Source organism: uncultured Pluralibacter sp. (assembly GCF_913775985.1).
Lineage (GTDB): Bacteria > Pseudomonadota > Gammaproteobacteria > Enterobacterales > Enterobacteriaceae > Pluralibacter.
On the sequence record NZ_CAJYMB010000079.1, the window covers coordinates 1 to 46,676 of the forward strand.

The window sequence follows — 46,676 nt, forward strand, 5'->3', positions numbered from 1 at the left end:
TAGCCGCGCTCCGTTATCTGACGGACGGCTTCTTCCTTAAATTCAGGGGTAAATCGTGGTGTGCCCATACGCTCCTCCTATGCTCAAACTATAGAGCAGGATCGTCTACCGGGGTGGGGTCAGTCCACATTGCTACGTTTTGCTTTTCTTGATTTTCTTTTGGGCACAGCCTTGGGTACAAACTCAAAAGGAATGCTTAAAAATTGCGCGTGCAGTTTGGATTGCTCTCCCGACAAAATCATTGCGGTTGAGCTTATGGGCCTTAAGAGACAGAGGATAGTATACCAACAGGTTTTTAAGAGCTCTCATGCACGTTCGCCTTACACGTCACTGCCTTGAGAAAATGAGTGTGACAGGCGGCAAGGCGTGGCCACTTTCCACCCCGTCAGGATAGCCTCCAATTATCTTATTATACCGCTTTATTTCAGAGCAAAAGTACAACGTCGGTGCTATCGGGGCGATAAAATAAATACCATCATCGATGTGATTTTTCGCGTAAGGGAAACTTTTTGATACTTTTTTGTGGACACGCGAAAAAATATTGGCGTAAAATCACGACTATCATTGACAGTGATAGGAAATGGTCGTGAAAAAATCTAAAATTGCAGATCTAATCGTTCAGCATGTTCCAAAACAACTCATCATGGCCCTTTCCGACGCGATTTACGCGGCGTCAAAGCGTTCTTTTGATTCTGCAAAAAAGAAAAGCCAAGGGCACAGAGCAACTGCGCTTGGCCTTGAACGCTATCTTAATTTGAATGAAACCATTCATGAAGTGTTCGAGGCGAATGGCTGTCACCCGGGGAAATTGTGTGGCAACCGTATTGTAGAAGGCCATAGCGGTATCTTCACCCTTGCTCGCGAAAGCTACAACGACAATCAGTGGAAGAAGCTTTTTCGTAGTAAACGTAAGCAAACGCTCATTGCTGAGAACGTATTTGTGGAAAAAGTGGTGCAACCGGATTTATTCTCCGATGGTTCTGATGTGCCAAAAGCTACACTGTTCGTAGTATGCCGTTTTTCCGGTTCGTTGCAGACCCAGCCTGAATCTCCTATGTCAATTGAGCTTGTTGTTCCAAGTTCTGATGGTAAGAGCTGGGTATTCCATGAGCCACTTGAACTTTTTTTAACCAGATATGATGTAGTTCCGTCCCAAGAAGATAATGCATTCCCTGGGCTCAAAAAGGGCATTATCAAAAAAGATGGAACCGAGGAAGATGATGTATGAGCCGAGGCATCGCTGAATTTCAACCGGATAGGCTAGTGCAAGTACTAGCCGCCCGGCGGCTTTCACAAACTCAATTAGCTACGATGGTGGGCGTATCACCAGCAACCATTAGCAAATGGCGTTCCGGTCAGCAGGCTCCAGAATCTGAGGCTTTAGAACGTCTGGCTACCGTCGTAAATGTTACTCCTGAATGGTTTACGCGTCCTCTGTTGCCGCGGATGTCAAAGCCCCTGTTCAGAAGTAATGCATCAGCTCATGTAGCAGCACGAGCAATGTTAGAAACGCGAATCCATTGGGCTAATGAATTGGTTACTAAGCTGACTGATTTTGTAGATCTGCCGGAGCTAAAATTACCGCACCGTAGTTTTAAAAATATCGATGAAATTAGTGATGCAGATATCGAAGATGCCGCTAATGAGTGCCGTGCCCTTTGGAATCTTGGTACAAAGGAAATACCGGACCTTGCTTTAGCCGCAGAGAGTAACGGTATTATCGTTGTCAGAGAGGAAACAGGTGTCGCGCAGATTGAAGGGCTTTCCGCTTGGAGTAATACTCTAAGTGTTCCTTTTGTTCTCCTCTCTTCCGATAAAGGTAATGCTTTTCGCAGCAGATTTGACCTTGCTCACGAAATTGGACATCTGATCCTTCACCGCTACGTTGGCAACGAGCTCGAAGCTGAACGTTATAAGCTGAAGGAGAGCCAGGCTCATAAATTTGCGGGGGCGCTGCTGCTTCCTGCCGAGACATTTGCCGAAGAAATTAGAACGCCGGTCACATTAGATAGCTTGCTTTTAATTAAACAACGCTACGGTATTTCTGTCGCGGCAAGCATCATGCGTTTGCATGTGCTGAATATTATTACGGAAGAAGAGAAGCAAAATCTTTATAAACGCCGTTCAGCACGTTGGGGAGTGAAATCAGAGCCGGGAGATGATTATCGTGAGCCTGAAAAACCACGTTTGTTAAAACGTACTATTGAATTGCTGGCGTCTTCTGGAATTATTTCAGTTGAACGGCTTGCTGCATTTGCGGGATTGTCTGCTATCGATGTCGAAATGATGGTTGGTTTACCCGAGGGCTATCTGACCGGCAAGAAGGCTGCTGTTGTGCATCTGGCAAAATTAAAATCGATGCTGGCTGAGCGGCGTGACGAGCAGGCTAACGAGCATAAAGGAGCTTTGGTACAATTTACGAGACCATCTAAGCGCTCTAATTCTTAATGTCCACGTAGCCATGCATGTTAAATGCATGGCTTTTTTTATAATAGAAACAATTATGGACGGATTAGTTACAAAGCTCGCCAAAGATCTGCGAAGTGTTTTTGAAGAAAACTTCGATTATTTTGATGAGTCGGGAGTGCCATTCTTCAGCATGTTTCCTGAGAATTGTTGCCAAGGTGCATCTGTATTTCTGGGGATGCTTCTTAGCCACTTTTTTACGCGCGATATCATAAAAGTGGTACATGGCTCTACTCGCAATAGGTTATATCATCATTTTTGGGTTGAGGTTGATTCAAAGATCTATGATCTTACCTTGGACCAATTCCATAAAAATATGGGGGATAAGTATACTGAGATAGAATTTCCAGCATATGGCGCAGATAAACATCCGCTAAGACAATACTTCTTCTATAAAGAAAAAATGAGTGCGGTTTTGGCTTTTTCAATCTTCGTACAAAAACATGCGAATCTGGAAGAGATACTACCTACATACCAATTTATTTGTAGAGAACTCGAGGTTATGGGATGGAAAATCTCATCCCCGGAATAAACTAAATACTTCCTGCGACATTTATCGATAAACGCTTTCAGATTGTGCTGTTCATAGTATATTACCTTCGCAGAAAACCGGAGCGGAGCCAGCAGTTGGCGATAACGGTGCGTATTGTTCCATTTACAAAGTGTCTTTTGGTTATCCGTAGCATCCCGCATACCTCGTATAGAGTTAGTAAATCATCATCTGTTTCACCGGTTTTATTCATGATGCTCATTGCTTTATGCTCGGAGGGAAATTTTATATTTCACCATCAATGGGCCTAAAAGGTTCGGATTTAATGAGTTCTCTTCGGACTTCGCGGGACAAATTGAAGGTACAAAAAAGCCCGCATGACTTACGCCATGCGGGCTTTCAGGACTTCATCGGATGACTCTGGTAATCACCGATGGAGAATTTTGGTGGAGCTGGCGGGAGTTGAACCCGCGTCCGAAATTCCTACATCCTCGGTACTACATGCTTAGTCAGTCTTTACATTCGCTGGCCAGCTGCGGACAGACACGCCACTGACAAACTAGCCTGATTAGTTTTAACGCTTCAACCCCAGGCAGGGCCTCCACGCGATCTCTTTTGGGTTTGACTTCTCTTTGATCCCCGTCTTAAGAGCGGAAGCTAGGGAGAGAAGGCTCAGAGCAGGTTATTAAGCTGCTAAAGCGTAGTTTTCGTCGTTTGCGACTATTTTTTGCGGCTTTTTACGAGGCCAACCGCCCCTCGGCATGCACCTTGGGTTTCGCAAATCCCGTCGAATCCAGAATCAGCCCCAATGTGTTTCAACAGTATAGCAGACCTTGAGAAGAAACTTCTACCGCTATCAAAGGGATATGCGGTCAGTAAATGCGCACTCGGCCTGCCGGCAGGGCATTAACGCCCCGCGTTCTTCATGATGCGTTCTTTATCGCGCGCCCACTCCTGCTGTTTCAGGTCGGAGCGCTTGTCGTGCTGCTTCTTACCTTTCGCCACGCCAATTTTGACTTTGCACCAGGCGTTCTTCCAGTAGAGGGAGAGCGCAACCACGGTGTAGCCGTCGCGGTTGATGCGGCCATAAAGGTTATCCAGCTCGCGCTGGTTGAGCAGCAGCTTGCGGGTGCGGGTAGGATCGCAGACATAGTGCGTGGAGGCGACCGCCAGCGGCGTGAAGTTAGCGCCGAACAGGTAGGCTTCTCCGTCTTTCAGAATGACGTAGCTGTCGCCGATGTTGGCTTTGCCAGCGCGCAGGGATTTGACTTCCCAGCCCTGCAGCGAGAGGCCAGCTTCGAACTCTTCTTCAATGAAGTATTCATGGCGGGCGCGTTTGTTCAGCGCGATGGTAGCAGATCCAGGTTTGTGGGGTTTTTTCTTGCTCATAATATCCTGAAGTCGTCTTTACAGTATCTTGCCTCAAGCTGTCCCGCGAGGCGCAATGGGCTATCTTAGCACGAGTTGCGGTGCGGCGTTTTTTTTCGCAGGGTATAAATGATATTATTTACGCCGTGTATATGACCGGAAATAGCCATGCCCCAGATTAGTCGTACAGCGCTGGTGCCCTTTAGCGCGGAACAAATGTACCAACTCGTCAACGACGTGAAATCCTATCCTGCTTTCCTGCCGGGCTGCACCGGCAGCCGGGTGCTGGATGCGGATGCGACGCAGATGACCGCCGCTGTGGATGTCTCGAAAGCCGGGATCAGCAAAACCTTTACCACGCGCAATACGCTGACCCGAAATCAGAGCATCCTCATGAATCTGGTGGACGGGCCGTTTAAAAAGCTGATTGGCGGCTGGACCTTTATTCCGCTGAGCAGCGACGCCTGCAAAATTGAATTCCAGCTGGATTTTGAGTTTACCAATAAGCTTATCGAGCTGGCCTTTGGCCGCATTTTTAAAGAGCTGGCATTGAACATGGTGCAGGCATTCACCAACCGCGCGAAAGAGGTTTACAGTGCCGGCTAATATCCGTCTGGAAGTGGTTTATGCGCTTCCCGAGAAGCAGTATCTGCTGCAGGTCAGCGTGCCGGAAGGCGCCACCGTCGAGCAGGCGATAATTGCCAGCGGGCTGGTTGAGCTGCGCACCGATATCGATCTGGCAAAGAATAAAGTGGGTATCTGGAGCCGCCCGGCGAAACTGGGCGATGAGGTCCACGAAGGCGACAGGGTGGAGATCTACCGCCCGCTGATTGCCGATCCCAAAGAGCTTCGCCGCCAGCGGGCGGAGAAGGCCGCAAAATAAAAAAGCGCTCATTGAGCGCTTTTTTTTGTCCGTCAGCCAATCAGTTATCTTTCGTTAACGCCGGCTTGTTGTCGATATTGGTCAGTACGCCGCCGCTGTTGAAGGTCAGCGTCAGGGTTTGCTGGGTCACTTTTTCATGGCCCGGCTGCTGTCGGAAGACGTAGAACCAGGTATTGGTGCCAAACGGATCGGACATCATCGGCGTGCCCAGCGCGTAGGCAACCTGCTGTTGCGTCATTCCGACGCGGATTTTCGCAACGTCGGTTGGGGTCAGGTAGTTGCCCTGATTAATGTCAGGTCGGTAAACCACGCGTTCCAGAGTGGAGCAACCTGCGGTCAACATCAGTAGAACCGCTGCGGCAGCAGTCAGCATTTTACAGCGCATAGTGATTTCATTCCTTTTCGGGCCTGAGCAGTTCACGGCTCATTTATAATATGCCGATGATAATAGACCTTTCTTCACAATTAAACCTTGTCGTCGGTCTGTTAGCGTTTTTTTGCTGACAACTCAGACTCCCCGATCCCGAAAAAGTTTATGCCGCCAGCAACTCTTTGGCATTCGCCAGGGTGTTGCGGGTCACTTCATTGCCGCCCAGCAGGCGGGCCAGCTCCTGGAGGCGAGCGCGTTTATCCAGCGGCTGCATCCGGGTTTCCGTCATGGCGCCGTCGGTCTCTTTGCTGACAAAGAAGTGGTGGTGGCCGCAGCCGGCAACCTGCGGCAGGTGGGTAACGCACATGACCTGGGTGGAATCGCCGAGCTGGCGCAGCAGCTGGCCGACCACCGCGGCGGTCGGGCCGCTGATGCCAACGTCCACCTCATCAAAGATAAGCGCCGGGGTTTCCATTTTGCGGGCGGTGATCACCTGAATCGACAGCGCAATGCGCGACAGCTCGCCGCCGGAGGCCACTTTCGCAATCGGCTGCAGTGGCTGGCCCGGGTTGGTGGTAACGCGAAATTCAATGCGGTCCGCGCCGTCAGCGGTCAGGTGCGACTCTTCAAAATTCACTGCGATAGAGAACAGGCCGTGCGGCATCGACAGTGAGTGCATACTTTCGCTGATCAGCGCGCTCAGCTCGTCGGCACCGGCCTGGCGCAGCACGTGCAGCTGCCGCGCGGTTTCCAGAGCCTGGGCGTGGTGAGTGTGCACCGCCAGGCTGAGGGTTTCCAGCGAGTCGGCCTGATCGTCAAGCTGCTGCTGCTCGTCGAGCATCGACTGGTGAAACGCCGGCAGCTCCTCGGGGCGAACATGGTGCTTGCGCGCCAGCGAGATCTGGCGGGCAATGCGCTGCTCCAGCTCGAACAGGCGGTTCGGATCGAGGTCGAGGCGGTCGCAGTAGTGGCGCAGCTCGTCGCTGGCTTCGCTAATCTGGATTGCGGCTTCTTCGAGCATGTCCAGCACGCCGGAGAGTTTGCTGTCCATGCCCGCGAGCTCGCCGAGCAGCTGGCGCGCGGTATAAAGCTGGCTCTGCAGGTTACTGTCTTCGCCGTCCGCCAGCAGGCTGAGCGCGTTCTGGCTGGTGCTGAGCAGCTGGCCGCTGTTGGCCAGCCGCTTGTACTCTTCGTCAATTTGTTCGAATTCGCCGGGCTGCGGCTGAAACTCGTTGAGCTCTTTGAGCTGGTACTCCAGCAGCTCGGCGCGGGCAGCGCGCTCCTGACTCAGCTGCTGATGATGGGCGAGGGCACGGCAGCTCTGGTGCCATTCGGCGTACTGCTCGCTCATGCGCTGAGTTAGCACTTGCTCACCGATATAGCCATCCAGCAGGGTTTTCTGGTGTTCGGGTTTCACCAGCAGCTGGTGCGCGTGCTGGCCGTGGATCTGAATCAGCAGCTGGCCAAGTTCGCGCAGCTGGGATACCGGCACCGCGGTGCCATTGATAAAGCCGCGGGAGCGCCCGTCGCTGCTGATGACGCGGCGAAGTAAACACTCACGACCGTCTTCGAGCTGGTTTTGCTCAAGCCAGCGCAGGGCGGCGGGGGTGTCTTTGAGATTAAAGCGGGCACACAGGTCGGCACGGCTGGCACCGGCGCGGATGATATCGCCTTCCGCGCGGTTGCCCAGGCACAGCCCGAGTGCATCAATCGCGATAGATTTGCCTGCACCGGTTTCACCGGTGATCGCCGTCATGCCGCTGTGAAAATCGATTTCAAGCTCGCGTACGATTGCAAAATTGCTGATGGTCAGTTGTGCCAGCATAGCCGTCTTCCTGTATGAAAAACCATAACTGTGTTTGTATACAGTATAAACTGGTTTTTTATACAGTAAAGAGGCTGGATGCTTTTCAGAACAATTTTTTTGACCAGCCCAACTTAGAGCTCAACGTATTGAAATAGTTGTAATCTTTGGGATGAATCAGATTCAGATGGTAGTCACAGCGGCGAATCAGTACGTCTTCGCCCTCCTGGATGGGCAGCGCAATCTGGCTGTCGCAGCTGATCTCCAGGTCGTTGCGCGGATGGGCAAAACGCAGGCGGATCGTGCTGCTGCTGTTGATCACCAGCGGCCTTGCGGTAAGCGTGTGCGGGAACATGGGCACCAGGGTGATGGCGTCGAGGGACGGCGTAAGAATGGGGCCGCCCGCCGAAAGAGAGTAGGCGGTTGAACCGGTAGGCGTGGAGATAATCAGCCCGTCCGAGCGCTGCGAGAAGGCGAAAATCTCATCAATATAGACTTCAAACTCGATCATGTGCGCGACCTTGCCGGGGTGCAACACCACTTCGTTAATGGCGGTGCTGATGCGCTTCTGACAGTCCTGCTGGCACACCTGCGCTTCCAGCAGAAAGCGCTGCTCGGTGATATAATGACCCTCAAGCACGTCAGCTAATTGCTGCTGGGCATTGTCCGGATCGAGGTCGGTCAGAAAGCCGAGATTGCCGCGGTTGATACCGATAACTTTAATGTCGTAGCGGGCCAGCGTGCGCGCCGCGCCGAGCATGTTGCCGTCGCCGCCGACCACGACGGCCAGATCCGCCTGCTGGCCAATTTCGGCCAGCGTGCCGGTGGCGACGCTGTTAAGCTGCAGCTCGCGGGCAATCTGCTGTTCGACGATGACGTTAAACCCTTTGGCGGTGAGCCAGCGGTAGAGCATTTCATGTGTGGTCAGCGCCGTCGGGTGGCGGGGATGGCCAACTATCCCGATACACTTGAAATGATTATTCATTGTCTGGTGATCCTTGTGCCAAATGAAGAGTGACAATATGCCAGCTTCCCTTGAAACGCGCGAAGCAATCCCCATAATAAGCGAAGTTAGCGAGATAAATACGAAAAAACGCGGAGAAATTCATGAGTAGTCAAGATCAGAAAACGCCTGAGGGACAAGCCCCGGAAGAGTTCATCAAGGAGCAGCAGGAAGAAGTCGAGGCCGTTGAGGCTGAAGCGACTGCTGGGCAGGTGGATCCGCGCGATGAGACCATTGCCAACCTTGAAACGCAGCTAACCGAAGCTCAGAACCGCGAGCGCGACAGTCTGATGCGCGCCAAGGCCGAGATGGAAAACCTGCGCCGCCGCACCGAGCAGGACGTTGAGAAGGCGCACAAGTTTGCGCTGGAGAAGTTCGTCAATGACCTGCTGCCGGTGATCGATAGCCTCGATCGCGCGCTGGAAGTGGCGGACAAAAATAATCCTGACCTGGCACCGATGGTGGAAGGCATTGAGCTTACCCAGAAATCGATGCTCGACGTGGTGCGCAAGTACGGCGTGGAAGTGGTTGGCGATACTAACGTGCCGATGGACCCGAACGTGCACCAGGCCATTGCGATGGTGGAATCTGAAGAGGTTGCGCCGGGCAACGTGCTGATGGTGATGCAGAAAGGTTACACCCTGAACGGCCGCACCATCCGCGCAGCAATGGTGTCTGTCGCCAAAGCGAAGGGCTAAGCGCCCCCGCTTCGATCCTCTCCCGCCCGGGAGAGGATTACTCTTTTACACTCTCCCGAATCGGCTTCACCGGCATCACCTTCACCTGCTTAATCATATTGTCCTGCACGTCGAGGATAGTGATGTCGTATTGGTCAATACGCACGCGGGTACCCGCCAGCGGAATCTCTTCCAGCGCTTCCAGAATCATGCCGTTGATGGTGCGGGCTTCATCTTCCGGAAGATGCCAGTTAAAGGCTTTGTTCAGCTCGCGCACGTTGGCACTGCCGTCAATAATCACCGAACCGTCATTCTGCGGCGTCACTTCTTCCGCCAGCGTAGGGGACATAGAAGTGGTAAAGTCACCGACAATCTCTTCCAGAATGTCTTCCACTGTCACCAGCCCCTGAATATCGCCGTACTCGTCGACCACCAGGCCGACTTTCTTCTTGTTGCGCTGAAACTTCACCAGCTGAGTGCTGAGCGGGGTGCCTTCCGGCACAAAGTAGATTTCATCTGCCGCCCGCAGCATCACCTCTTTGGTGAACTCTTTTTTCTCGGTCATCAGGCGATAGGCTTCGCGCACGCGCAGCATGCTGATGGCGTCATCCAGCGAGTCGCGGTACAGCACGATACGCCCGTGGGGAGAGTGGGTCAGCTGGCGAACGATGGATTTCCAGTCGTCGTTAATATCAATGCCGACGATTTCGTTGCGTGGCACCATGATGTCGTTAACGCTCACCTTCTCCAGATCCAGCACCGACAGCAGCATGTCCTGGTTGCGGCGGGAGATTTGCGAGCGGGATTCGTTCACCAGCGTGCGCAGCTCGTCTTTGCTCAGCGCGGAGCTCATGGCGATATCGGTTTTTATGCCCATCGCGCGCATTAGCAGGCGGGCAATGGCGTTGAGCAGCCAGACAATCGGCATCATCAGCACCTGCAGCGGTGCCAGCAGGAAGCTGCTCGGATAAGCGACCTTTTCCGGATAGAGGGCGGCAATGGTTTTGGGCAGCACTTCGGCGAACAGCAGCACCACGAAGGTTAAAATCCCGGTGGCGATAGCGACGCCCGCATCGCCGTACAGGCGCATGCCGACAATGGTGCCGATGGCCGAGGCGAGAATGTTGACGAGGTTGTTGCCGATAAGCACCAGACTTATCAGGCGATCCGGTTTGCGCAGCAGCTTTTCAACGCGCTTTGCTGCTTTGTTTCCTTGCATGGATTTATGACGCAGCCGGTAGCGGTTTAACGTCATCATGCCGGTTTCAGAGCCGGCGAACCAGGCCGAGACGACCACCATCACGATGAGCGTAATGATTAGTGTGGTGGTTGAGATATGTTCCAACGAAAATTCCTTAAAGACTTAACTAATAAACTGCTGAAGGACGCGGCTACCGAAGTACGCCAGCGTCAGAAGACCTGCGCCAGCCATGTTGAACCAGACGACGCGGCGGCCGCGCCACCCTTTATGATAGTGCCCCCACAGCAGCACGATGTAGACAAACCATGCGAAAATCGACAAAACCGCTTTATCGAGATTTTCAACGCTGAAGAGGTTATGCAGGTAAAACAGGCCGGTGCAGAGTGTGAGGGTAAGCAGAACCACGCCAACCTGGGTGATGTGGAACATCTTGCGTTCGATGCTCATCAGCGGCGGCAGTTCGCTGCTGAAGGTCAACTTTTTATTTTTGAGCTGATAATCAATCCACGCCAGCTGCAGCGCGTAGAGTGCGGCAATGATCAGCGTCGCATAGGCAAACAGCGACAGGCCAATATGTACCAGCATGCCCGGCGTGGTTTCCAGATGGGTAATAAACGCGTTGGGCATAAAGGTAGCAAAGGCGAGATTAATCAGCGCAAAGGCATACACAATTGGCAGCAGGAGCCAGCCGCGGTTGCGCGAGGCGACAATCGTCATTACCGCGCAGATGATCAGGCTCACCAGCGAACTGATATTCAGCAGGCTCAGGTTTTGCCCCATTCCGCTGTCGGGGAAAATGCGCGCGTGGAGCGCGAGCCCGTGGCAGACGAGGGCCACCACTGCCGAAATAATCGCCATGCGCCGCCAGCCGCTGTTTTTTTGCAGCAGGCCGGGAACGATCAGCGCCAGGCTGATGGAGTAGGCAACAAGGGCGAGCAGAGCAAAAACAGGCATAGGGATGTCGATGTTGGCGTGTAATTAAAGAGAAGTAGTATACCGTTACGCGACTCCGGCTCCAACCGTTGCATCACAACTGGTCTTCTGTCGTGTTATACTCGGGCAAATTTCTGTCTACGTGTCGCGCTTAGCGGCCACCGTTTCCACCTCAGGCGAGAGACAATGTTTGATAATTTAACCGATCGTTTGTCGCGTACGCTGCGCAACATCAGCGGCCGCGGACGCCTTACCGAAGACAACATTAAAGATACCCTGCGCGAAGTGCGCATGGCGCTGCTGGAGGCCGACGTCGCGCTGCCGGTGGTGCGTGATTTCATCAGCCGCGTTAAAGAGAGCGCGGTGGGGCATGAAGTTAACAAGAGCCTGACCCCGGGCCAGGAATTCGTCAAAATCGTGCGCCAGGAGCTGGTGTCGGCGATGGGCGAAGAGAACCAGAGTCTGAACCTGGCGGCGCAGCCGCCGGCTGTGGTGCTGATGGCGGGCCTGCAGGGTGCGGGTAAAACCACCAGCGTCGGCAAGCTCGGCAAGTTCCTGCGCGAGAAGCACAAGAAGAAAGTGCTGGTCGTTTCTGCGGACGTCTATCGCCCGGCGGCGATCAAGCAGCTGGAAACGCTGGCCGAGCAGGTCGGTGTCGATTTCTTCCCGTCTGACGTTGCCCAAAAGCCGGTAGACATCGTTAACGCCGCGCTGAAAGAGGCGAAGCTGAAGTTTTACGACGTGCTGCTGGTGGATACCGCCGGTCGCCTGCACGTTGATGAAGCGATGATGGACGAAATTAAGCAGGTCCACGCCTCCATCAAGCCGGTCGAAACCTTGTTTGTCGTTGACGCCATGACCGGTCAGGATGCGGCGAATACTGCGAAAGCGTTTAACGAAGCGCTGCCGCTGACCGGCGTGGTGCTGACCAAAGTGGACGGCGACGCCCGCGGCGGTGCGGCGCTCTCCATTCGCCACATTACCGGCAAGCCGATCAAGTTCCTCGGCGTGGGTGAAAAGACCGACGCGCTGGAGCCGTTCCATCCGGATCGCATCGCTTCGCGCATTCTGGGGATGGGCGACGTGCTGTCGCTTATCGAAGATATTGAAAGCAAAGTTGACCGCGCTCAGGCCGAGAAGCTGGCGAGCAAGCTCAAGAAAGGCGACGGCTTCGACCTGACTGACTTCCTCGAGCAGCTGCGCCAGATGAAAAACATGGGCGGCATGGCCAGCCTGATGGGCAAACTGCCGGGCATGGGCCAGATCCCGGACAACGTGAAATCGCAGATGGACGATAAAGTGCTGGTGCGTATGGAAGCGATCATCAATTCGATGACGCTGAAAGAGCGCGCCAAACCTGAAATCATCAAAGGTTCCCGCAAGCGCCGCATCGCCGCCGGCTGCGGGATGCAGGTGCAGGACGTTAACCGCCTTCTGAAGCAGTTCGACGACATGCAGCGGATGATGAAGAAGATGAAGAAGGGCGGCATGGCGAAAATGATGCGCGGTATGAAAGGGATGATGCCGCCGGGTTTCCCGGGTCGCTAAACTTCCGGCCGCTGCGCAATTTACCCTCGCAGCGCCCGCATTCATTGCAGGCGCCTCAGCGACAGCGCGGCGTGTGGCGATTAAACCGTCCGCACGCCGCGCTCTTTTCACCCTCTGCAGCAACTGCTGATTGCATTTTCTGCAGAAATCAGTAAAATTTTCGGGCTTTTAATATGACACCGGGCTCCGTTCCTCGATGGGGCCCGGTGTTTTATTCACACAAGAGGATGTTATGGTAACTATTCGTTTAGCACGTCACGGCGCCAAAAAGCGCCCGTTCTACCAGGTTGTCGTTACTGATAGCCGTAACGCACGCAACGGTCGCTTCATCGAGCGCGTTGGTTTCTTCAACCCGATCGCTTCTGCGAACGAAGAAGAAACTCGCCTGGATCTGGATCGTATCGCTCACTGGGTTGGCCTGGGCGCTACTGTTTCCGATCGCGTTGCGACGCTGATCAAAGCCGCTAATAAAGCAGCTTAATCTGTCACGGTGATCATGATGAGCAAGCAACTCGCCGCAAAAGCACCCGTTGAGCCGATTGTTCTCGGCAAAATGGGCTCTTCCTATGGCATTCGTGGTTGGCTCAGAGTGTTTTCCTCCACCGAAGACGCCGAAAGCATTTTTGACTATCAGCCCTGGTTTATCCAGAAGGCGGGTCAGTGGCAGGAGGTCGAGCTGGAAAGCTGGCGCCACCACAATCAGGATCTGGTCATCAAGCTGAAAGGCATTGACGATCGGGATGCCGCGAATCTGCTGACGAATTGCGAAATTGTCGTCGATTCCTCGCAGCTGCCTGCGCTCGAAGAGGGTGACTATTACTGGAAAGACCTTATGGGCTGCCAGGTAGTGACCGCTGAAGGCTACAGCCTCGGTAAAGTCATCGATATGATGGAAACCGGGTCAAACGACGTTCTCGTCGTGAAGGCAAACCTGAAAGATGCATTTGGTATCAAGGAGCGGCTGATTCCGTTCCTCGATGGGCAGGTTATCAAGAAAGTCGATCTCACTACTCAAACCATTGAAGTAGATTGGGATCCTGGTTTTTAAATCTCCGGATTAACGGTAAAAGACGGCGCTATGTGGATTGGCATAATCAGCCTGTTTCCTGAAATGTTCCGCGCGATTACCGACTACGGGGTAACTGGCCGGGCAGTAAAAAATGGCCTGCTGAGCATCAAGAGCTGGAGTCCGCGTGATTTCGCTCATGACCGGCACCGTACCGTGGACGAACGTCCTTACGGCGGCGGACCGGGGATGCTAATGATGGTACAACCCTTGCGGGATGCCATTCATGCAGCAAAAGCCGCGGCAGGTGAAGGCGCGAAGGTGATCTATCTTTCACCTCAGGGACGCAAGCTTGATCAAGCGGGCGTCAGCGAGCTGGCCACCAATCAGAAGCTAATTCTGGTGTGTGGACGCTACGAAGGGATAGACGAGCGCGTAATTCAGACCGAGATTGACGAAGAATGGTCTATCGGCGATTACGTTCTTAGCGGTGGTGAGTTACCGGCGATGACGCTGATTGACTCGGTGTCCCGGTTCATTCCGGGCGTACTGGGCCATGAGTCATCGGCAACAGAAGATTCCTTTGCTGAAGGATTTCTGGACTGTCCACACTATACCCGTCCTGAAGTGTTAGAAGGGATGGAAGTTCCGGCAGTATTACTGTCCGGTAACCATGCCGAGATACGCCGCTGGCGCCTGAAGCAGTCGCTGGGCCGGACCTGGCTGAGAAGACCTGAACTTCTGGAAAACCTGGCTCTGACTGAAGAGCAAGCAAGGTTGCTGGCGGAGTTCAAAGCGGAACACGCACAACAGCAGCATAAACATGATGGGATGGCGTAAGCCCCCGAGATATCAGTTTACCCAGGATAAGAGATTAAATTATGAGCAACATTATTAAGCAAATCGAACAAGAGCAGATGAAGCAGGACGTACCTTCCTTCCGCCCGGGCGATACCGTGGAAGTGAAAGTATGGGTTGTTGAAGGTTCCAAAAAACGTCTGCAGGCATTCGAGGGCGTGGTTATCGCTATTCGTAACCGCGGTCTGCATTCTGCATTCACTGTTCGCAAAATTTCCAACGGCGAAGGCGTAGAGCGTGTATTCCAGACTCACTCTCCGGTTGTAGACAGCATTGCTGTTAAACGTCGTGGTGCCGTTCGTCAAGCTAAACTGTACTACCTGCGTGAGCGTACTGGTAAGTCTGCTCGTATCAAAGAGCGTCTTAACTAAGATTCGCTTAGGCGACATCCAGCGAAAAGGGCTGACCGCGAGGTCAGCCCTTTTTTATTGCAAATGCGATGTAATGTACGCATTTGTATTAACTGCGACCTCATCCTCCAGCCTGAACCGCGGTAGCCGGTGCAGGTTTAACGATATAGCGTGCCAGGCTCTCGTGAGTCACAAAAGTGCATCCACACTGGATATTCTGGCACTGATGATAGCGCTCTTTTGTCTCTGCGCTAAGGTAACGGCTTGAACGGGCGTGAGCCGGCTTCTGGCAGATTGGGCAATGCATCATCGTAATTCCCTCCTTTGCGTTGTGTACAGGAAGAATATTACGCCATTAACTTGCAAATGCAAGTTATGATTTTCTTTTGCTAACTGCTTTGAAGTTCATACTGTCCTTCATCAATTTTTACTTCCAGCTCGAGTTTTGTGATGTATCCGTCGCGGGACATCACGTGGGTGACCTTATTGATGACCCAGGGCATGTTATCAATGACCGCTTTGAAGCCCACAACCTGCACCGGGGTTTCCGGAGTCAGGTCCGCCCGTCCTTTAGCGAGCGTGAAGGTAAAACTGGCTGTATTACGCTGGAGTGCGCTCCACAGCGCATCTGCGGCGATCTTTGCCTCAGCCTGGGTGGCGAAAATTGTTGCCATCGCATAGGTATTTCCTTTGCTACCGGCCGTATAAGCGGGTTTCTCTTTCGTCGCAGCAGTCAGCCCTACCTTAGGCGTTTGCTTCTTTGGCGTACGCGTATCCAGCCAGCGCGCGGTGACCCCGCTGTAATTCAGGCGGTCGGCGGTACTGAACTTGTGCATATCGCCATCGCTGCGGTAAAGCGTGACCGGCTCGAAAAGCGTGCCGCGCGCGTTGCGGTTTCGTCCGGGCTGGATAAGCATCAGCGTGTTCCACTTCACGGCTATTTCGGCGCCATTGCGTATTGCCAGCCGGCGCAGAAAACTGGCGTCGGACTCCTGCGACTGATCGAGATGGGCAATTTTGATCGGCGCCAGGGCTTCGGCAACCGCTGACTCCATCTTGTTACGTGTGGCAATGGCTTCAACAACGGCACCCAGAGTGGTGTCATGCCATGACTCGTCCCGCTCTGTGTTAAACGTCCCGGCGAAGTCGGCGCTGCGCCCCGTAACAGTGACGCGGTCCGGCGTGCCTTCGTGAACAACCTGATCGATAATGAAATCACCCACGCCGATTAAAGTCCCTTCCTTGTAGCCCAAGGCCACCCTGAGCCGCTTGTGGCGCTCCGGCAGTTGGATCTCGCCGTCGCTATCGTCCAGTACCAGAGTAAAGGTATCGGCTTCGAAACCGCGGTTATCGACGATATTCAGGCTTATCAGCCTCGGATAGACATTATCGGTGATCTCGGCCATGAAACTGCCATCTTCGTGGAAGAGGCTAAGCATGAAGGCAGGCGTGGAGACTCTCGCCAGGGAGTTAGTCAACGTATCGAGCATTAGCTTACTCCCAACGCATTGCTCAGGCTGCCCCATGCCTGCTCACCCAGATCCCGCAAATCGCTAAGCATGGCTTCTGCTGATTCATCTACGCGGGTTAACTGCAGCGTGAAGGTGATTTTGCGCGGCGAACCGTCGCTGTGAAATAGCGTACTCTCCTCGCGCAGTGAGGTTATGACGAACATACCGTAAATAATGCCGGAACCATTGATTAGCGGCCACGCTTTACCCAGCGCCGCCATCTGACGCACCAGGGAAAGTGTTGGTAAGCCACCGGTAAGCTCCGGGTAGAGTTCACCAGTGATGGTCATTGTTTCAGTATCGGGGCCAGTATATTGAAATGCTGCCCGTTTCCCTACCCGATCGTTTGATTTCCAGCTGAATCCGGCAGTGCGTGTCGTGCTCTGAAAAGGCAGCGTCTTTTGCATAAAGACAAAATATCCCAGCGCCAGCATCATCGTGCTAACCCTCCCATTCGTCCGAATTGCGAAAGTGATTTATTGCGTTTGTTATCTTCGTGCTGTTCAAGTATCGCCATCAGTTGCCGCTGGCTGTCGCTGCCCGGCGCGGTGTCTCCCTGAAGCGTAATATTGAACGCCGTCTGACTCTGATCGGTAAAACTATTGCTTGCTGCAGGCGTGACGGCCTGGTAATGGTTAAAGTTAGATGCCTGAGCGCCGCTCTTGAGAAGCTTAGGATCGCTTGCGATACCCAGAGCACCTACTGCGGCATCAGGTGGGGGCGCGGAGGCGTCTGCGCTGCCGAGACCGAGCTTCTCTTTAACTTTGTCGTAAGCACTGACAATCGCTTCCCAGGTTTTATTCAGGATGCCTATCTTAGCCAGTACGAAGGCGATAACTCCGGCTACCATAAGGCCAACGATCGCTATCGGGGAACCTATAGCTGCTATCACTACGCCGATAGCGCCAAATACCGTCGCAAAAACGCTGCCGACCGTAGTGGCGACGGTAATGAGGATCCCGATGCCGCTGATTACCGGCGCAACAACACTCGCAACAAAACCGATTGCTCCCGCAACGCCAATGACGACTGCGGCGATAACGCCAAACGTTCGCGCCAGCCCCTGATTATTTTGCACCCACTGCTGCAGCTGCCCGAGATACAGCGTGGCTGTCTGCACCAGCGATCGCAAAGAAGACTCCTGCTGGCTAAAAATATCTACGCTGAGGGACTGCCACACTTCCTGAAGCCCCTGTAGATCGGTTCCCAGATTGCTGCCCTGAGTACCACCGGGCGCAGATCCGGGGGCAGATTTTGACGGCAGGGTGGCTGGAGTGTTCAGCGTCTGATACGAAGTGCCGATAGCGTGCAAATCTGACGCTGAACCATGAGGTTGCTGAATTTCCTGTGAGGCAGCTGTCATTTCTGCACCCTGGCCGACCGGCGCGGGGGGACCGTTCATCACCTGATAACACGATTGAACCACCTGCAGACCGCTGCTTGCCGCGCGGACCGGTGAATTTGCTAGTCCGGTGAGGAGACCGACTGGACTTTTCGGATCCAGAGAGGGTAAAGCTTGCGCGCCGTTCAGCGTCTGGAAAGAAGACTGAATAATTTGTAGGCCGGCGGCTGCGCGGCTATCTGGCGCGGTTTGCGGCCCGGGGGATCCGCTGCCGCTATTTTCCTCTATCTGGATATTGAATACGTCGGCTGCGCCCTGCGTCTGGTAAGAAGACTGAATAGTCTGTAAATCCGCACCTGCGCCCGTGCCGGAGATCGCGGCATTTGCGCGTACAGATGCTGTTGGATCGCTGTTTACGGTCCCGACCGGATTGTTCTGCTGCTGATATGACATTTGCAGGCGTGAGGTTTCCGGCGCTCGCAGACTGTCACTGTCACCTGGCGCCAAATGACCAGTAATATCAGAAGCCAGAGGAGAATCATTTTTTTTTAGCGACTGTTCGTAGCCGTTCATCAGCAGCTTTTTACCGAGGTTAAAACCGCCGGTGGCAAACTTCAGGCTGCTGCTGCCCAGCGCGGAGATCTGCTCAATCCTGGCTTTTTGCTTCGCCTGCAGACTGCTTTTTTTCTCCTGCAGCGCGATCTTGCTCTTTTGCGCATCGGCAGGGCTGATGCCGGTTTCTTTGAGCATGTCCCGGCGTGCTTTCAACGTTTCTTTTGCTACGTCGCGCTTTTGCTGAAGCCGGTTGACGCGTTTGTACTCGCGATTGAGCTGGCCTGCCTGCGCGCGGGTGGGCGGCCCACTTTGCTGCAGCATTCCGGCGTTAAGTTTGGCAGTTTTAAGTTCCTGATTAATCGCGGCGAGTGATTTTTTTGCCCGGGTAAAGCTGTCAATCATCCCAATCTGGGCGCTGAGTCCGGGCTGACTATCTTTAGCGACCTTCAGGCCACCAAACAGTGAAACGCTCTCCGTCTTTTCCGTATTTTTCGGGCTGAGCGGCCGCTTCGCCCGCTTGACCGCCGAGAGCAATTTTTTGAGGTTTGCGCTGTTACTCATAGGTATTTCCGCTTCGCTGGAGCGCTTTCTCGCGCCATGAGATAAGTTCAGTCAGGCTCATCAGGCTGAGCTCTGACGGCGGCCAGTGGAAAATTACCGCGACATCCGCCATCAGATCGTCAACCGATAAGTTTTTTGGGAAACTTACCGTGCCGCATTCGGCGACAAAAAACCGACCACCTTGCCTGCGAGAGCGACCATATCTACCAGATCCAGCGCGGCGATTTCCTGCTCGGTCAGGGAAGGGGAGGTCATGCGCGGCAGCACCTTAATCAGTGCATCCACTTCGGCATTTGCCACGGCTGCCAGGCTCAGGCCGCGCAGGGTACCGGCATTAGGCTTCATCAGCGTCAGGGTATCGATCAGCTGCTCGCCGCGCTTAACGGGGGTTTCCAGAGTGACGACGTTATCGACTTCGTTGCTCATAAGATCCTCAAAAAGGTATTTACTGAAAGAGAGCCGGCCAGCCGGGCTGGCCGGAAGAGGTTACAGACCGATATTGCGGCGGTGCTGTTCGAGCCGATCGGTACCGTTGATCTTCTCGATCATGTTGACAGTATCGATCTCCACCAGCTCTTTGCCGTCGATAGTCAGCTTGAAGTAGGTACAGACCACGGAGATTTTCGCTTCGGTGTCTTCACCCGGCTTATTCTCGCCGGTGTCGATCTCTTTCTGACGCCCGCGCATCAGCACTTCTACAGCGCTGGTATCGCCGGTGTCGTCACGTTGATAGGAGCCGGCAAAGCGGATCGGTACGCCATCAATGCTGGTGGCTGCATACAGCTCCCAGATAACCGAATCCGGGAAGCCGCCGAGGGACCACTCCATCGACAGCGCATCATCGTCAAGACCCATATCAATGGGCGCGCTGCCGTTCATCCCCGCCCCGCGGTAGTTTTCAATTTTGCGGGTGAGCTTGGGCAGCGTGATAGATTTAGCGACTCCCTGGTAGCTATAACCATTGAGGAACACGTTCATTAATTTCAACTTACGCGGCATTGCCATATATCAGGTTCCTTATTTGCTGTTGACCGAAGAGGCCAGGTTCGCCAGGTATTTATCGGTGATGCGCTGGCGCAGGGTCAGGTTTTCCAGAGGCGGCACCGGGGTATAGTCGTAATCGATGTACAATTTGCCTGCTTTGAGGGTCTGGGCATCGTTCGCGTCCTCGTCGAACCAGCAGCTGGCATCGATGATGTAGCCGTTAGTTTTCAGCTCGCGGAACTTAGCGTTAATGCCGTCGATAATGTCGCGGATCAGCGTTGCGGTAACCGGCTTATCCACCGCCCACATATGGCCTTCTGCCATAGTGTCGGCAATGATTTGCGCCGTGCGGGTGTAGTTTTCAAACAGGAACAGCGGATCGTCAGCACAGGTGCGGTTGCCCCAGAAGCGGAAGCCGTCCTTGCGGACCAGGGTGGTAACGCCGGCTTCGTTTAGAAGATCAGCATCGGTGCCGGATGACTGTAAATCCCAGAATACCGAGGTGCTGATGCCGGTAACGCCGTTTACGCCGACGTTAGACAGGGTTTTGTGCCAGCCGGTGGTTTGGTCGATGCTCGCGCGCAGGCCGAGGGCGCGGGCGGTTGCATAAGCCGTTGCACTCGTGCTGTTGACCGTATCCCAGGCAAGAAAATCTGGCCAAATCAGCATCAGTTCACGCTGGCTGAAGTTTTCACGATAGGCGATAGCCTCAGACACTGTTTTACACTGCCAGGCGCTGATATAGCCGAAAGCGCGCAGCTGTTGGCAAACAGAGGCCAGTGCGGTCGCCACTTCTTTACTGTCGAGTCCGGGAACGCCGAGAATGCGCGGCTTCACGCCGGTGACTGCTTCGGCGGTCAGCAGTGCCTTCATTCCGGTATAGTTACCGTTAGCGTCGGTGGTGCCGATGATGTTGGAGATGGTCTGCGCCTGTGCGGCCTTCTCGTCATCGCCTTTACCTTCTTCGACGCGAATGACGACGATAACGGGTTTTGCCTGGTCGGCAATAGCCTGCAGCGAGGAGGCGAGGGTGCCTTTGCTGCCCGCCTTACCAATAGCGCTCTGCACGTTAGTTACCAGTACAGGAACGTTCAGCGGAAACATTACCGCATCAGCGTCTTCGCTGGTGCAGACCATGCCGATAACGGCGGTTGATACTGTTGAAATGACGCGGGTGCCGTCGTTAACTTCGACAACCTGTACGCCGTGGTGGTAGTCACTCATCCAATTTACTCCGTGGTGTTGGGGTGAGTGCTATTTTCCTTAATTCAGCGAGCGGCGCTATTTGTTGGGGTTGGGTTGGGGGTGGCACAACGGGATAAAACTTTCTATGAAATAAAAAACGCCTTTAAAGGCGTTTTTGTTTAAAATTATATAGAATTCATCTTCCGCTAATCGCCAGATAATGATACTTCTTTAATATTTTATAATTTATGCGGCTCTAACTATATAGTTGAATGCGATATTCCTTGAGCGGACAGATAAATAATTGGTGATGCCATCAACTGTTTGAGTCTCAGCTTTGCCGGAAAATGTGCCGAAGGCGGTAAAGCTCGCTCCTGCGTAATCCTTTTTGTCATAATTTTTAAAATAGTTTTGTGGTGGCGCAGAGTTTCCATTGTTATTAAATGATCCATCACCATGATAGTCAGTAAGAGATGTAGCATCCTGCCAGCTTAATAATTGTCGATCAATATCCACCCCTCGCCCATTATCCCACCCGCGAATAAACTCTCCCCGCAGATCGGGTAATTTTCCAGTAGGGTATGCAAGCGCCAGTTTGGGATATTTCGCCTTATCAAACGTAGCACCATTGCATATTAACCAGCCGGCAGGCGGCGTGGCGGTTGGCCACGGAACTGGAACGCCGACAGGGAGGGCTGAGCCTTCACCAAGATTAAGATTTTGGCGCAATGTATCGACCGATATGTCGGCAGTGCCGTCAAATGACGCGCCGCCGATGTTGCGAGTAGTAGTAAGCCTTGTCGCTGTAGCGGCATTACCATCGAATTTGAGCGCCTTTACGGTACCGGGGAAGATAGTATTGTTACTTTCATCTAGAATTGTGACAGTTGAAATAACAGTATTTTTGGCGTCCCTTTTACGAGCATAAATGCTAGTTATTGCATCATCAGTAGTGCCTAACTCTACATAGCCTCTATCTTTTCCATTATTACCGACAGCAACATAACCACCATCTGTCGAGCTATCTCCGTGAATTAGCTTAAAAAAAGTATTGTCGACATCACTACCCTTGATTGTAATGGTTCCATCGATACTAGTTGTACCGTCAAAATTGTTTCCCCATAGGCTACGTGTGGTCTGCAGTTTAGTCGCCGTAGCCGCATTGCCGCTGGTGGCCTGATTACCTGCGGCGTTAACGCCCGGGAGAGTAATATCGGCCGAACCATCAAACGCTACGCCGCCGATTTTCCGCGCAGCCTGTAGCTTGCTGGCCGTGGTGGCATTGCCGCTCAGGGAACCTTCGGCGCCGCCGGAAAAGGTTTGCTTTGCTGACCAGGTATTTGCACCGTTGGCCAGCGGAACAGCATCGCCGCTGGTGCCGGTGTTTTTGAGTGCCGCAGAGCCGAGCCCTAATGCACTGCGTCCTTTCGCCTTGTCGGCCACGTCGGAGAGGTTATTTTTGGCCTGCAGATACTGCGCGTGCGGATTATCAGCCGCAATATGCTTTTTCATCAGGTCATCAGCATAGGCTTTTACCTCAATGACCTTCTCATCAACATATTGCCGGGTAGCCAGTACGACCGCTGGATCGATTTTCAGCGTGACCGCTGCGGTGCTGGAAACAATCAGCACCATGCGGATTGTCTGGGTACGCCCGCTGCCTTCCTGCAGCAGTGGCTTATAGGTTTCGGGACAGTTGGCGACAGCAATTAATGCACCGCTGTCGTCAAATAGCCCCAGTTCGCGGATCCAGAATCCGCCTTCATTTTCCGGAATGACCTGCTCGGCGATGATCTGGCTGGCGTTATCAGGATCGATAGAAAGCCTGTTCAGCGGCGCAATACGCTTCTGATTAAGCAGTTTTGTCTGGGCCGGATCGGGGGCCGGCAGCGTACCGTTAGCATCCCCAACGGCCATTTGCGTCAGGTTGAGCTTGGTCCCCAGCGCGGCGGCGTTAGCCAGCCTTGCCGCACCCTGATTGGTCAAAATGGCATAAAATTTTGCTGTCATGCATTTACTCTCAGGTTGTCAATTAAATGGATGGCCGAAGCCGGATAGTATTCCCCGCCGACGGTAATAGCTTCGGGGGTATAGGGGTAAATCGTGAGGCTATCGCCGTCATAGCTGCCAGAGCCGACAAACAGAGAACCGGATGCGGTCAGGCTGATAGCCAGCCCGCTCAGATGGCGGCTGGCCGGTTTAGCGTCATCGATGACACGTTCCAGCTCCTGATACATTTCTTCGGTGATGCCTTGCTCAAGAACGCCGACAACAAGACGAAAAGTGCCGGGCGTTTCGTCCAGCTGCCACCACTCTTTAATCTCAATCAAAAAGCCCAGCGGCTCGACCACGCGGCGCAGCGCGCCGATGGTGCCTTTATGCTGATGCACGAAAAAAGAGGATTGAATAACGCTGCGTTTAGTGGCCTCCGGCCATTTTTCATCCCAGCGGTCGACCGAGAGCGCCCAGGCAAGCCAGGGGAGCAGTTCAGCCGGACAGGTTTGCGGGTTCCAGAGCGTGCTGAGATTGACGGGAACACCGGCGATATCTGCCGCCGCATCTGCCGCGGCGAGTTCAAGCAGTGAGGATCCGACCGGCAGAAGGCGATGGTTATTCATCCTCGCCTCCTGAGGTAATGCGGTATTGGGTGCACCAGGAAGCCTGGTGCTTATCCAGCACAATATCCTGCACCGGTGCAGCCAGCTCGACCCGCTGTACCCCCTCAACGTGTAAGGCCGCATAGATTGCCGACTTGCGGATATCGCGGCCAAGGCGATGCTGGGTAGTGATATATGCCTTTAGCTGTGCTTCTGCCGTCTTGCGAATGGGTTCGGCTTCCGGGCCAGGATAAAAGTAGAGTGTGGCATCAATGGTGTAGGGCACAATTTCCGCGCTTTGTACCGTCACTCTGTCGCCCACCGGGCGAACGTTCTCTGCATTGAGCGCCTGGGCCACAATATCCAGCAGCGCTTTGCTGGCGGTACCGTTACCTTCTCGTGACAATACGCTTATCGTGACGTAAGCGGGCTGTGGGCTTATGACGGAGATATCGGCGACGCTGCCGTCAGCGCTGCGCCCGTGATATTCATAGGACCCCACCGGGCCTGCGACACTCACACCCTCAAATGCCTGCTGGGCGCGCAGGCGCAGATCGGTATCGGACTCCATTATTGCTGGGGTCGGCGGCACAGTGGTGTCATCTCCCGGAACAATGGTGAGCCGCCGGGTATTGTTATTTGCCGCCAGCACGTCCAGGTCGCTTCCCCGGGCATAAGCCAGCATCACCGCACGGGCGGCTTCGTTTACGCGCTGGCGAAGCAGCACCTCGCGGTAGGCGTTCTCCTCGAGAAACTTTGTCAGGGGTTCTGACTCCAGCGCCAGCGTACGGCTAACGGCATCCTGCTGGTCAGCAGGCAGCAGCGCAACCAGGCGGGCTTTGCGCTCTGAAAGAATGTCTTCGTAATCCAGTGTCTCAACCACATCGGGGGAGGGCAGCTGGCTCAGGTCAATAATGGGCATGATTTAACTCACTGGCAGGGTTAATGAAAGTGGCTCGCCACTGCTGCGCAGCTGGCCCGTCAGGTTAACCAGCATCCGGCCATCGGCGAGGCGTTCGGTCGTCACGGCGCTGAGCTGCACGCGCGGTTCCCACTGGAGAACTGCCATATAGCAGGCCACCATGATTTGCAGTTCCAGAGCTGGGGTAAGCGGCTGATCCACCAGTGCCGAGAGTAGCGAACCATACTGGCGGCGCATAATCCTCGACCCGACCGGTGTACGCAGCACATCGCTCAGACTTTGACGGATATGATCGCCGTCGGTTAGCGTCCGGCCGGTGCTGCGGTTCATGCCTGAATAACGAATTGTCATAACGGTGCTCCCGTGGTTCCGCCGCTGTCGCCCGGATGTTTATGGGTGTGCAGCACTTTGCCGTTAGAGGACAGCGCGCCGCCGCCGTGGGTGATATTGCCGTTCATCGTGCCTCCCTGCTGGACTTCCAGCGTGGCGGTGGTCAGCTTATGGGTGCAGACCACCTCCGGGGTATCCAGCGTGATGCGGCTGCTGGCTTTAACCGTCACCTGCGGCACTGTCACCGTGACGGATTCAGAGGCGGTTATCTGCGCAGTTTTAATGCCGGATACCGTCAGGGTGCTGGTTTTCGGCTCGTATTCAAAAACCGCTCCGTCGGGAAAGATCACATGATGAGCGTCTGCCGAGACCGAGGGGGCCGGTGCATCATCGGAGAAGATGCCTGGCAGAATAAATGCGGTATCCAGCTCGCCGCCGATGGCGAGAAGCAGCACCTGTTCGCCAACGGAAGGTGCCCACCAGCTGCGGGCTTTTCCGGCGCGCTGAGTCAGCCACGGAAGCCAGTCGGTGAGCAAGTCGCCGCTGGAGACCCGGCAGCGGCCGCGCGCCAAATCGATTTCAGCGACGGCGCCGATGCGGATTACGTTGCCCATCAGCCGGGTAATATCGAAAAAGTTGTCGTTTGTGTTCATAAGAAAAGGATGCCGTTGAGAGGTTATTGTCGCAATCAGATGCCATTGGGCGGTTTGCCACACAACATCTGGTTGGGTTATTCGTTCCAGCTGCTCACCAGCTCGCCATGCACGTATAGCTCTTTGGGGCGTGTGACCGGCACGGCGGGCTGCGGTTCAGGGAGATCGTCTGCGCGCAGCGCACCATTGCTTTCGGTAACCTGCGTGCGCTCGGTAAGTAGCAGGGTGAGAGTAATGTTTTGCCCGCCGCCGTCGGCGCTTTCTGCCTCCCAGGACAGGCCGCTCTTTTGTCCTTCGGCGCCAGTCATGATGTCCGGCTGGTTATCGCGCAGCCAGGCGATAACGGGCACCAGCAGCGAATTAATATCGCCAGTAAATCCCAGGACCCGAACTACCAGCGGATACTGCTTTTCATAGGAAAGCGAGGCTGCCAGCGTGGCGATCGCCACGCCGCGGCTTACAGTGAGAGTCAGCTTGTCCGGCCCGGCGGCAAGTTCGGGCAGCATTTTTAGCAGCGTCTCGCGCAGGCTATTGGGTTTTAGCATGGTTGTACTCCTGGCATTGTTTAAGGGTTTCGACCTGAATTGCGCAGCGCGCAAGCGCCCGCTCCAGCTGGCGAATATCGGCGCTTAAATCGCCGTTAGTTCGCGGATGACTTTCCGGCATCGGGCACAGCTGTACCGGCGGGCAGCGGTTGTAAACAGCCGCTGGCAGAGGCGCAGGCGGAGCGCTGGTGCATCCGGCGCACAGCATCAGGAAGAGCGCTGGCGTACCAGCGGCGGGCGGCTTCATTTTCATTGAGGAGTCTCGCAATAGTTTGTTCCCGGCGCGCGGAGGCTTCCTCCGCGGCAGTCAGCTGCTGTCGCCACCTGGCCTGCAGGTGATTATTTTGCTCAAGCTGGTGGCTAAGGGCGTCCCGCTCCGCGCTGAGGTGATTAAGGTTTTGCTGTTGTGCGGAGGCAGTCTGCCCGGCTGCGGTGAGGGCGCGTCGAAGAGTGCTGTTTTCATGGCGCATGAAAAGAAGCGCCAGGGAGGCCGCCAGCAACAGCGATAGCAAAATTTTCATTGTGTCGCCCCCCGCAGGCACCAGGCACGTTCACGCTGGCGGCGGTTTTCGAGGCCGGGGCTTTTAACACCGTTGATATACACCCAGCGCGGAAGCTGTTCACAGGCCTGCTGCCACTGGCGCGCATTGATAAAGAAGGCCAGAGTTGAGCGGCAGGCAGCGCCAGTCCCGACGTTGAAGGCAAAGCTCACCAGCGCGTCATAAACTGGCTGGGGTATTTCTCCGGAGGTACAGCGGTTCAGCCGCCGTTCGACCAGCAGCACATCCGCCACCAGATTGCTGGCCGCCTCGCGTTCGGTGATGGCCCGGTGCGGCGCTACGCCCGCCGTGTGGCCAATGCCCGAGGTCCAGACTCCCGCGCTGCACTGGTAGGGGCGAAGCCGGCAGCCTTCAAGGTTTGCAAGCAGCGCCAGCCCGTCGGGGGAGGTATGCAGGCGATGATAGTCCGGAAGCAGCGCTGCGAGGGCCAGCACGGCGGCGGTTGCGCAGCGGGTTAGCGTTTTGCTCATGAGCGCTCCTTTTTATCGCAGCGGTCGGCCAGATAGCGCCAGGTTTTGCGGCGATACCAGAAGTTGACCAGCGCGGTGAAGATGGCACAGGCGCTGCCCGTCATCAGCGCCAGCTTCTCCGCCGTCTGGACACCGAAAAACGCCAGCAGCACCGACAGCCAGTAGGTAATAAAGGTACTGATTTTGTCGATGCTCACTCCCATAGGTTGACGCTCTCGGTGACGGGGGCGCTTTTTACTTCCGGGAGATCGATAATTGTGCCGTGAACAAGCAAAGGTCCGGCGTCAGCCAGGCCAGGGTTGGCGGCCAACACCGTTTCGAACACCCCGGCGCTTCGTCCGTAATAACGAACGCAAATAACATCCAGGGTGTCCCCCTGCTGTGCGATTACCTGCATCTGTTTTGCCTCGCTGATAGTGAGAGAAAAGGTCTGCAGATAGTGTCTTTCAGATAGGGCGAGCGGGCTATTTAAGGGGGGAGGGTCATCCCTGGCACAACAGCGCCAGGGGGAGTTCAGTGAGATACGGTGGCTGGCTTTTAGTATGAACTCCTGTCTATTCCGCTTTGTAAAACAGCGTGTCGTCAGGTTCGCTATTTTCGCTGTTGGCCAGATCGGCTATCAGACTTAAAGCGAGCTTGAGATCCGTAGGCTTGCAGTTGGCTAGCAGAGAAACCTCTGCGATAAATTGCACGCATGCCCATCTGTACTGCGACCGGTTGATCTGTTCCCCAACCATGAATCTCTCCTATACGGTAACTGTATATTTATACAGTATCACATGTGATTTTGGGATGCGAAGAAAAAAGCAAAATATATGTGCTCCATATCTCACTGATATAAATAGCCATTTTCTTTACGTTTTTTAACTGCCTCTCAGTGTATTACGTGAACCTGCCACCCGCAGCCAGCGGGTTAGCGTTTGCCGCTGGCGCCGATTTAGCGGTTGTGAAAGGTCCTCTGGCAGGAAATCGATGCCCGGCGGCGTACAGTTATTGACAGAACTCCAAGGCGATTGATGCCGCGAGTCGCCGGCCTCGCACCGGCGGGGCACAATTTTCCAGACGCGCGGCCGGGTGATAACCGCGAATCGCTCTCCGATCAGCCGATCGTAAACGCCGCGGATGGTGACAATCTCTTCGCCGTAACGGTTGAAGTTATCCATCGATAGATAAAAGGCGCGGACCTGCAGATCGTCACGTTTCACAAAAGGGCCGCCCTGTTCATTAACATAGCGGGCCCAGTCGCCGACATCGGCAGCCGCGTGAACGGCGGCAAAGGAGATGCTCAGGCTCCTGGCCGCCGGACCGCTGCGAAGGCGGCGCAGTTCGCGATAAACGGTAACCGGCGCGCCGCCGATAAACTGAAACTGGCGAATGCGCCAGCGCGCTGCCCAGGCAGTTACGGCTGCCGCCGTCTCCCGCAGCGGCCTGCCGCTCTCGTGCTCACGCTCGCCATCCAGCGCATAGCCATCAATATTCTTGGCAATGTACTTGGCAATGTATCCTGTAGCGCTGCCTTTACTGCTGTCCATCGCAACTGACGCGAAGCGAGCCTGCTTTGCCCTGTCGGAGCAAAGCTCACCGCTGTCATCTGCCAGGGCGTAGTCGCGCATAATGCAGCGGAATGCGTCCAGTTGCTCAGGGCGTAAAAAGATAAGCAGGTGCCAGTGCGGGGTTGCGTCGTGGTGGGGTTCGGCGACCCGAATGCCAAAAATGCGGATATTGTCACGGTGCAGCCTGGCGCGTATACGTGCCCAGGTCTGGTTGAACCAGGACTGCGTTTCGCGCGGTGATGCGCCGTTCCAGGCTGGATTAGGGTGCCCGCTGCTGAGCGTGGCGTGATATTTTGCCGGGGCGGTCAAAGTACAAAACTCCCCGGCATAGCCCAGCTGCTGGCAAAGAGTTTCAAATCCGCGAATGCGGGTCATCAGCTCGCAGCGGCGGATAGCGGGATTGGCGATTGATGCGTCATATTTGTCAATCAGGCTGATGCGGTGCCCCTCTTCATCCTCAAGCTCCCTGCTTTTCAGAAAATCGCGGGTGCGCCGCTTCTTCTCGCGCCACTCGCGCAGGCAATTGCTGCTGGCAAAAGGGTGATGCTTTTTACTTACGTAGCCAAAGGCAATCAGTAAATGCTCGCGCCATTCGAGAGCTACGCGTCTTAGTTTCGTTTTCCACCACACTTCGCTGAACATGCGAATAACCGCCGGGCCCAGCAGTGCCGCTTGTTTACTGGCGTGCAGCCAGCAGGGAGGGGTAACGTTAAACTGCTGGCAGATGGCCGCGGCGTGCAGATACCAGCGGTAAAGGCTGTCCCGCTCACTTTCTTTTTCGATATCAATATTAGCCAGCTCGGCGCGGATAAAGTGAGCGATATCCTCGGCCAGACGGTCAACATCAGCCCGATTCATATCGGGCAGACGATTATAGCGGGTGGTGACGTTCACCAGCCGTGAAGCCAGAAACTGCAGGAAATCCGTATCAAAATGGCCGCGGAAGATGTTCATTGATAGCGCGCGTGAAACTGACTCCAGTCGCCACTGCACCATAACCTGTTCGATGCGCGGTAGCAGATACTGACCTACTTGGCGCAGCCAGCCATTTGCTGCAGGCGTGCCGCTACGTTGCTCAAGGGCATCGCTGCGGCGATAAATCTCCCGCTGCAGGCAGTCGGGGAGGGTGGCTATCTTCCGCCGAACGCGCAACAGTGCCTCGATTTGCCGATTGCGCTCCCGCTGCTGCTGATAAGTCATTCCTGGGCAAGCGATGGCCTGACGAGGGGCATTCCAGGGCCAGGTAAAAGCGAGCTGGCTCACCGATCTTTCCTGTAGTGGCGCTGCTGCTGCTCGCGGCGCTGCTGGCAGGTAATGCAAAGCGCGACACCCGGAATGGCGGCCCGGCGAGCCTCGGGAATAGGTGCCTCGCACGCCTCACACAGCAGGCGGGATGCGCAGGTTGAACTCAGCCGCGCTCGGCGAATATGGCGTTCGCGTTCTGCCAGCTCGTATTCCTGAGCGTGATCCACTGAATCGACCATCAGATTACCTCCGAACATGTATTTTCCAGGCGCGCCTCTTCCTGTTGCAGGAGCTCGGCGGCTTCGGTGCCGGTTAGCTGGCAGCGGTTGATATAGACGGCTAACGCTCGCAGCCGTGCGCTGAAGGTACGCGCCAGCAGGGCGCGTTCTGCAAGCCGCGTTTCAGCCAGCATGTATGCGAGTTGTTCATCGCCGCAGGGACGAAAGATCATTCTTTATTCTCCTGAATTCAGGCAAAACGATGCCCGGCGGATTGACGCCAGTGGAATCGACATTGTGTTTAGCGGGGGAGCGCCAGACGCTTCGGAAACAGGCTGACCATGGCCCGAAACTGGTTCATCGCCAGGATCAGTGAGGCTTTTTCTTCTGCTGAAAATGCCTCAGGAGAGAGCGCGTGCCGGCTGACGGGGATCCCGGCGAGAAATAGCAGGGCGGACAGTGTCCGGCTATTCTGATCGTACAGCGGATCGCGCCTGTCGCGTACGGCAGCAAAAAATTTTTTCAGATCCCTGCCGTCGTCGTGCCACAGCTCGGCCCGCAGCTGTGTTATTCGGTCCAGACCGCGAGTACGCTGGCCCAGATTAAGTGTCCGAACAGGGGATATTGTTTGAGCAGGCATAAACACCTCCTGAATGATTGCTATGCGTTTCATTTTTTACTGACTTTCTCTCGCAAAACTTGCATTTGAGAGCTCAAGACGGCGCGTTTTGCCATTGATTTTGTTCGTGGCATCACGCAATATCAGGCTATTAGCCTCGAAATATTCATATCTGCGCATTAGCAGAATATGCAATGCAATGTAGATCGCAATTGCGATTGTTGAAACGCTTTTTTGTTGTGTGGTGACTATGTCTGAAGAGAATTTAAGTGCGCAAGAGATTGTGGAGCGAATAAGCTCTGCATATGGCGTTTCCAGCCAGCGGGCGCTGGCCGAAGCACTGGAGGTTCCCGCCAATAACATCAGCTCATGGCTACAGCGCGACAGCATCCCTTATAAGGCGGTAGTGAAGTGTGCTCTTGATACCGGAGCCGATCTCTACTGGTTGATTAACGGTAAGTTTGCAAATGCAAACCATGAAACTAAAACTGCGCTGCACGGTAAATCGCTGTATGACGAGATACTGGCTACTGGTGGCCGCCCTGTGCTGCGGCGCATTCTTGATGCGTATGGTTTCAAAATGCAGAAAGAGCTTGGCGATTTGCTGGATATCTCTTCGGGCACTATCAGCACCTGGATCAGGCGCGAGTTTTTTCCGGGGGATGTCGTTGTTGCCTGTGCGCTGGATACCGGCGTTTCGTTGCGTTGGCTGGCGACCGGGCAGGGAGAGATGTCCGCAGGTCAGCCGCATAATGACGCTGAAGGGCACGCGTGCCGTATCGCCCGCTATCGTCTGGAATCCGGCGCGCTGAAAGAGGCTGGCAGCTGGACGCTGGACCGCTCCCTGCTGCCCGATTCAACGGAAGGGCTGGTTTTTATTCAAGGGTTAAATACGGGATGGCTGGTGGATACCTCAGCTAAAAATCTCGGGAACGGGCGCTGGTTTGTCAGTATTGATGATTCACTGGACGTGTTTGATGTGGTGCGACTACCCGGCGGGAAAGTTCATCTTACTCATGCTGCTGCCAATTTTGAATGCAGCATCAGCGATGTCGCTCCTTATGGATTAGTTACGCTGACGCTGGAGAAACACCTGTAGCGATAATCTTGCGGGCACTGTCGAAAGCTGCGCCCGTTCGGAGGCTACTTCACCACCGGCATCTTCTGCAAACTCAGCGCTTGCATAAACGCATCATCAAGCTGCAAATGCTGCTTCACCAGCTCAGGCGGCGTGCTTGCCAGCCACTGGTTCAGGGATATATCGGCGTAGTAATCGCTTTTAAACAGTTCAAGAAAGCGTAGCCTGGTTTTGCCGGTATTTTCGATATAGTGCCCCATCGCAAACGGGACATAGCCCACGTCGCCGGCGCGGTAGTCAAAGGTTCTTGCCTGGCCGGATGAGGCAAACACGCCCATTCTGCCTTCTCCTTCCAGATAGTACTGCCACTCGTCGTTGTTTGGATGCCAGTGCAGTTCGCGCAGGCCGCCGGGATCAATTTCCACCAGCGCCGCGGCGATGGTTTTTGAAATCGGGAATACGGATGAGTCGGTGATGCGCACCGTCCCGCCGGGGGCTTTGATCGGATCCTGAGCCATCATGCGGTGGGTAAAGCGGATTTTTGATTTGGCTGAGCCTTTGATGGCGTCTGCATCGAGGCTGCCCGGCACGGTGCCGGCAAAAATATACTCGTTTTCCGGAGAGGGGAGTTTACTGAACGTCGAAACCGGCACCTTGAAGTTTTTCGCTAAAATGTCAGGCGGAATGTGCTTGAACCAGTCCGAGAGCAGGAAAGTGCTATCCTCATCGAATCCGCCATCGTCGAAAGCCAGCAGGAATTCGCAGCCGTCCGGACCCAGGCCCTGGATAGAATGGGGAATGCCGGGTGGGAAGTACCACAGATCGCCTGCGCCAATATCGTCCACGAACCAGCCGCCTTCAGTATCGAACGCCGTGACCCGCGCGTTGCCGTAAGTCATGTAGGCCCACTCGCCCTCTTTATGCCAGTGCAGCTCGCGGATGCCGCCGGCATTGAGGCGCATATCGACACCGGCGATGGTGGTGGATATTCCCAGTTCCCGCTTTGTTACCTGCCGGGTCCAGCCGCCGCTGCCTTTGCGTACATGGGCATCGCTGAACGAGAAACGAAGGTTAGGCAGGGTGCCGCTGTCCGTGGCGGGCGGATCGACGATGTCGGGATTCTCAGCTTCGCGTATCGGATCGTGCGGACCGGGATCCCTGACGCCCGCAGGCCAGGATTTCACTTCGTTATCATGGGCGTGTACCTGCCCGGCGGCGAGGGCGACTGTGCCGCCCGCAGTGAGTGCTATAAAATCTCTGCGTGAAACGTGTTTCATCGTCGATCTCCTGAATTCATTTAAAGTCAGTAACATCCGGACACGCGCGGTTTTACCCGTCATATTTCAAGCCGCCTTCAAGCAACTCAAATTATTTAGGGTATATAGATCGAGACTGGGAATATCGCGTTACGGATATGTAAAAATCAGGGCCGCTTGCTTTGAGGTGAAAAGATAAGTCAGGTAACTCAATTAGCGAGCTAATTAACATGCGTTTAGAAAAGGTGTAGTTCTGGAATGGAAAAAATGATGCTATTAGCACAAATAGTTCATTTATTTGCGGCGAAAAACCGCGTTCTTTGGTGAGAAATATGTAACGGAGGTAACAAAGGATTACGTTTAACATAAAAAGAATGCGTGATTTACCCTTGCTCAGGCACGCGCGGTCGCACCGATCGCTAACATCAGCACTCTAAATCATTTACAATGCTCGCCTTCCGGAGGTGAGATGCTGCAGGGCTTTTTTAATCATTATCGTAACAGGCAGTACGCGGCATGGTTCGCGCTGTTTGCTATGGCGCTGATTATTGTTGCACCGCTTATCTCTGTATCACTGCAAAAAGATCCCATGAGCAGTATGCCCGGCATGGACCACGCGATGTCGATGAGTCACGGCCACGGCGATAGCGGCATGACGCACCCTGCGTCAATACCCGCTCACGATATGGAGGCCTGCGGCTACTGCGTGCTGTTTGCGCACGTTCCGGGTCTGCTGGTAGCGCTGGTGCTGGTGCTCAGCCTGCTCATCCGGCGACAGCGGCTGCGTATTCCTCCGCCGCTGGTTCTGTGCTGGTACTTTTCCCCTCGTCTGCGCCCCGAAACTCGGGCGCCGCCACGTCTGTCAGCTTTTACCTGTTAATCAAAATTATCTGGCGCGACTGCGCCTCGATCCCTTTTGGCTTTTTGAAGGAAAAGTATGACAACCTGCACCCCGCGCGCGGCATGGATAAACCTGCTGCGGCGCCTCCATTTTTCTGTTGGTCTGTTTGTCGGGCCATTCATCTTTATCGCTGCACTGACCGGCACGCTCTATGTAGCAACGCCGCAGCTGGAAAATATCATTTTTCACGAGGCGCTCACCGCTGACGGCCGGGGAGAGGCAAGGCCGCTTGCCGACCAGATTGCGGCGGCACAAAGTGCCACCGGCGATGATTCACCACTTTACGCCGTGCGTCCCGCGCCTGAAATGGGGGAGACGACCCGGGTGATGTTTCGCTCCGCTGAACTGGGAGCATCAGAGAGTCGGGCGCTGTTTATCGATCCGGTGACGCTGGCAGTGAAAGGCGATATGACCGTTTACGGCACCAGCGGCGTTCTGCCGCTGCGGATGTGGATCGATAAAGTGCACCGTGCTCTGCTGCTGGGTGATTACGGCCGGGTTTACAGCGAGCTGGCCGCGTCCTGGATGTGGATTGCCGCCTGCGGCGGGATTGCGCTGTGGTTTTTTACCCGCCCCCGGCGGCGCATAAATAATCCGGTGCAGGACAATCGCCGGCTTCACGTGACCGCAGGATGGCTGCTGCTGGTGGGCATGCTGCTATTCTCTGCCACCGGCCTGACCTGGTCGCAGTGGGCCGGAGGCAACGTTGACAGGCTGCGGGCAAGCCTGAACTGGATGACCCCGCAAGTCAACACGCGGCTGGATGGACAGAACACGCAAAACGATCCTCATGCCGATCACCACCAGGGGCACGGCGGCATGGTTATGCCATCGTCCAGTCCGGCGCTGTATGACGCGGTTTTGCAGCTGGCGCGGCGCGGCGGTATTGACGCCAGCAAAGTGGAAATCCGCCCGCCCAAAGCCCGGGGCTATGCGTGGACGGTTACCGAGGTCGATCGCAGCTGGCCAACGCGGGTAGATGCGGTGGCCGTTGATGCGGACACGATGCAGATTGTGGACCGCACCCGCTTTGCGGATTTCCCGCTAATGGCGAAGCTGACCCGCTGGGGCGTCGATTTTCATATGGGCGTGCTGTTTGGGCTGGCAAACCAGCTGCTGCTTATCGCCTTCGGCCTGGCGCTGTGCGGGATGATTCTTGTTGGCTACCGGCTCTGGTGGATTCGACGTCCTTCCGCGCCGGCCGCCGGCCAGCTGAGAGTGCTGACAAAGAGCTGGCTGGAACTGCCTGCCGGCGGACGCGTATGCACGCTGGTGATTGCTGTCGCGTTGGGGATAGCCCTGCCGGTAATGGGGGCCAGCCTGCTGCTGTTTGTGGTTATTGATGTGCTGCGCTGGCGTAAGGGGAGCCGCGGCGCACAGAGTGAAGTGGTTCGGCCTTAACTGTTAGTGGACAGCAGGCGGGCAAGAGCATTGTCAGTCTGCTGTATTTTTATCTTTACGATTTAAGGGTTAATAAGGGGCAAAAAATAGCGTGTGTAAAGTAAAATTTACGGATTTTGGATTGATATCTTTACTTATTGTGATATTGTAGGTCCCATCATCACCCAGAAAAACCTATCGCAAACGAGCCAGACAGGATTGCCATCATGCAAAAAGACGCGCTGAACAATGTACATATCGCCGACGAACATATCCTTATCACCCCGGAAGCGCTGAAAGCAGAGTTCCCGCTTACTGTCGCGCAGGAAGCGCAGATCGCCGAGTCGCGTAAAACCATCTCCGATATCGTCGCCGGACGCGACCCGCGTCTGCTGGTGGTGTGCGGTCCGTGCTCCATTCACGATACTGAAGCCGCGATTGAATACGCTCGTCGATTTAAAGCCCTTGCCGCCGAGGTCAGCGATAGCCTCTATCTGGTGATGCGCGTCTATTTTGAAAAACCCCGTACTACCGTTGGCTGGAAGGGGCTGATTAACGATCCGCACATGGATGGCTCGTTTGATGTTGAAAGCGGTTTGAAAATTGCGCGCGGGCTGCTGGTTGAGCTGGTCAGCATGGGCCTGCCGCTGGCGACCGAAGCGCTCGATCCGAACAGCCCGCAGTACCTTGGCGATCTGTTTAGCTGGTCGGCCATTGGCGCGCGCACCACCGAATCTCAGACCCACCGTGAGATGGCTTCCGGGCTCTCCATGCCGGTCGGTTTCAAAAATGGCACCGACGGCAGCCTGGCTACGGCGATTAACGCTATGCGCGCGGCATCTATGCCGCACCGCTTCGTAGGTATTAACCAGGCCGGCCAGGTCTGTTTACTGCAAACCCGCGGTAATCCGGGCGGACACGTTATCCTGCGCGGGGGCAAAGCGCCTAACTACAGCCCGGCGGATGTAGAACAGTGTGAAAAAGAGATGGCGCAGGCGGGACTCAAACCGTCCCTGATGGTAGATTGCAGCCACGGTAATTCCAATAAAGACTACCGCCGTCAGCCTGCCGTGGCCGAGTCCGCGATTGCCCAGATTAAAGATGGCAATCGTTCGATCACCGGCCTGATGATTGAAAGTAATATTCACGAAGGCAATCAATCCTCCGAGCAGCCGCGCAGCGCGATGAAGTATGGCGTGTCGGTGACCGATGCCTGCATCAGCTGGGAGACCACCGAGACGCTGCTGCGTGAAATTAACAACGATCTGCGCGGCCATCTGACGGCGCGTCTGGATTAAGAGGACGTTATGGTTGCTGAATTGACCGCCCTGCGCGATCAAATTGATGAAGTGGACAAGGCGCTGCTGGCTCTGCTGGCGCGCCGCCTGGAACTAGTCGCCGAAGTGGGCGAAGTTAAAAGCCAGTATGGCCTGCCGATTTACGTTCCTGAACGCGAGGCGTCAATGCTCTCTTCGCGCCGTCAGGAAGCGGAAAAGCTCGGCGTGCCGCCCGATCTGATTGAAGACGTGCTGCGCCGGGTGATGCGGGAGTCCTACTCCAGCGAAAATGACAAGGGCTTTAAAACGCTCTACCCGCAGCTGCGGCCAGTAGTTATCGTCGGCGGCGGCGGCCAGATGGGGCGTTTGTTTAATAAGATGCTCACCCTGTCGGGCTATCAGGTTCGTACACTTGAACAGGATGACTGGGATAACGCCGAGACGCTGGTGGCCGATGCCGGCATGGTGATCGTCAGCGTGCCAATCCACATTACCGAAGAGACCATTACCAGACTGCCCGCGCTGCCAGATGATTGTATTTTAGTGGATCTGGCGTCGGTGAAAGCTGGCCCGCTGCAGGCGATGCTGGCGGCCCACGGCGGCCCGGTGGTTGGCCTGCATCCGATGTTCGGGCCGGACAGCGGCAGCCTTGCCAAGCAGGTGGTGGTTTACTGCGATGGCCGACAGCCGGAAGCCTATCAGTGGTTTCTGGAGCAGATTCAGGTCTGGGGCGCACGCCTGCACCGCATCAGCGCCGTTGAGCACGACCAGAACATGGCCTTTATTCAGGCTCTGCGCCACTTTGCTACCTTCGCTTATGGGTTGCATCTGGCGGAGGAGAACGTTCAGCTCGAACAGCTGCTGGCGCTGTCATCGCCGATTTATCGCCTTGAGCTGGCAATGGTTGGGCGGCTATTTGCGCAGGATCCGCAGCTCTACGCCGATATTATTATGTCCTCACAAAATAATCTGGCGCTTATTAAGCGTTACTACAAACGCTTCGGTGAAGCCATCTCACTGCTGGAGCAGGGAGACAAGCAGGCCTTTATCGACAGTTTTCGCAGAGTCGAGCACTGGTTTGGCGACTATGCTCAGCGCTTCCAGAGCGAAAGCCGCACGCTGCTGCGTCAGGCTAATGACAGCCGGCAGTGACTTATAACCTGAACAATTCAGGTTACGTTCGATGCGGTTCGACGTTTTACGGGTCTATACTCAAAAGCCAGCGGGCATTCCCGCTGGCTTTTTTTATAAGGAGATAATCGTGGCGCAACTGCAGCAGCTGTTTGACTATACCGGCCATCTTCCCGAATGTCCGACCTGGAGCGAAGACGAGCAGGCCCTCTACTGGGCAGATATTCTCGAACGTGAAATTCACCGCTACCACATTGCCAGCGGCGAGCATCAGGTAGTGCGTTTTCCTGAAGAAGTCGGCTGCTTTGCGCTGCGCGAACAGGGTGGTTTTATTGTGGCAATGCGCAGCGCTATCTGGCTCAGCGAGCCGGACGGCACGCTCGTTCAGAAAGTTTGCGACAATCCCAGCAATCCGCGCCTGGCGCGCTTTAACGACGGTGGTACCGATCGCGATGGGCGCTTCTATGCCGGCACCTTCTGGAGTCCCGATGATTACAACGGCGCGCTGCTGGTGCGCGTCGATAATCAGCTGAGGACAAGCGTCATCCAGTGCGATATTCGCGGAGCCAACGGGTTAGCCTTTAGCGCGGACAGGAAGTGGATGTACACCTCGGATACGCCGAACGCGGTGATTTACCGCACGCCGCTCGACGCGCAGGGCGAACCGGGTCACCGTGAGGTTTTTCGCTGCTTTAATGCCGGCGAGGGGATACCCGACGGCGCGGCGATGGATGAAGAGGGCTGCTACTGGAGTGCGATGTACAACGGCTGGCGCATTGCCCGCTTCTCGCCTGAAGGAGAGCAGCTGGCAGAGTTTCGCCTGCCGGTGCGCTGTCCGACAATGGTCTGCTTTGGCGGACAGGATATGAAGACGCTGTTTATCACCACCACGCGGGAAAACATGCGCCCGGAAGAGATCGCTGCCTATCCGCTGTCCGGCGCCATCTTCACCCTGCCGGTTGACGTTGCAGGTATGAAGAAGCCGCCGTTTCGCAGTCGTTAAGCGGGATCGACCGGTACCACGTTTTCGCCCGGGTAGCAGCCGAGCACTTTCATGGAGCGGGTGATTTCGCCCAGCTCTTTGAGCGCGGCCCGCATCGCGCTGGATTCCAGGTTAGCCTGAATATCCAGATAGAACATCTCTTCCCACGGATTCCCGTGAATCGGACGCGACTCCAGCTTAGTCATTATCAGGTTGTGGTTGCGCAGTACCAGCAGCGCCTCAACCAGCGCGCCCGCCTGCTGGCCGGTAGCCATTAACAGCGTAGTTTTTGCCGGCACCTGATCGGAGACATTAACGGCTTTGCGCGCCAGCACGATAAAGCGGGTAATATTCTGTGCCTGGTTGGCCCGGGCGTGCTCCAGCACCTGCAGACCGTACAGCGCGCCGCCGGCTTCGCTGCCGAGCGCGGCCGCTTTTGGCGACATCGACTGGGCCACTTTCTCCATGGCCGCCGAGGTACTCTCGGTATATTCAATTTTCCAGTGCGGATAGCGGCTGAGGAACTGGGTACACTGCTGGAAAGGCTGCGGATGGCTGTAAACAGTTTCGATAGTGTCCAGATCCGTGGATCCGGAGACCAGAATGCAATGGTCAATCGGCACTGTCATTTCGCCTACAATGGACAGGCTAGTGTGCTGCAGCAGATCGTAGACGTCATTGATAGCGCCCGAACTGGTATTTTCAATTGGAACGACGGCATAGTCGGCCTGTCCGGTTTCCACCTGTTCGAAAATATCGGCAAATTTTGCGCAGCCGCTCTCAATAAATTGCTCAAAGTGGCGGGCCGCGTACTGGCGAGCCGCGAGATGGGAATAGGAGCCTTTTGGGCCAAGGAAAGCAATTCGCGCCGAATGCGGATTGGTTTTATTGAGATGCTGCTGGAGCAGCGCCTGCTGGGTCAGCACCGAGTCTTCAATGATCAGCTGAAACAGGCGGGTGATGTAATGCGCATCCAGCTGGTGGGTTTTGCCGATATTGCGCAGGCGATCGAGCAGATCGCGCTCCCGGTCAATGTCGCGCACCGGGCGGTGCGAGAGCAGCTTTGCTTTGCCTACTTCAACAGCAAGCGCGCGGCGTTCGGCGAGCAGGGTCAAAAGTTGTTCATCCAGCGTGCTGATTTTGTCCCGCAGCGCCAGTAAAGGGTTTTCCGCATTCATAGTATCGCCTTTCTTATTATTCATAAAAAAGGCCTCCCGATTTGGGAGGCCTTAATGTTCGTCTTCGCATTCTTTATCTCGTGACGAATCGCCTCCCATCAGGGGAAGGTAAAAAAGAATGCGAAGAAGAACAGGCTATTTTTCATATGAGTTCCTTGACGTAGTGCAGTTAAAGTAACCGTACTGTTTTCGCGCTGTCAACTGTAAATAACAGCTACAATAAAAAACGCGCCCTGAGGCGCGTTAGATAAACACAGTTGTGAAGGATTACTCTTGTTCAACGATGTCAGCGTCTTCGACGTTATTAAGGTCTTTGACCGATGTACTGGCGCGACGCGCTTCACCTTTATGCTGCACTTTGTTGAGCTGCCTTTCCAGCTTGTTAATCAATTCGTTGATAGCAGTATACATATCGTCGTGGCGCGCGCTGGCAACCAGATGCCCGTTTGGCGTGTTGATTGTGGCGTCAGCAACAAAACCCTGCGGCTCTTTGGACAGAACGATATGGGGATTAATCAGGTGGGTTTGCCATTTATCGAGTTTGGCGAGACGGTCTGCGACATGCTGGCGAATGGCCGGGGTAATTTCCATTTGTTTGCTGGTAATGTTCATTGTCATAAATTTTACCTCTTGTCTTTCCGTCTTGGTGATCCCAGCATACCGTTCCTGATGTCAAGTTGTGTGATGTAGATCACGTTATTTTGTCACTTTTTGTCAACGGCGCTTTTTTGTGAGTGAGGGCAGGAACAGGTCAATTAGTGCTTGAGGAAGTCCGAAAAGCGGGCCATAGTTGAATGGATTTATTGGTGCGCAATTGCTCCAGAAAGAATCCCGATCACAAATAAAAACGGCAGCCCGCAGGCTGCCGTTTTTGTGTGACAGGTGAGTGCTTAGCTGCTTGTCTTGCTGCTGTTGGCGGCAATGATTTTGGCAACTTTATCTGCCTGCGCATTCATCTGCATTTTGCGGTAAGCATTTTCCATTTTCGGCAGCGCATCGCGGGTGGCCTGGGTATCCGGGTAGTTGCGCAGCATGCCGTCAACGCGGTTTACCACGGCAACCCACGCGCCGCGCGCGGTATAGTAGTCCACTACCGACAGCTCATATTTCGCCAGACGATCCTTGAGGAACACCATGCGCTTGTAGCCGTCTGTCGCATACTGGCTCTGAGGATAGCCGCGCAGCAGTTTGGAGAAATCGTTAAACGCGTCGCGGGCGTGCTGCGGATCGCGGTCGGAGCGATCGACGCCAAAGAAGCCCTGCAGCGCGCTGTCGTCCAGCGCCATGTCGGTCAGACCGCGCATATAAAGGACGTAATCAATATTCGGATGCGTTGGGTTAAGGCGCATGAAGCGATCGATAGACGCCTGAGCCAGCGGCAGATCGGCGTTCTTGTAATACGCATAAATCAGATCCAGCTGTACCTGCTGAGAGTACGGACCAAACGGGTAGCGATTATCCAGCGCTTCCAGTTGCGTTATTGCCTGTTTCCAGTTACCGTCCTGCAACTTTTGTTGAGCGGTCGCGTAAATTTCGTTCGGCGGGTTGTCAGGTACCGTTTCCTTTGAACCAGAGCAACCCGCCAAAGCCAGGCTCAGTGTGGCAAGGGCCACCAGGTATTTCATGCGCGTCATGACGTTTTGACTTTCCTCAGAATGTTTATGCGGGAGATTATCATTCCTGCTCCCGATCAAGACCAGCTACAATAGCACACTATATTAAACGGCAAAGCCGTAAAACCCAACGTTAAACGAAGAAGCTTCCTATGGTACAACGAGTACAACTCACCGCAACAGTGTCCGAAAAACAACTGGGTCAACGCTTAGATCAGGCTTTGGCCGAAATGTTCCCGGATTATTCACGTTCGCGTATAAAAGAGTGGATTCTTGACCAGCGCGTGCTGGTAAACGGGGTCATGATTGACAAGCCGAAAGAGAAAGTCCTCGGCGGTGAAAGCGTCGCCATCAACGCAGAAATTGAAGAAGAAGCGCGTTTTGAGCCGCAGGATATCCCGTTAAATATTGTCTATGAAGATGACGATATTATTGTGATTAACAAGCCCCGCGATTTTGTGGTGCACCCCGGCGCCGGCAATCCTGACGGCACGATCCTTAACGCGCTGCTGCACTACTATCCGCCGATTGCCGATGTGCCGCGCGCCGGTATCGTCCATCGTCTGGATAAAGACACAACCGGCCTGATGGTGGTGGCGAAGACCGTTCCTGCTCAGACGCGGCTGGTTGAATCCCTGCAGCTGCGTGAAATTACTCGCGAATATGAAGCTGTTGCTATCGGTCACATGACGGCGGGCGGCACCGTGGAAGAACCTATCAGCCGCCATCCGACCAAGCGCACGCACATGTCCGTGCATCCGATGGGCAAACCGGCAGTAACGCACTACCGCATTATGGAGCACTTCCGCATCCATACACGCCTGCGCCTGCGGCTTGAAACCGGACGCACTCACCAAATTCGCGTACATATGGCGCACATCACGCATCCGCTGGTGGGCGATCAGCTGTACGGCGGCCGTCCGCGCCCGCCGAAGGGCGCCTCTGACGAATTCATCGATGCACTGCGCAAGTTCGATCGCCAGGCGCTGCATGCGACAATGCTCCGCCTGTACCATCCGGTCAGCGGCGTTCTGATGGAGTGGAACGCGCCAATCCCGCAGGATATGGTCGATTTGATCGACGCGATGCGCGCCGATTTTGAAGAGCATAAAGATGATGTGACCTGGCTATGACCCGCGTTCTCATTCCAGACTGGCCGCTGCCTGCAGGCGTCGGTGCCTGCAGCTCTACCCGTACGGGCGGCGTAAGCCTTCCTCCCTACGATTCGCTAAATCTGGGCGCGCACTGCGGCGACAATCCTGAAGATGTTGAGGAGAATCGCCGCCGGTTTTACGAGGCGGCGGCGCTGCCGTCTCGCCCCGTGTGGCTGGAGCAGGTTCACGGCACCCGCGTGCTTACGCTTACCGGCGAGGCGTATCCTTCTAAGCGAGCCGATGCTGCTTACAGTAATATCCCGGGGCAGGTGTGTGCAGTCATGACGGCGGACTGCCTGCCGGTGCTTTTCTGCAATCGGTCGGGAACCGAGGTTGCGGCAGCGCACGCGGGCTGGCGCGGATTGTGCGAAGGCGTGCTGGAAGAGACCATTGCCTGTTTTCACGATAAGCCTGAAAACATTCTCGCCTGGCTTGGGCCGGCGATTGGTCCTGAGGCATTTGAAGTTGGACCGGAAGTGCGGGACGCGTTTATGCAAAAAGATAGCGCAGCCAGCAGCGCATTCCGTCCGCAGGGCGATAAGTACTATGCGGATATTTATCAGCTCGCTCGCCAGCGCCTGGCCCGGATCGGCGTGACTCAGGTCTACGGCGGTGAACGCTGTACTCTAAGCGAAAAGGAGGATTTTTTCTCTTATCGCCGGGATCGTACTACGGGTCGTATGGCAAGTTTTATTTGGCTGAGATAACCTACAGAATCAAGACGATCCAGATGGCAGAATTATTTTTCGCATAGTTCAGGTCTTTAACCTTGAATAATTGAGGGATGACCTCATTTAATCTCCAGTAGCAAATTTGACCTGTTATGGGGGAAGTTATGCGTCTGGATCGTCTTACCAACAAATTCCAGCTTGCTTTAGCTGATGCCCAGTCGCTCGCACTGGGGCACGACAATCAATTCATCGAACCACTTCATTTAATGAGCGCGCTTCTGAACCAGGAAGGCGGCTCGGTGCGTCCTTTACTTACCTCTGCCGGTGTTAACGCCGGGCAGCTACGTACCGCTATTGAGCAGGCGCTCAGCCGTTTACCGCAGGTTGAAGGTACCGGCGGCGATGTTCAGCCTTCTCAGGATCTTGTGCGGGTGCTGAACCTTTGCGACAAACTGGCGCAAAAGAGGGGCGATAACTTTATTTCGTCAGAACTGTTCGTTCTGGCGGTGCTTGAATCACGCGGTACGCTGACCGATCTTTTGAAATCTGCCGGCGCCTCAGCAGCCAGCGTGACCCAGGCCATCGAACAGATGCGCGGAGGTGAAAGCGTGAACGACCAGAGTGCTGAAGATCAGCGCCAGGCATTGAAAAAATACACTGTGGATCTTACCGAGCGTGCCGAGCAGGGCAAGCTCGATCCGGTGATTGGCCGCGATGAAGAGATCCGTCGAACTATTCAGGTTCTGCAGCGCCGTACCAAAAATAACCCGGTGCTGATTGGCGAACCAGGTGTAGGTAAAACCGCCATTGTCGAAGGGCTTGCCCAGCGTATTGTTAACGGCGAAGTCCCTGAAGGACTTAAAGGCCGTCGAGTGCTGGCTCTGGATATGGGTGCACTGGTGGCGGGCGCAAAATACCGCGGCGAATTCGAAGAGCGCCTGAAAGGTGTGCTGAACGATCTGTCGAAGCAGGAAGGCAACGTCATCCTGTTTATTGACGAGCTGCATACGATGGTTGGTGCGGGCAAAGCCGACGGTGCGATGGACGCCGGCAACATGCTTAAGCCTGCGCTGGCGCGCGGCGAGCTGCACTGCGTCGGTGCGACCACGCTCGACGAGTACCGCCAGTATATAGAGAAAGATGCGGCTCTCGAACGGCGCTTTCAGAAAGTGTTTGTGGCTGAACCGTCAGTTGAAGACACCATTGCTATTTTACGCGGCCTGAAAGAGCGCTATGAGCTGCATCATCACGTGCAGATTACGGATCCGGCGATTGTGGCGGCGGCGACATTGTCCCATCGCTATATTGCCGACCGGCAGCTGCCGGATAAAGCTATCGACCTGATCGATGAAGCCGCATCCAGCATTCGTATGCAGATTGACTCCAAGCCGGAAGAGCTCGACCGACTCGATCGCCGCATAATCCAGCTTAAGCTGGAGCAGCAGGCTCTTCTGAAAGAGTCGGATGAAGCAAGTGTTAAGCGTCTGGATATGCTCAATGAAGAACTTGAGGATAAAGAGCGCCAGTATTCCGAATTAGAAGAGGAGTGGAAAGCAGAGAAAGCATCGCTCTCCGGAACACAAACGATCAAAGCCGAACTTGAGCAGGCGAAAATCGCTATCGAGCAGGCGCGGCGCGTTGGCGATTTGGCGAGAATGTCCGAGCTGCAGTACGGTAAAATTCCGGATCTGGAAAAACAGCTTGAGGCTGCGACTCAGTCGGAAGGCAAAACAATGCGCCTGCTGCGCAACCGCGTAACAGATGTCGAAATTGCCGAAGTGCTGGCCCGCTGGACCGGTATTCCGGTGGCGCGGATGATGGAAGGTGAGCGCGATAAACTGCTGCGGATGGAGCAGGAGCTGCATCAGCGAGTTATTGGTCAGGATGAAGCTGTTGAGGCCGTCTCGAACGCGATTCGCCGCAGCCGCGCCGGGCTTGCCGATCCTAACCGTCCAATCGGTTCATTCCTGTTCCTCGGCCCAACAGGGGTAGGTAAAACCGAGCTGTGCAAAGCGCTGGCCGACTTTATGTTCGACAGCGATGATGCAATGGTGCGAATCGACATGTCTGAATTTATGGAAAAACATTCGGTATCGCGCCTGGTTGGTGCTCCTCCGGGATATGTGGGTTACGAAGAGGGCGGTTATCTGACCGAGGCCGTACGTCGTCGTCCGTATTCAGTGATTCTGCTGGACGAAGTTGAAAAAGCGCATCCGGATGTTTTCAATATCCTTCTGCAGGTACTTGACGACGGACGTCTGACTGACGGGCAGGGGAGGACGGTCGATTTCCGTAATACGGTCGTTATCATGACGTCTAACCTTGGTTCCGATCTGATTCAGGAGCGTTTCGGCGATCTGGACTACGGTCATATGAAAGAGCTGGTGCTCGGTGTGGTAAGCCAGAGCTTCCGTCCGGAATTCATTAACCGTATTGATGAGGTGGTGGTATTCCATCCGCTGGGTGAACAGCACATTGCTTCAATTGCCAATATCCAGCTTCAGCGGCTGTACAAACGCCTGGAAGAGCGCGGATATGCAGTGCAGATTGACGATGACGCGCTCAAGCTGCTCAGCGAAAACGGATACGACCCGGTCTACGGGGCGCGACCACTGAAACGCGCTATCCAGCAGCAGATTGAGAACCCGCTGGCACAGCAGATTCTCTCTGGTGAGTTAATACCCGGTAAGCTTGTTCACCTTACGGTGAAAGACAATCGGATTGTTGCAACGCAATAACGCGTGTATTGAAACGTAAAAACGGGCCGAAAGGCCCGTTTTTGTTTAAAAACCAGGCTACTATTGAGGTTTGTTGGGTGTTTTGCTGCAAAAGTGAACGGTTGAAATCTTTTTTGAGATTTATACTTGCCAGTTCAGAATTACTCCCTATAATGCGCCACCACTGACACGGAACAACGGCTTACAGGCCGCCGGGTTAGCGGGGTTTCTCCAGAAACGCCGACAGAGAAAAGCGAAATTAAATGCTTGACTCTGAATGAGGAAAGCGTAATATACGCCACCTCGCGACAGAGCGCTAAAGCGCGTCGCACTGCTCTTTAACAATTTATCAGACAATCTGTGTGGGCACTCAAAGTGACATGGATTCTTAATGTCTTCGGACAATAAATGAATACCAAGTCTCTGAGTGAACACGTAATTCATTACGAAGTTTAATTCACGAGCATCAAACTTAAATTGAAGAGTTTGATCATGGCTCAGATTGAACGCTGGCGGCAGGCCTAACACATG

55 protein-coding genes, 1 other RNA gene, 1 pseudogene and 1 other annotated feature are annotated in these 46,676 nt (G+C 54.8%); of the genes and pseudogenes, 20 read left to right on the forward strand and 37 right to left on the reverse strand.

Features of this window, described 5'->3' with window-relative positions:
- Positions 1–580 precede the first annotated feature (580 nt).
- From QZ766_RS08335 to QZ766_RS08345, 3 genes are read left to right on the forward strand one after another with little or no spacing between them, the layout of a single operon-like run.
- The gene (locus QZ766_RS08335; protein WP_297200090.1) at positions 581–1,228 is read left to right on the forward strand and encodes a hypothetical protein; all 648 of its coding nucleotides are present in this window, start codon (positions 581–583) and stop codon (positions 1,226–1,228) included.
- Positions 1,225–2,448, forward strand: coding sequence for an XRE family transcriptional regulator (locus tag QZ766_RS08340; RefSeq protein ID WP_297200093.1), 1,224 nt, complete (start codon positions 1,225–1,227; stop codon positions 2,446–2,448). The genes QZ766_RS08335 and QZ766_RS08340 overlap by 4 nt, the downstream gene beginning before the upstream one ends.
- Before the next feature lie 28 nt (positions 2,449–2,476).
- Positions 2,477–2,998, forward strand: a complete 522-nt coding sequence (locus QZ766_RS08345) for a hypothetical protein (RefSeq protein WP_297200096.1) — start codon at positions 2,477–2,479, stop codon at positions 2,996–2,998.
- A 402-nt stretch (positions 2,999–3,400) separates the two neighbouring features.
- On the opposite strand, the gene ssrA is transcribed toward QZ766_RS08345, so the two are convergent.
- Positions 3,401–3,763: a transfer-messenger RNA gene (gene ssrA / locus QZ766_RS08350) on the reverse strand.
- A 99-nt stretch (positions 3,764–3,862) separates the two neighbouring features.
- The gene (gene smpB, locus QZ766_RS08355; protein WP_297200099.1) at positions 3,863–4,345 is read right to left on the reverse strand and encodes an SsrA-binding protein SmpB; all 483 of its coding nucleotides are present in this window, start codon (positions 4,343–4,345) and stop codon (positions 3,863–3,865) included.
- 147 nt (positions 4,346–4,492) lie between these two features.
- Here smpB and QZ766_RS08360 point away from each other — a divergent pair, with 147 nt between their 5' ends.
- Together QZ766_RS08360 and QZ766_RS08365 are read left to right on the forward strand one after the other, a co-directional pair.
- Positions 4,493–4,930, forward strand: a complete 438-nt coding sequence (locus tag QZ766_RS08360; protein WP_297200101.1) for a type II toxin-antitoxin system RatA family toxin — start codon at positions 4,493–4,495, stop codon at positions 4,928–4,930.
- On the forward strand, positions 4,920–5,207 hold the full coding sequence (locus QZ766_RS08365) for an RnfH family protein (RefSeq protein ID WP_297200103.1): 288 nt from the start codon (positions 4,920–4,922) through the stop codon (positions 5,205–5,207). The genes QZ766_RS08360 and QZ766_RS08365 overlap by 11 nt, the downstream gene beginning before the upstream one ends.
- Positions 5,208–5,247: 40 nt before the next feature.
- On the opposite strand, the gene bamE is transcribed toward QZ766_RS08365, so the two are convergent.
- The 3 genes from bamE to nadK all read right to left on the reverse strand — a co-directional run bounded on the left by bamE (position 5,248) and on the right by nadK (position 8,366).
- Complete coding sequence (gene bamE, locus QZ766_RS08370) at positions 5,248–5,592, reverse strand: outer membrane protein assembly factor BamE (RefSeq protein ID WP_297200108.1); 345 nt, start codon at positions 5,590–5,592, stop codon at positions 5,248–5,250.
- A 148-nt stretch (positions 5,593–5,740) separates the two neighbouring features.
- Positions 5,741–7,402, reverse strand: a complete 1,662-nt coding sequence (gene recN / locus QZ766_RS08375) for a DNA repair protein RecN (RefSeq protein WP_297200111.1) — start codon at positions 7,400–7,402, stop codon at positions 5,741–5,743.
- An 85-nt stretch (positions 7,403–7,487) separates the two neighbouring features.
- On the reverse strand, positions 7,488–8,366 hold the full coding sequence (gene nadK / locus QZ766_RS08380; protein ID WP_297200114.1) for an NAD(+) kinase: 879 nt from the start codon (positions 8,364–8,366) through the stop codon (positions 7,488–7,490).
- 122 nt (positions 8,367–8,488) lie between these two features.
- Between nadK and grpE the strand changes: the two genes are divergently transcribed.
- Positions 8,489–9,082: a nucleotide exchange factor GrpE gene (gene grpE, locus QZ766_RS08385; RefSeq protein WP_297200116.1), complete on the forward strand. Its 594-nt coding sequence runs from the start codon at positions 8,489–8,491 to the stop codon at positions 9,080–9,082.
- A gap of 37 nt (positions 9,083–9,119) precedes the next feature.
- Here grpE and QZ766_RS08390 read toward each other — a convergent pair whose 3' ends face one another.
- Both QZ766_RS08390 and QZ766_RS08395 read right to left on the reverse strand, forming a co-directional pair.
- Entirely contained in the window at positions 9,120–10,406 is a 1,287-nt protein-coding gene (locus QZ766_RS08390) for an HlyC/CorC family transporter (RefSeq protein ID WP_297200119.1), read from the reverse strand.
- Positions 10,407–10,424: 18 nt separating this feature from the next.
- A complete protein-coding gene (locus QZ766_RS08395) occupies positions 10,425–11,216 on the reverse strand; it encodes an inner membrane protein YpjD (protein WP_297200123.1) in 792 nt (263 codons plus the stop codon).
- A 165-nt stretch (positions 11,217–11,381) separates the two neighbouring features.
- On the opposite strand from QZ766_RS08395, the gene ffh reads away from it, so the two are divergent.
- The 5 genes from ffh (at position 11,382) to rplS (ending at position 14,978) form a co-directional block, all read left to right on the forward strand.
- Entirely contained in the window at positions 11,382–12,743 is a 1,362-nt protein-coding gene (gene ffh / locus QZ766_RS08400; RefSeq protein ID WP_297200125.1) for a signal recognition particle protein, read from the forward strand.
- A 232-nt stretch (positions 12,744–12,975) separates the two neighbouring features.
- Positions 12,976–13,224 (forward strand): 30S ribosomal protein S16, encoded by a 249-nt coding sequence (gene rpsP, locus QZ766_RS08405; protein WP_110277455.1) that lies wholly within the window; start codon positions 12,976–12,978, stop codon positions 13,222–13,224.
- A gap of 18 nt (positions 13,225–13,242) precedes the next feature.
- Complete coding sequence (rimM, locus tag QZ766_RS08410) at positions 13,243–13,791, forward strand: ribosome maturation factor RimM (protein WP_297200238.1); 549 nt, start codon at positions 13,243–13,245, stop codon at positions 13,789–13,791.
- 30 nt (positions 13,792–13,821) lie between these two features.
- On the forward strand, positions 13,822–14,589 hold the full coding sequence (trmD, locus tag QZ766_RS08415) for a tRNA (guanosine(37)-N1)-methyltransferase TrmD (protein WP_297200131.1): 768 nt from the start codon (positions 13,822–13,824) through the stop codon (positions 14,587–14,589).
- Between the two features lie 41 nt (positions 14,590–14,630).
- Positions 14,631–14,978: a 50S ribosomal protein L19 gene (gene rplS, locus QZ766_RS08420; RefSeq protein WP_297200134.1), complete on the forward strand. Its 348-nt coding sequence runs from the start codon at positions 14,631–14,633 to the stop codon at positions 14,976–14,978.
- A gap of 100 nt (positions 14,979–15,078) precedes the next feature.
- On the opposite strand, the gene QZ766_RS08425 is transcribed toward rplS, so the two are convergent.
- The 24 genes and pseudogenes from QZ766_RS08425 to QZ766_RS08540 all read right to left on the reverse strand — a co-directional run bounded on the left by QZ766_RS08425 (position 15,079) and on the right by QZ766_RS08540 (position 30,828).
- Entirely contained in the window at positions 15,079–15,267 is a 189-nt protein-coding gene (locus QZ766_RS08425) for an ogr/Delta-like zinc finger family protein (RefSeq protein WP_297200137.1), read from the reverse strand.
- A 79-nt stretch (positions 15,268–15,346) separates the two neighbouring features.
- The gene (locus tag QZ766_RS08430) at positions 15,347–16,447 is read right to left on the reverse strand and encodes a contractile injection system protein, VgrG/Pvc8 family (protein ID WP_297200139.1); all 1,101 of its coding nucleotides are present in this window, start codon (positions 16,445–16,447) and stop codon (positions 15,347–15,349) included.
- Positions 16,447–16,905 carry a phage tail protein gene (locus QZ766_RS08435; protein WP_297200142.1) on the reverse strand — a complete coding sequence of 153 codons (459 nt, stop codon included), beginning with the start codon at positions 16,903–16,905 and terminating at the stop codon, positions 16,447–16,449. The genes QZ766_RS08430 and QZ766_RS08435 overlap by 1 nt, the downstream gene beginning before the upstream one ends.
- On the reverse strand, positions 16,902–18,926 hold the full coding sequence (locus QZ766_RS08440; protein WP_297200144.1) for a hypothetical protein: 2,025 nt from the start codon (positions 18,924–18,926) through the stop codon (positions 16,902–16,904). Before QZ766_RS08440 ends, QZ766_RS08435 begins: the two co-directional genes overlap by 4 nt.
- Positions 18,919–19,038 (reverse strand): GpE family phage tail protein, encoded by a 120-nt coding sequence (locus QZ766_RS08445; RefSeq protein ID WP_297200146.1) that lies wholly within the window; start codon positions 19,036–19,038, stop codon positions 18,919–18,921. Before QZ766_RS08445 ends, QZ766_RS08440 begins: the two co-directional genes overlap by 8 nt.
- Positions 19,039–19,070: 32 nt before the next feature.
- Positions 19,071–19,352, reverse strand: a complete 282-nt coding sequence (locus QZ766_RS08450; RefSeq protein WP_297200149.1) for a phage tail assembly protein — start codon at positions 19,350–19,352, stop codon at positions 19,071–19,073.
- Positions 19,353–19,412: 60 nt separating this feature from the next.
- A complete protein-coding gene (locus QZ766_RS08455) occupies positions 19,413–19,931 on the reverse strand; it encodes a phage major tail tube protein (RefSeq protein WP_297200152.1) in 519 nt (172 codons plus the stop codon).
- Positions 19,932–19,943: 12 nt separating this feature from the next.
- Entirely contained in the window at positions 19,944–21,134 is a 1,191-nt protein-coding gene (locus tag QZ766_RS08460) for a phage tail sheath protein (RefSeq protein WP_297200155.1), read from the reverse strand.
- A gap of 207 nt (positions 21,135–21,341) precedes the next feature.
- Complete coding sequence (locus QZ766_RS08465) at positions 21,342–23,105, reverse strand: phage tail protein (RefSeq protein ID WP_297200158.1); 1,764 nt, start codon at positions 23,103–23,105, stop codon at positions 21,342–21,344.
- Complete coding sequence (locus QZ766_RS08470) at positions 23,102–23,713, reverse strand: phage tail protein I (protein WP_297200161.1); 612 nt, start codon at positions 23,711–23,713, stop codon at positions 23,102–23,104. The genes QZ766_RS08465 and QZ766_RS08470 overlap by 4 nt, the downstream gene beginning before the upstream one ends.
- Complete coding sequence (locus tag QZ766_RS08475) at positions 23,706–24,614, reverse strand: baseplate assembly protein (RefSeq protein ID WP_297200164.1); 909 nt, start codon at positions 24,612–24,614, stop codon at positions 23,706–23,708. The genes QZ766_RS08470 and QZ766_RS08475 overlap by 8 nt, the downstream gene beginning before the upstream one ends.
- A 3-nt stretch (positions 24,615–24,617) precedes the next feature.
- On the reverse strand, positions 24,618–24,965 hold the full coding sequence (locus QZ766_RS08480; RefSeq protein WP_297200167.1) for a GPW/gp25 family protein: 348 nt from the start codon (positions 24,963–24,965) through the stop codon (positions 24,618–24,620).
- Positions 24,962–25,597, reverse strand: coding sequence for a phage baseplate assembly protein V (locus QZ766_RS08485; protein ID WP_297200170.1), 636 nt, complete (start codon positions 25,595–25,597; stop codon positions 24,962–24,964). The genes QZ766_RS08480 and QZ766_RS08485 overlap by 4 nt, the downstream gene beginning before the upstream one ends.
- A 77-nt stretch (positions 25,598–25,674) precedes the next feature.
- Positions 25,675–26,142: a phage tail protein gene (locus QZ766_RS08490; RefSeq protein ID WP_297200173.1), complete on the reverse strand. Its 468-nt coding sequence runs from the start codon at positions 26,140–26,142 to the stop codon at positions 25,675–25,677.
- Positions 26,126–26,395: an Rz1-like lysis system protein LysC gene (lysC, locus tag QZ766_RS08495; RefSeq protein WP_297200176.1), complete on the reverse strand. Its 270-nt coding sequence runs from the start codon at positions 26,393–26,395 to the stop codon at positions 26,126–26,128. The genes QZ766_RS08490 and lysC overlap by 17 nt, the downstream gene beginning before the upstream one ends.
- Positions 26,316–26,663: pseudogene (locus QZ766_RS08500) on the reverse strand (LysB family phage lysis regulatory protein); the annotation flags it as partial. The gene lysC and the pseudogene QZ766_RS08500, both read right to left, overlap by 80 nt.
- On the reverse strand, positions 26,660–27,172 hold the full coding sequence (locus QZ766_RS08505) for a lysozyme (RefSeq protein ID WP_297200180.1): 513 nt from the start codon (positions 27,170–27,172) through the stop codon (positions 26,660–26,662). The pseudogene QZ766_RS08500 and the gene QZ766_RS08505, both read right to left, overlap by 4 nt.
- The gene (locus tag QZ766_RS08510; protein WP_297200183.1) at positions 27,169–27,375 is read right to left on the reverse strand and encodes an HP1 family phage holin; all 207 of its coding nucleotides are present in this window, start codon (positions 27,373–27,375) and stop codon (positions 27,169–27,171) included. Before QZ766_RS08510 ends, QZ766_RS08505 begins: the two co-directional genes overlap by 4 nt.
- Positions 27,366–27,569, reverse strand: a complete 204-nt coding sequence (locus QZ766_RS08515; RefSeq protein WP_297200185.1) for a tail protein X — start codon at positions 27,567–27,569, stop codon at positions 27,366–27,368. The genes QZ766_RS08510 and QZ766_RS08515 overlap by 10 nt, the downstream gene beginning before the upstream one ends.
- Positions 27,570–27,726: 157 nt before the next feature.
- A complete protein-coding gene (locus QZ766_RS08520) occupies positions 27,727–27,909 on the reverse strand; it encodes a hypothetical protein (protein ID WP_297200188.1) in 183 nt (60 codons plus the stop codon).
- Positions 27,910–28,035: 126 nt separating this feature from the next.
- Positions 28,036–29,988 (reverse strand): replication endonuclease, encoded by a 1,953-nt coding sequence (locus QZ766_RS08525; RefSeq protein ID WP_297200191.1) that lies wholly within the window; start codon positions 29,986–29,988, stop codon positions 28,036–28,038.
- Complete coding sequence (locus tag QZ766_RS08530; RefSeq protein WP_297200240.1) at positions 29,985–30,209, reverse strand: TraR/DksA C4-type zinc finger protein; 225 nt, start codon at positions 30,207–30,209, stop codon at positions 29,985–29,987. Before QZ766_RS08530 ends, QZ766_RS08525 begins: the two co-directional genes overlap by 4 nt.
- Positions 30,209–30,421 carry a DUF2732 family protein gene (locus tag QZ766_RS08535; protein ID WP_297200194.1) on the reverse strand — a complete coding sequence of 71 codons (213 nt, stop codon included), beginning with the start codon at positions 30,419–30,421 and terminating at the stop codon, positions 30,209–30,211. Before QZ766_RS08535 ends, QZ766_RS08530 begins: the two co-directional genes overlap by 1 nt.
- Positions 30,422–30,489: 68 nt before the next feature.
- Positions 30,490–30,828: a DUF5347 family protein gene (locus QZ766_RS08540; RefSeq protein ID WP_297200197.1), complete on the reverse strand. Its 339-nt coding sequence runs from the start codon at positions 30,826–30,828 to the stop codon at positions 30,490–30,492.
- 229 nt (positions 30,829–31,057) lie between these two features.
- On the opposite strand from QZ766_RS08540, the gene QZ766_RS08545 reads away from it, so the two are divergent.
- Positions 31,058–31,906, forward strand: coding sequence for a helix-turn-helix domain-containing protein (locus tag QZ766_RS08545; RefSeq protein ID WP_297200200.1), 849 nt, complete (start codon positions 31,058–31,060; stop codon positions 31,904–31,906).
- Between the two features lie 44 nt (positions 31,907–31,950).
- Here QZ766_RS08545 and QZ766_RS08550 read toward each other — a convergent pair whose 3' ends face one another.
- Positions 31,951–33,162 carry an oxalate decarboxylase family bicupin gene (locus QZ766_RS08550; RefSeq protein ID WP_297200203.1) on the reverse strand — a complete coding sequence of 404 codons (1,212 nt, stop codon included), beginning with the start codon at positions 33,160–33,162 and terminating at the stop codon, positions 31,951–31,953.
- A gap of 448 nt (positions 33,163–33,610) precedes the next feature.
- On the opposite strand from QZ766_RS08550, the gene QZ766_RS08555 reads away from it, so the two are divergent.
- The 5 genes from QZ766_RS08555 to QZ766_RS08575 all read left to right on the forward strand — a co-directional run bounded on the left by QZ766_RS08555 (position 33,611) and on the right by QZ766_RS08575 (position 38,833).
- Entirely contained in the window at positions 33,611–34,021 is a 411-nt protein-coding gene (locus QZ766_RS08555; RefSeq protein ID WP_297200206.1) for a DUF2946 domain-containing protein, read from the forward strand.
- Between the two features lie 57 nt (positions 34,022–34,078).
- Positions 34,079–35,443 (forward strand): PepSY-associated TM helix domain-containing protein, encoded by a 1,365-nt coding sequence (locus QZ766_RS08560; RefSeq protein WP_297200208.1) that lies wholly within the window; start codon positions 34,079–34,081, stop codon positions 35,441–35,443.
- Between the two features lie 206 nt (positions 35,444–35,649).
- The gene (gene aroF, locus QZ766_RS08565) at positions 35,650–36,720 is read left to right on the forward strand and encodes a 3-deoxy-7-phosphoheptulonate synthase AroF (protein ID WP_297200211.1); all 1,071 of its coding nucleotides are present in this window, start codon (positions 35,650–35,652) and stop codon (positions 36,718–36,720) included.
- Between the two features lie 9 nt (positions 36,721–36,729).
- Complete coding sequence (gene tyrA / locus QZ766_RS08570; protein WP_297200214.1) at positions 36,730–37,851, forward strand: bifunctional chorismate mutase/prephenate dehydrogenase; 1,122 nt, start codon at positions 36,730–36,732, stop codon at positions 37,849–37,851.
- 109 nt (positions 37,852–37,960) lie between these two features.
- Complete coding sequence (locus tag QZ766_RS08575) at positions 37,961–38,833, forward strand: SMP-30/gluconolactonase/LRE family protein (RefSeq protein ID WP_297200217.1); 873 nt, start codon at positions 37,961–37,963, stop codon at positions 38,831–38,833.
- On the opposite strand, the gene pheA is transcribed toward QZ766_RS08575, so the two are convergent.
- From pheA to bamD, 4 genes are all read right to left on the reverse strand, one after another.
- Complete coding sequence (gene pheA / locus QZ766_RS08580; protein ID WP_297200243.1) at positions 38,830–39,990, reverse strand: bifunctional chorismate mutase/prephenate dehydratase; 1,161 nt, start codon at positions 39,988–39,990, stop codon at positions 38,830–38,832. The genes QZ766_RS08575 and pheA overlap by 4 nt on opposite strands.
- A gap of 22 nt (positions 39,991–40,012) precedes the next feature.
- Positions 40,013–40,137 (reverse strand) — a sequence feature (Phe leader region).
- Complete coding sequence (gene pheL, locus QZ766_RS08585) at positions 40,089–40,136, reverse strand: pheA operon leader peptide PheL (protein ID WP_297200245.1); 48 nt, start codon at positions 40,134–40,136, stop codon at positions 40,089–40,091. (Overlaps the previous feature by 48 nt.)
- 120 nt (positions 40,138–40,257) lie before the next feature.
- The gene (gene raiA, locus QZ766_RS08590; protein ID WP_297200220.1) at positions 40,258–40,608 is read right to left on the reverse strand and encodes a ribosome-associated translation inhibitor RaiA; all 351 of its coding nucleotides are present in this window, start codon (positions 40,606–40,608) and stop codon (positions 40,258–40,260) included.
- Between the two features lie 272 nt (positions 40,609–40,880).
- Complete coding sequence (gene bamD / locus QZ766_RS08595) at positions 40,881–41,624, reverse strand: outer membrane protein assembly factor BamD (RefSeq protein WP_297200222.1); 744 nt, start codon at positions 41,622–41,624, stop codon at positions 40,881–40,883.
- Between the two features lie 131 nt (positions 41,625–41,755).
- Between bamD and rluD the strand changes: the two genes are divergently transcribed.
- From rluD to clpB, 3 genes are all read left to right on the forward strand, one after another.
- The gene (rluD, locus tag QZ766_RS08600; protein ID WP_297200225.1) at positions 41,756–42,736 is read left to right on the forward strand and encodes a 23S rRNA pseudouridine(1911/1915/1917) synthase RluD; all 981 of its coding nucleotides are present in this window, start codon (positions 41,756–41,758) and stop codon (positions 42,734–42,736) included.
- Positions 42,733–43,464 (forward strand): purine nucleoside phosphorylase YfiH, encoded by a 732-nt coding sequence (gene yfiH / locus QZ766_RS08605; protein ID WP_297200229.1) that lies wholly within the window; start codon positions 42,733–42,735, stop codon positions 43,462–43,464. Before rluD ends, yfiH begins: the two co-directional genes overlap by 4 nt.
- A gap of 128 nt (positions 43,465–43,592) precedes the next feature.
- Positions 43,593–46,166, forward strand: coding sequence for an ATP-dependent chaperone ClpB (gene clpB / locus QZ766_RS08610; protein ID WP_297200232.1), 2,574 nt, complete (start codon positions 43,593–43,595; stop codon positions 46,164–46,166).
- Positions 46,167–46,313: 147 nt separating this feature from the next.
- Here the strand turns inward: clpB and QZ766_RS08615 are convergent.
- Positions 46,314–46,676: hypothetical protein (locus QZ766_RS08615; protein WP_297200235.1), on the reverse strand; the 363-nt coding region annotated here is incomplete at its 5' end.

What these genes read in the sequence shown, in the direction of transcription:
- QZ766_RS08335 (WP_297200090.1), top strand. Translation starts at nt 581, where the DNA reads ATGGTCGTGAAAAAATCTAAAATTGCAGATCTAATCGTTCAGCATGTT.
- QZ766_RS08340 (WP_297200093.1), top strand. Translation starts at nt 1,225, where the DNA reads ATGAGCCGAGGCATCGCTGAATTTCAACCGGATAGGCTAGTGCAAGTA.
- QZ766_RS08345 (WP_297200096.1), top strand. Translation starts at nt 2,477, where the DNA reads ATGGCTTTTTTTATAATAGAAACAATTATGGACGGATTAGTTACAAAG.
- smpB (WP_297200099.1), bottom strand. Translation starts at nt 4,345, where the DNA reads ATGAGCAAGAAAAAACCCCACAAACCTGGATCTGCTACCATCGCGCTG.
- QZ766_RS08360 (WP_297200101.1), top strand. Translation starts at nt 4,493, where the DNA reads ATGCCCCAGATTAGTCGTACAGCGCTGGTGCCCTTTAGCGCGGAACAA.
- bamE (WP_297200108.1), bottom strand. Translation starts at nt 5,592, where the DNA reads ATGCGCTGTAAAATGCTGACTGCTGCCGCAGCGGTTCTACTGATGTTG.
- recN (WP_297200111.1), bottom strand. Translation starts at nt 7,402, where the DNA reads ATGCTGGCACAACTGACCATCAGCAATTTTGCAATCGTACGCGAGCTT.
- nadK (WP_297200114.1), bottom strand. Translation starts at nt 8,366, where the DNA reads ATGAATAATCATTTCAAGTGTATCGGGATAGTTGGCCATCCCCGCCAC.
- grpE (WP_297200116.1), top strand. Translation starts at nt 8,489, where the DNA reads ATGAGTAGTCAAGATCAGAAAACGCCTGAGGGACAAGCCCCGGAAGAG.
- QZ766_RS08395 (WP_297200123.1), bottom strand. Translation starts at nt 11,216, where the DNA reads ATGCCTGTTTTTGCTCTGCTCGCCCTTGTTGCCTACTCCATCAGCCTG.
- ffh (WP_297200125.1), top strand. Translation starts at nt 11,382, where the DNA reads ATGTTTGATAATTTAACCGATCGTTTGTCGCGTACGCTGCGCAACATC.
- rpsP (WP_110277455.1), top strand. Translation starts at nt 12,976, where the DNA reads ATGGTAACTATTCGTTTAGCACGTCACGGCGCCAAAAAGCGCCCGTTC.
- rimM (WP_297200238.1), top strand. Translation starts at nt 13,243, where the DNA reads ATGAGCAAGCAACTCGCCGCAAAAGCACCCGTTGAGCCGATTGTTCTC.
- trmD (WP_297200131.1), top strand. Translation starts at nt 13,822, where the DNA reads ATGTGGATTGGCATAATCAGCCTGTTTCCTGAAATGTTCCGCGCGATT.
- rplS (WP_297200134.1), top strand. Translation starts at nt 14,631, where the DNA reads ATGAGCAACATTATTAAGCAAATCGAACAAGAGCAGATGAAGCAGGAC.
- QZ766_RS08425 (WP_297200137.1), bottom strand. Translation starts at nt 15,267, where the DNA reads ATGATGCATTGCCCAATCTGCCAGAAGCCGGCTCACGCCCGTTCAAGC.
- QZ766_RS08430 (WP_297200139.1), bottom strand. Translation starts at nt 16,447, where the DNA reads ATGCTCGATACGTTGACTAACTCCCTGGCGAGAGTCTCCACGCCTGCC.
- QZ766_RS08435 (WP_297200142.1), bottom strand. Translation starts at nt 16,905, where the DNA reads ATGATGCTGGCGCTGGGATATTTTGTCTTTATGCAAAAGACGCTGCCT.
- QZ766_RS08440 (WP_297200144.1), bottom strand. Translation starts at nt 18,926, where the DNA reads ATGAGTAACAGCGCAAACCTCAAAAAATTGCTCTCGGCGGTCAAGCGG.
- QZ766_RS08445 (WP_297200146.1), bottom strand. Translation starts at nt 19,038, where the DNA reads ATGGCGGATGTCGCGGTAATTTTCCACTGGCCGCCGTCAGAGCTCAGC.
- QZ766_RS08450 (WP_297200149.1), bottom strand. Translation starts at nt 19,352, where the DNA reads ATGAGCAACGAAGTCGATAACGTCGTCACTCTGGAAACCCCCGTTAAG.
- QZ766_RS08455 (WP_297200152.1), bottom strand. Translation starts at nt 19,931, where the DNA reads ATGGCAATGCCGCGTAAGTTGAAATTAATGAACGTGTTCCTCAATGGT.
- QZ766_RS08460 (WP_297200155.1), bottom strand. Translation starts at nt 21,134, where the DNA reads ATGAGTGACTACCACCACGGCGTACAGGTTGTCGAAGTTAACGACGGC.
- QZ766_RS08465 (WP_297200158.1), bottom strand. Translation starts at nt 23,105, where the DNA reads ATGACAGCAAAATTTTATGCCATTTTGACCAATCAGGGTGCGGCAAGG.
- QZ766_RS08470 (WP_297200161.1), bottom strand. Translation starts at nt 23,713, where the DNA reads ATGAATAACCATCGCCTTCTGCCGGTCGGATCCTCACTGCTTGAACTC.
- QZ766_RS08475 (WP_297200164.1), bottom strand. Translation starts at nt 24,614, where the DNA reads ATGCCCATTATTGACCTGAGCCAGCTGCCCTCCCCCGATGTGGTTGAG.
- QZ766_RS08480 (WP_297200167.1), bottom strand. Translation starts at nt 24,965, where the DNA reads ATGACAATTCGTTATTCAGGCATGAACCGCAGCACCGGCCGGACGCTA.
- QZ766_RS08485 (WP_297200170.1), bottom strand. Translation starts at nt 25,597, where the DNA reads ATGAACACAAACGACAACTTTTTCGATATTACCCGGCTGATGGGCAAC.
- QZ766_RS08490 (WP_297200173.1), bottom strand. Translation starts at nt 26,142, where the DNA reads ATGCTAAAACCCAATAGCCTGCGCGAGACGCTGCTAAAAATGCTGCCC.
- lysC (WP_297200176.1), bottom strand. Translation starts at nt 26,395, where the DNA reads ATGAAAATGAAGCCGCCCGCCGCTGGTACGCCAGCGCTCTTCCTGATG.
- QZ766_RS08505 (WP_297200180.1), bottom strand. Translation starts at nt 27,172, where the DNA reads ATGAGCAAAACGCTAACCCGCTGCGCAACCGCCGCCGTGCTGGCCCTC.
- QZ766_RS08510 (WP_297200183.1), bottom strand. Translation starts at nt 27,375, where the DNA reads ATGGGAGTGAGCATCGACAAAATCAGTACCTTTATTACCTACTGGCTG.
- QZ766_RS08515 (WP_297200185.1), bottom strand. Translation starts at nt 27,569, where the DNA reads ATGCAGGTAATCGCACAGCAGGGGGACACCCTGGATGTTATTTGCGTT.
- QZ766_RS08520 (WP_297200188.1), bottom strand. Translation starts at nt 27,909, where the DNA reads ATGGTTGGGGAACAGATCAACCGGTCGCAGTACAGATGGGCATGCGTG.
- QZ766_RS08530 (WP_297200240.1), bottom strand. Translation starts at nt 30,209, where the DNA reads ATGGTCGATTCAGTGGATCACGCTCAGGAATACGAGCTGGCAGAACGC.
- QZ766_RS08535 (WP_297200194.1), bottom strand. Translation starts at nt 30,421, where the DNA reads ATGATCTTTCGTCCCTGCGGCGATGAACAACTCGCATACATGCTGGCT.
- QZ766_RS08540 (WP_297200197.1), bottom strand. Translation starts at nt 30,828, where the DNA reads ATGCCTGCTCAAACAATATCCCCTGTTCGGACACTTAATCTGGGCCAG.
- QZ766_RS08545 (WP_297200200.1), top strand. Translation starts at nt 31,058, where the DNA reads ATGTCTGAAGAGAATTTAAGTGCGCAAGAGATTGTGGAGCGAATAAGC.
- QZ766_RS08550 (WP_297200203.1), bottom strand. Translation starts at nt 33,162, where the DNA reads ATGAAACACGTTTCACGCAGAGATTTTATAGCACTCACTGCGGGCGGC.
- QZ766_RS08555 (WP_297200206.1), top strand. Translation starts at nt 33,611, where the DNA reads ATGCTGCAGGGCTTTTTTAATCATTATCGTAACAGGCAGTACGCGGCA.
- QZ766_RS08560 (WP_297200208.1), top strand. Translation starts at nt 34,079, where the DNA reads ATGACAACCTGCACCCCGCGCGCGGCATGGATAAACCTGCTGCGGCGC.
- aroF (WP_297200211.1), top strand. Translation starts at nt 35,650, where the DNA reads ATGCAAAAAGACGCGCTGAACAATGTACATATCGCCGACGAACATATC.
- tyrA (WP_297200214.1), top strand. Translation starts at nt 36,730, where the DNA reads ATGGTTGCTGAATTGACCGCCCTGCGCGATCAAATTGATGAAGTGGAC.
- pheA (WP_297200243.1), bottom strand. Translation starts at nt 39,990, where the DNA reads ATGAATGCGGAAAACCCTTTACTGGCGCTGCGGGACAAAATCAGCACG.
- raiA (WP_297200220.1), bottom strand. Translation starts at nt 40,608, where the DNA reads ATGACAATGAACATTACCAGCAAACAAATGGAAATTACCCCGGCCATT.
- bamD (WP_297200222.1), bottom strand. Translation starts at nt 41,624, where the DNA reads ATGACGCGCATGAAATACCTGGTGGCCCTTGCCACACTGAGCCTGGCT.
- rluD (WP_297200225.1), top strand. Translation starts at nt 41,756, where the DNA reads ATGGTACAACGAGTACAACTCACCGCAACAGTGTCCGAAAAACAACTG.
- yfiH (WP_297200229.1), top strand. Translation starts at nt 42,733, where the DNA reads ATGACCCGCGTTCTCATTCCAGACTGGCCGCTGCCTGCAGGCGTCGGT.
- clpB (WP_297200232.1), top strand. Translation starts at nt 43,593, where the DNA reads ATGCGTCTGGATCGTCTTACCAACAAATTCCAGCTTGCTTTAGCTGAT.